Source organism: Bradyrhizobium sp. (genome assembly GCF_035935975.1).
Lineage (GTDB): Bacteria > Pseudomonadota > Alphaproteobacteria > Rhizobiales > Xanthobacteraceae > Bradyrhizobium.
Genome location: NZ_DASYWN010000056.1, coordinates 55,503 through 110,564, shown reverse-complemented (window position 1 = coordinate 110,564; position 55,062 = coordinate 55,503). Strand labels below are relative to the sequence as shown.

The 55,062-nt window shown below is 65.2% G+C and carries 61 protein-coding genes and 1 pseudogene (2 of these 62 running past the window's edge); 24 read left to right on the top strand and 38 right to left on the bottom strand.

Annotated elements, in window-relative coordinates:
* From VGR99_RS35980 to VGR99_RS35965, 4 genes are all read right to left on the bottom strand, one after another.
* Positions 1–960, bottom strand: partial view of a glycosyltransferase family 39 protein gene (locus VGR99_RS35980; RefSeq protein WP_326904695.1) — the 5' portion only. It extends 546 nt beyond the left edge of the window; only the first 960 of its 1,506 coding nucleotides appear in the window; its start codon is at positions 958–960; its stop codon lies beyond the left edge, outside the window.
* 6 nt (positions 961–966) lie between these two features.
* Positions 967–2,094 (bottom strand): glycosyltransferase family 2 protein, encoded by a 1,128-nt coding sequence (locus tag VGR99_RS35975; protein WP_326904694.1) that lies wholly within the window; start codon positions 2,092–2,094, stop codon positions 967–969.
* 262 nt (positions 2,095–2,356) lie between these two features.
* Positions 2,357–2,557: a hypothetical protein gene (locus VGR99_RS35970; protein ID WP_326904693.1), complete on the bottom strand. Its 201-nt coding sequence runs from the start codon at positions 2,555–2,557 to the stop codon at positions 2,357–2,359.
* An 88-nt stretch (positions 2,558–2,645) separates the two neighbouring features.
* Entirely contained in the window at positions 2,646–3,026 is a 381-nt protein-coding gene (locus VGR99_RS35965; RefSeq protein WP_326904692.1) for a hypothetical protein, read from the bottom strand.
* Between the two features lie 101 nt (positions 3,027–3,127).
* Between VGR99_RS35965 and VGR99_RS35960 the strand changes: the two genes are divergently transcribed.
* The 3 genes from VGR99_RS35960 (at position 3,128) to VGR99_RS35950 (ending at position 5,859) form a co-directional block, all read left to right on the top strand.
* A complete protein-coding gene (locus VGR99_RS35960) occupies positions 3,128–3,964 on the top strand; it encodes a DUF72 domain-containing protein (protein WP_326904691.1) in 837 nt (278 codons plus the stop codon).
* Between the two features lie 9 nt (positions 3,965–3,973).
* Positions 3,974–4,438, top strand: a complete 465-nt coding sequence (locus VGR99_RS35955; RefSeq protein ID WP_326904690.1) for a DUF488 domain-containing protein — start codon at positions 3,974–3,976, stop codon at positions 4,436–4,438.
* Positions 4,439–4,536: 98 nt separating this feature from the next.
* Positions 4,537–5,859: a hypothetical protein gene (locus VGR99_RS35950; RefSeq protein ID WP_326904689.1), complete on the top strand. Its 1,323-nt coding sequence runs from the start codon at positions 4,537–4,539 to the stop codon at positions 5,857–5,859.
* Between the two features lie 134 nt (positions 5,860–5,993).
* Here VGR99_RS35950 and VGR99_RS35945 read toward each other — a convergent pair whose 3' ends face one another.
* From VGR99_RS35945 to VGR99_RS35900, 10 genes are all read right to left on the bottom strand, one after another.
* Positions 5,994–6,908, bottom strand: a complete 915-nt coding sequence (locus tag VGR99_RS35945; protein WP_326904688.1) for a PhzF family phenazine biosynthesis protein — start codon at positions 6,906–6,908, stop codon at positions 5,994–5,996.
* 124 nt (positions 6,909–7,032) lie between these two features.
* Positions 7,033–7,926: an amidohydrolase family protein gene (locus tag VGR99_RS35940; protein WP_326904687.1), complete on the bottom strand. Its 894-nt coding sequence runs from the start codon at positions 7,924–7,926 to the stop codon at positions 7,033–7,035.
* A gap of 20 nt (positions 7,927–7,946) precedes the next feature.
* Positions 7,947–9,188: an MFS transporter gene (locus VGR99_RS35935; RefSeq protein WP_326904686.1), complete on the bottom strand. Its 1,242-nt coding sequence runs from the start codon at positions 9,186–9,188 to the stop codon at positions 7,947–7,949.
* A gap of 49 nt (positions 9,189–9,237) precedes the next feature.
* Positions 9,238–9,969, bottom strand: a complete 732-nt coding sequence (locus VGR99_RS35930; protein WP_326904685.1) for a GntR family transcriptional regulator — start codon at positions 9,967–9,969, stop codon at positions 9,238–9,240.
* 126 nt (positions 9,970–10,095) lie between these two features.
* Complete coding sequence (locus VGR99_RS35925) at positions 10,096–10,296, bottom strand: hypothetical protein (RefSeq protein ID WP_326904684.1); 201 nt, start codon at positions 10,294–10,296, stop codon at positions 10,096–10,098.
* A 123-nt stretch (positions 10,297–10,419) separates the two neighbouring features.
* Positions 10,420–11,724, bottom strand: coding sequence for an adenylate/guanylate cyclase domain-containing protein (locus tag VGR99_RS35920; RefSeq protein ID WP_326904683.1), 1,305 nt, complete (start codon positions 11,722–11,724; stop codon positions 10,420–10,422).
* Positions 11,725–11,753: 29 nt separating this feature from the next.
* A complete protein-coding gene (locus VGR99_RS35915; protein WP_326904682.1) occupies positions 11,754–12,917 on the bottom strand; it encodes an ABC transporter permease in 1,164 nt (387 codons plus the stop codon).
* Entirely contained in the window at positions 12,914–13,846 is a 933-nt protein-coding gene (locus VGR99_RS35910; RefSeq protein WP_326904681.1) for an ABC transporter ATP-binding protein, read from the bottom strand. Before VGR99_RS35910 ends, VGR99_RS35915 begins: the two co-directional genes overlap by 4 nt.
* Complete coding sequence (locus VGR99_RS35905; protein WP_326904680.1) at positions 13,843–14,631, bottom strand: efflux RND transporter periplasmic adaptor subunit; 789 nt, start codon at positions 14,629–14,631, stop codon at positions 13,843–13,845. The genes VGR99_RS35910 and VGR99_RS35905 overlap by 4 nt, the downstream gene beginning before the upstream one ends.
* Positions 14,628–15,323, bottom strand: coding sequence for a TetR/AcrR family transcriptional regulator (locus tag VGR99_RS35900; RefSeq protein ID WP_326904679.1), 696 nt, complete (start codon positions 15,321–15,323; stop codon positions 14,628–14,630). Before VGR99_RS35900 ends, VGR99_RS35905 begins: the two co-directional genes overlap by 4 nt.
* A gap of 108 nt (positions 15,324–15,431) precedes the next feature.
* On the opposite strand from VGR99_RS35900, the gene VGR99_RS35895 reads away from it, so the two are divergent.
* The 3 genes from VGR99_RS35895 to VGR99_RS35885 are packed head-to-tail and all read left to right on the top strand — an operon-like array spanning position 15,432 to position 16,651.
* Positions 15,432–15,767, top strand: coding sequence for an ArsR/SmtB family transcription factor (locus VGR99_RS35895; RefSeq protein ID WP_011088398.1), 336 nt, complete (start codon positions 15,432–15,434; stop codon positions 15,765–15,767).
* Positions 15,764–16,225, top strand: coding sequence for an SRPBCC domain-containing protein (locus VGR99_RS35890; protein WP_326904678.1), 462 nt, complete (start codon positions 15,764–15,766; stop codon positions 16,223–16,225). Before VGR99_RS35895 ends, VGR99_RS35890 begins: the two co-directional genes overlap by 4 nt.
* Positions 16,226–16,237: 12 nt before the next feature.
* Entirely contained in the window at positions 16,238–16,651 is a 414-nt protein-coding gene (locus VGR99_RS35885) for a GFA family protein (protein ID WP_326904677.1), read from the top strand.
* A 4-nt stretch (positions 16,652–16,655) separates the two neighbouring features.
* Here VGR99_RS35885 and adhP read toward each other — a convergent pair whose 3' ends face one another.
* The 11 genes from adhP to VGR99_RS35830 form a co-directional block, all read right to left on the bottom strand.
* The gene (gene adhP, locus VGR99_RS35880) at positions 16,656–17,681 is read right to left on the bottom strand and encodes an alcohol dehydrogenase AdhP (RefSeq protein WP_326904676.1); all 1,026 of its coding nucleotides are present in this window, start codon (positions 17,679–17,681) and stop codon (positions 16,656–16,658) included.
* A gap of 126 nt (positions 17,682–17,807) precedes the next feature.
* A complete protein-coding gene (locus VGR99_RS35875) occupies positions 17,808–18,218 on the bottom strand; it encodes a DUF2000 family protein (protein ID WP_326904675.1) in 411 nt (136 codons plus the stop codon).
* 65 nt (positions 18,219–18,283) lie between these two features.
* Positions 18,284–18,673, bottom strand: coding sequence for a DUF4189 domain-containing protein (locus VGR99_RS35870; protein WP_326904674.1), 390 nt, complete (start codon positions 18,671–18,673; stop codon positions 18,284–18,286).
* 207 nt (positions 18,674–18,880) lie between these two features.
* Positions 18,881–20,485 (bottom strand): molybdopterin-binding/glycosyltransferase family 2 protein, encoded by a 1,605-nt coding sequence (locus VGR99_RS35865; RefSeq protein ID WP_326904673.1) that lies wholly within the window; start codon positions 20,483–20,485, stop codon positions 18,881–18,883.
* Entirely contained in the window at positions 20,482–21,183 is a 702-nt protein-coding gene (locus VGR99_RS35860) for an XdhC family protein (RefSeq protein WP_326904672.1), read from the bottom strand. The genes VGR99_RS35865 and VGR99_RS35860 overlap by 4 nt, the downstream gene beginning before the upstream one ends.
* A gap of 2 nt (positions 21,184–21,185) precedes the next feature.
* Complete coding sequence (locus VGR99_RS35855; RefSeq protein ID WP_148751517.1) at positions 21,186–21,509, bottom strand: XdhC family protein; 324 nt, start codon at positions 21,507–21,509, stop codon at positions 21,186–21,188.
* A gap of 11 nt (positions 21,510–21,520) precedes the next feature.
* Positions 21,521–22,723, bottom strand: a complete 1,203-nt coding sequence (locus VGR99_RS35850) for a VWA domain-containing protein (protein ID WP_326904671.1) — start codon at positions 22,721–22,723, stop codon at positions 21,521–21,523.
* A 138-nt stretch (positions 22,724–22,861) separates the two neighbouring features.
* A complete protein-coding gene (locus VGR99_RS35845) occupies positions 22,862–23,785 on the bottom strand; it encodes a MoxR family ATPase (RefSeq protein ID WP_326904670.1) in 924 nt (307 codons plus the stop codon).
* A 60-nt stretch (positions 23,786–23,845) separates the two neighbouring features.
* Positions 23,846–24,652 (bottom strand): xanthine dehydrogenase family protein subunit M, encoded by an 807-nt coding sequence (locus VGR99_RS35840; RefSeq protein WP_326904669.1) that lies wholly within the window; start codon positions 24,650–24,652, stop codon positions 23,846–23,848.
* Positions 24,653–24,685: 33 nt separating this feature from the next.
* Entirely contained in the window at positions 24,686–25,171 is a 486-nt protein-coding gene (locus VGR99_RS35835) for a (2Fe-2S)-binding protein (RefSeq protein WP_014494194.1), read from the bottom strand.
* 135 nt (positions 25,172–25,306) lie between these two features.
* Positions 25,307–25,753: a carbon monoxide dehydrogenase subunit G gene (locus tag VGR99_RS35830; RefSeq protein ID WP_326904668.1), complete on the bottom strand. Its 447-nt coding sequence runs from the start codon at positions 25,751–25,753 to the stop codon at positions 25,307–25,309.
* Between the two features lie 171 nt (positions 25,754–25,924).
* Between VGR99_RS35830 and VGR99_RS35825 the strand changes: the two genes are divergently transcribed.
* The 3 genes from VGR99_RS35825 (at position 25,925) to VGR99_RS35815 (ending at position 28,583) form a co-directional block, all read left to right on the top strand.
* A complete protein-coding gene (locus VGR99_RS35825; protein WP_326904667.1) occupies positions 25,925–27,280 on the top strand; it encodes a 3-carboxy-cis,cis-muconate cycloisomerase in 1,356 nt (451 codons plus the stop codon).
* 17 nt (positions 27,281–27,297) lie between these two features.
* The gene (gene pcaD, locus VGR99_RS35820; RefSeq protein ID WP_326904666.1) at positions 27,298–28,080 is read left to right on the top strand and encodes a 3-oxoadipate enol-lactonase; all 783 of its coding nucleotides are present in this window, start codon (positions 27,298–27,300) and stop codon (positions 28,078–28,080) included.
* 110 nt (positions 28,081–28,190) lie between these two features.
* Positions 28,191–28,583: a carboxymuconolactone decarboxylase family protein gene (locus VGR99_RS35815; RefSeq protein WP_045008461.1), complete on the top strand. Its 393-nt coding sequence runs from the start codon at positions 28,191–28,193 to the stop codon at positions 28,581–28,583.
* Here the strand turns inward: VGR99_RS35815 and VGR99_RS35810 are convergent.
* Both VGR99_RS35810 and VGR99_RS35805 read right to left on the bottom strand, forming a co-directional pair.
* Complete coding sequence (locus VGR99_RS35810) at positions 28,545–29,069, bottom strand: hypothetical protein (protein WP_326904665.1); 525 nt, start codon at positions 29,067–29,069, stop codon at positions 28,545–28,547. The genes VGR99_RS35815 and VGR99_RS35810 overlap by 39 nt on opposite strands.
* A gap of 197 nt (positions 29,070–29,266) precedes the next feature.
* On the bottom strand, positions 29,267–29,428 hold the full coding sequence (locus tag VGR99_RS35805; RefSeq protein WP_168213234.1) for a hypothetical protein: 162 nt from the start codon (positions 29,426–29,428) through the stop codon (positions 29,267–29,269).
* Positions 29,429–29,718: 290 nt separating this feature from the next.
* Here VGR99_RS35805 and VGR99_RS35800 point away from each other — a divergent pair, with 290 nt between their 5' ends.
* From VGR99_RS35800 to VGR99_RS35780, 5 genes are all read left to right on the top strand, one after another.
* Complete coding sequence (locus tag VGR99_RS35800; protein WP_326904664.1) at positions 29,719–30,636, top strand: ABC transporter permease subunit; 918 nt, start codon at positions 29,719–29,721, stop codon at positions 30,634–30,636.
* 11 nt (positions 30,637–30,647) lie between these two features.
* On the top strand, positions 30,648–31,967 hold the full coding sequence (gene livM / locus VGR99_RS35795; RefSeq protein WP_326904663.1) for a high-affinity branched-chain amino acid ABC transporter permease LivM: 1,320 nt from the start codon (positions 30,648–30,650) through the stop codon (positions 31,965–31,967).
* Complete coding sequence (locus VGR99_RS35790) at positions 31,964–32,797, top strand: ABC transporter ATP-binding protein (RefSeq protein WP_326904662.1); 834 nt, start codon at positions 31,964–31,966, stop codon at positions 32,795–32,797. Before livM ends, VGR99_RS35790 begins: the two co-directional genes overlap by 4 nt.
* Positions 32,794–33,534, top strand: a complete 741-nt coding sequence (locus VGR99_RS35785) for an ABC transporter ATP-binding protein (RefSeq protein ID WP_326904661.1) — start codon at positions 32,794–32,796, stop codon at positions 33,532–33,534. The genes VGR99_RS35790 and VGR99_RS35785 overlap by 4 nt, the downstream gene beginning before the upstream one ends.
* 150 nt (positions 33,535–33,684) lie before the next feature.
* The gene (locus VGR99_RS35780) at positions 33,685–34,803 is read left to right on the top strand and encodes a branched-chain amino acid ABC transporter substrate-binding protein (RefSeq protein ID WP_326904660.1); all 1,119 of its coding nucleotides are present in this window, start codon (positions 33,685–33,687) and stop codon (positions 34,801–34,803) included.
* A gap of 84 nt (positions 34,804–34,887) precedes the next feature.
* On the opposite strand, the gene VGR99_RS35775 is transcribed toward VGR99_RS35780, so the two are convergent.
* Positions 34,888–35,274, bottom strand: a complete 387-nt coding sequence (locus VGR99_RS35775; protein WP_326904659.1) for a response regulator — start codon at positions 35,272–35,274, stop codon at positions 34,888–34,890.
* Positions 35,275–35,517: 243 nt separating this feature from the next.
* Here VGR99_RS35775 and VGR99_RS35770 point away from each other — a divergent pair, with 243 nt between their 5' ends.
* On the top strand, positions 35,518–38,328 hold the full coding sequence (locus tag VGR99_RS35770; protein ID WP_414645209.1) for a PAS domain S-box protein: 2,811 nt from the start codon (positions 35,518–35,520) through the stop codon (positions 38,326–38,328).
* Positions 38,329–38,406: 78 nt separating this feature from the next.
* Positions 38,407–39,405 (top strand): P1 family peptidase, encoded by a 999-nt coding sequence (locus VGR99_RS35765; RefSeq protein WP_326904657.1) that lies wholly within the window; start codon positions 38,407–38,409, stop codon positions 39,403–39,405.
* A gap of 56 nt (positions 39,406–39,461) precedes the next feature.
* On the opposite strand, the gene VGR99_RS35760 is transcribed toward VGR99_RS35765, so the two are convergent.
* A complete protein-coding gene (locus VGR99_RS35760) occupies positions 39,462–40,259 on the bottom strand; it encodes an EF-hand domain-containing protein (RefSeq protein WP_326904656.1) in 798 nt (265 codons plus the stop codon).
* 252 nt (positions 40,260–40,511) lie between these two features.
* Between VGR99_RS35760 and rpe the strand changes: the two genes are divergently transcribed.
* From rpe to VGR99_RS35745, 3 genes are all read left to right on the top strand, one after another.
* Positions 40,512–41,213, top strand: coding sequence for a ribulose-phosphate 3-epimerase (rpe, locus tag VGR99_RS35755; protein WP_326904655.1), 702 nt, complete (start codon positions 40,512–40,514; stop codon positions 41,211–41,213).
* A gap of 292 nt (positions 41,214–41,505) precedes the next feature.
* Positions 41,506–41,685 carry a hypothetical protein gene (locus VGR99_RS35750; RefSeq protein ID WP_092028231.1) on the top strand — a complete coding sequence of 60 codons (180 nt, stop codon included), beginning with the start codon at positions 41,506–41,508 and terminating at the stop codon, positions 41,683–41,685.
* A 23-nt stretch (positions 41,686–41,708) separates the two neighbouring features.
* Positions 41,709–41,900, top strand: a complete 192-nt coding sequence (locus tag VGR99_RS35745; protein WP_326904654.1) for a hypothetical protein — start codon at positions 41,709–41,711, stop codon at positions 41,898–41,900.
* A 6-nt stretch (positions 41,901–41,906) separates the two neighbouring features.
* Here VGR99_RS35745 and VGR99_RS35740 read toward each other — a convergent pair whose 3' ends face one another.
* The 5 genes from VGR99_RS35740 to VGR99_RS35720 form a co-directional block, all read right to left on the bottom strand.
* Positions 41,907–43,340, bottom strand: a complete 1,434-nt coding sequence (locus tag VGR99_RS35740; protein WP_326904653.1) for a bifunctional serine/threonine-protein kinase/universal stress protein — start codon at positions 43,338–43,340, stop codon at positions 41,907–41,909.
* Positions 43,341–43,345: 5 nt separating this feature from the next.
* Positions 43,346–44,086, bottom strand: coding sequence for a metallophosphoesterase family protein (locus tag VGR99_RS35735; RefSeq protein WP_326904652.1), 741 nt, complete (start codon positions 44,084–44,086; stop codon positions 43,346–43,348).
* 117 nt (positions 44,087–44,203) lie between these two features.
* Positions 44,204–44,809: a hypothetical protein gene (locus tag VGR99_RS35730; protein ID WP_326904651.1), complete on the bottom strand. Its 606-nt coding sequence runs from the start codon at positions 44,807–44,809 to the stop codon at positions 44,204–44,206.
* Positions 44,802–45,488 (bottom strand): hypothetical protein, encoded by a 687-nt coding sequence (locus VGR99_RS35725; RefSeq protein ID WP_326904650.1) that lies wholly within the window; start codon positions 45,486–45,488, stop codon positions 44,802–44,804. Before VGR99_RS35725 ends, VGR99_RS35730 begins: the two co-directional genes overlap by 8 nt.
* Complete coding sequence (locus VGR99_RS35720; RefSeq protein ID WP_326904649.1) at positions 45,485–46,255, bottom strand: MotA/TolQ/ExbB proton channel family protein; 771 nt, start codon at positions 46,253–46,255, stop codon at positions 45,485–45,487. The genes VGR99_RS35725 and VGR99_RS35720 overlap by 4 nt, the downstream gene beginning before the upstream one ends.
* A gap of 199 nt (positions 46,256–46,454) precedes the next feature.
* On the opposite strand from VGR99_RS35720, the gene VGR99_RS35715 reads away from it, so the two are divergent.
* From VGR99_RS35715 to VGR99_RS35705, 3 genes are all read left to right on the top strand, one after another.
* Positions 46,455–47,825: a sensor histidine kinase gene (locus tag VGR99_RS35715; RefSeq protein ID WP_326904648.1), complete on the top strand. Its 1,371-nt coding sequence runs from the start codon at positions 46,455–46,457 to the stop codon at positions 47,823–47,825.
* A gap of 7 nt (positions 47,826–47,832) precedes the next feature.
* Complete coding sequence (locus VGR99_RS35710) at positions 47,833–48,486, top strand: response regulator transcription factor (RefSeq protein ID WP_326904647.1); 654 nt, start codon at positions 47,833–47,835, stop codon at positions 48,484–48,486.
* Positions 48,487–48,595: 109 nt separating this feature from the next.
* Complete coding sequence (locus tag VGR99_RS35705) at positions 48,596–48,892, top strand: hypothetical protein (RefSeq protein WP_326904646.1); 297 nt, start codon at positions 48,596–48,598, stop codon at positions 48,890–48,892.
* A 33-nt stretch (positions 48,893–48,925) separates the two neighbouring features.
* Here VGR99_RS35705 and VGR99_RS35700 read toward each other — a convergent pair whose 3' ends face one another.
* Positions 48,926–49,513, bottom strand: coding sequence for a TetR family transcriptional regulator (locus tag VGR99_RS35700; RefSeq protein WP_326904645.1), 588 nt, complete (start codon positions 49,511–49,513; stop codon positions 48,926–48,928).
* A gap of 564 nt (positions 49,514–50,077) precedes the next feature.
* Between VGR99_RS35700 and purB the strand changes: the two genes are divergently transcribed.
* Both purB and VGR99_RS35690 read left to right on the top strand, forming a co-directional pair.
* Complete coding sequence (purB, locus tag VGR99_RS35695; RefSeq protein ID WP_326904644.1) at positions 50,078–51,385, top strand: adenylosuccinate lyase; 1,308 nt, start codon at positions 50,078–50,080, stop codon at positions 51,383–51,385.
* A 113-nt stretch (positions 51,386–51,498) separates the two neighbouring features.
* Positions 51,499–52,671 carry a M20 aminoacylase family protein gene (locus VGR99_RS35690; RefSeq protein WP_326904643.1) on the top strand — a complete coding sequence of 391 codons (1,173 nt, stop codon included), beginning with the start codon at positions 51,499–51,501 and terminating at the stop codon, positions 52,669–52,671.
* Positions 52,672–52,793: 122 nt separating this feature from the next.
* Here VGR99_RS35690 and VGR99_RS35685 read toward each other — a convergent pair whose 3' ends face one another.
* The 3 genes and pseudogenes from VGR99_RS35685 to VGR99_RS35675 form a co-directional block, all read right to left on the bottom strand.
* Positions 52,794–54,119: a hypothetical protein gene (locus VGR99_RS35685; RefSeq protein WP_326904642.1), complete on the bottom strand. Its 1,326-nt coding sequence runs from the start codon at positions 54,117–54,119 to the stop codon at positions 52,794–52,796.
* Between the two features lie 79 nt (positions 54,120–54,198).
* Positions 54,199–54,398, bottom strand: a pseudogene (locus VGR99_RS35680) (acyl-CoA synthetase); the annotation flags it as partial.
* Positions 54,399–54,412: 14 nt separating this feature from the next.
* Positions 54,413–55,062, bottom strand: partial view of a CHASE3 domain-containing protein gene (locus VGR99_RS35675; protein WP_326904641.1) — the 3' portion only. The gene runs 1,204 nt beyond the window's last position; the window shows 650 of its 1,854 coding nt (coding positions 1,205–1,854); the start codon falls outside the window, past its right edge — the gene reads right to left on this strand; its stop codon occupies positions 54,413–54,415.

The following is a 55,062-nucleotide window of genomic DNA, read 5'->3' as shown; positions in this document are numbered from 1 at the left end:
GTTGGCGGCGGCGGCCGCAGCGACGACGAAGGGCGGATAGACCGGCGCGAACCAGTTGGCCTCGACGCGGGCGTGCAGCGAATGCCAGACGAAATAGGCGACGATGGTCCAGAACAGCGCCTCGATCAGCACACGCGAGGCCTGCGCGCCGGCCCGGCGCCAGGTCAGCGCATGCAGGCCCATCGCGCCGAGGATGAAGACCAGCGGGGTCGCGAACGCGATCTGGGTCGGGATCAGCTCGGCGATGAAGACGGGCCGGAAGTCCTCGATTTTTGCGCGGCCGAGCTGCTTGACGAACGAGACCCATTGATGATCCGCATTCCAGAGGATCACCGGCGAGAACAATGCCAGCGCCAGGAGGCCGCCGAGATAGGGCCAGGGCGAGAGAAACCAGCGTCGCAGTTTCGGCACGAACACGAGCCAGATCAGGATCGCGGCGCCAAAGAACATCGCGGTGTACTTTGACAGCAGCGCAGCGCCAACGGCGGCGCCGACCGCCAGCCACCACACGCCGCGGCCGGTCTCCAGCACCTTGGCCAGGAAGAACATCACGAAGCTGGACGCCACCAGCAACGGCGCATCCGGCGTCACGATCAGCGTGCCGACGGAGGCCATCATGGTGACGTTGAGCAGGATCGCGCTGGTCGCGGCGACGCGCGCCCCGCCGAACAGGATCGCCGCGGAGCGATAGATCGCATAGCTCATCGGCAGTGCAAGCAGGATCGAGACGAGGCGGACGCCGAGCTCGGTGTCGCCGGCGATCATGGTGCCGGCGCGGATGACGTAGGCGACCATCGGCGGGTGGTCGTAATAGCCACCCGCGAGGTTCTTCGACCACATCCAGTAATAGGCTTCGTCGAAGGTGATCGGCGTGAACGCGGCCGCGACCAGCCGCAACACGACCAGCGCAACAATCACCAGCGCGGTGTTGCGGACGATCCGCGCGTCAGCCCCGCCCATCTCGAGCTATTTCTTGCGCCAGACGAACAGTCCGGACATCGCGTAGTTCCACACCACGCCCATCAGCGCACCGGCCATGCCCGCCAGCCACCAAATCGGTTCCTGGTCGTAGACCGAGAAGGCGACGCCGACATTGGCGAGCAGACCGACGCTGCAGACGATGTAGAACGCGATCAAGCCGCGCAGCAGCGCAAAACCCTTCAGCCGCTGGTCGCGGTAAGTGAGGAAGTTGTTGAGGATGAAATTGCTGGTCATGGCGACGATGGCGCCGGCGGCCTGCGCTTCCGCGAACGGCACCTTGAACAGCTGCAGCCCGATGAACAGCGTGGTGAGATGCACCACGAGGCCGATGCCGCCGACCATCGCGAACAGGATGAAGCGCAGCGAGACGATGTCGTTGCTGAGCTTGGCCAGGACCAGACCGAGGAAATCAAGTGCGACCATGGAATCGAGCTTGCTTTCGCCGTGTTGGCGGGCGCCGAATGTGTAGGGAATCTCGACCGCGCGCAATGAGCCATGCGCGGTCGCGACGAGGTCGAGCAGGATCTTGAAGCCGTGCACCGACAGTTTGGGCGCAAGGTCCTCGAAACGGTCGCGGCGCACCATGAAGAAGCCGCTCATGGGATCGGCGATCTCGACCCGCAGCATCTTCTTGGCGACCTCGGTCGCCAGCGCACTGGCGCCGGCGCGCTGCTTGTTGAAGCCTTCGCTCTTGTAGCCCTCGATGTAGCGGCTGCCGACCACCAGATCGGCCTGGTCGCTGGCGAGCAGCAACAGCATCTTCGGAAGCTGCGTCTCATCGTGCTGAAGGTCGGCATCGATCACGGCCACAAAGGGCGCGCTCGAGGCCAGGATGCCCTCGATGCAGGCGCCCGACAGGCCACGGCGGCCGATGCGACGGACACAGCGCACGCGGCTGTCCTGCTGCGCCAGCGCGCGCACGACGTCCCAGGTACCGTCGGGCGAATTGTCGTCGACGAACACGACCTCCCAGGCGACGTTGGCGAGTGTCGCCTCCAGCCGCCGGTACAGCACCGTGACGTTGTCGCGCTCGTTGAAGGTCGGGACGATGACCGACAGTTCCGGCCCCTCTTGGGTCTGGCTGTCGGCGGCCGGTCGGATCGCTTCATTCATGACGGCAGCGTATATCCGCCGCGTCCTGCGCTGCCAAGTTCTTGAGCTACGAAGCCGGGGTTTCTGTGGGGAACGGCCCAAAAAAGGCCCTAAAATGCCAACGACCCCGGAACGGCGGACCGCGCGTACATCCGGCGCAGGCCCAAGCTATTCCAAGGTCGTCCCAGCGCCGGAGTTTTCGCTCAACGTCGCCGTTACAAGCTAGATGGGGATCGCAAAACCGCTTTGCAAGGGGCCCGGGCGGCCTTTTTGGCCCCGCTCGCTAGTTCGGGACTTCCTTGATCACCGGGCCGCGGGGCACGGGCGCGGCGGGGGCCACGGGTGCTGCGGCCGGGGCCGGCTCGACCTTTACCGGCTTGGGCGGCTTGCCGTACTGGCCGATCGGCCCGAGGACGACGGCAGCCGCCAGCACGACCGCCGCGACGATCGCGCCCAGAATGCCACCTACCGACTCAGACGACATGAAAGCCCATCCCTGTTCCCGACGCGGCCACTGATACCACGGATGAACACGGGGCCGGAAGGGCTCCCGGACGGCATGGGCGAATGCGCTACTTCTGCGGCGGCCGGTGCTTGACGAAGGCCGTCACGATGTCCTTCTGCGCCGACTCGACCGCCCTGTTCGCGGTCGCGAGATGGGCGCCGGCGTCGATGTTCGGATACTGCGTGGTGAGATAGTCCAGCAGCGCCACCCGGTAATATTGCCGCTCCGACGGACAGGCGCCGGCGACCGAGCGGCCGAAATCCTGCTCCGTCATGCCCTGATTGCTGTCGCGCGAATATTCCCGCGCGAGGCAATGCCAGTAGTCGTCGCGGCCCTGCTGAGCGAGCTTCTGTGCTCCCTTCGCATCGTCGTCATCCGCCATCACAGGATAGGTCATGGCAGCAGATGTCATCATGACGAGCGCGGCTCCCAGCATCAGCATCCGCATCTTGTTCTCCTTCTTTGCGGCTCTCGTCGCAAAGCTTAGACGGGACCGGCTAACTGGCCAATCACATCTGGTTTGATTAGGATGAGGTCCCTCCCCCGTCGATGCGAGATCCTCCCGTGGCCAAAGCAAAAACCGCGTCCAAAAAATCCGGCAACATCTTCATCGGCATCGGCGGCTGGACCTTCGAGCCCTGGCGCGGCGTGTTCTATCCAGAGAAGCTGACGCAGGCGAAGGAGCTGTCCTATGCCGCCTCGAAGCTGACCTCGATCGAGATCAACGGCACCTATTACGGCTCGCAGAAGCCGGAGAGCTTTCGCAAATGGGCCAGCGAAGTGCCCGATGGTTTCGTCTTCTCGGTAAAGGGACCGCGCTTCGCCACCAACCGCCGCGTGCTCGGCGAGGCCGGCGATTCCATCAAGCGGTTCTATGATTCCGGCGTGCTGGAACTCGGCGACCGCCTCGGGCCGGTACTGTGGCAGTTCGCACCGACCAAGAAATTCGACGGCGCCGATTTCGGAGCCTTCCTCGAGCTGCTGCCGCGCAAACTCGACGGACGCGCGCTGCGCCATGTCGTCGAGGTCCGCCACGACAGCTTTTGCACGCCAGACTTCGTCGCGCTGATCCGCCAGTTCGAGACGCCCGTCGTGTTCGCCGAGCACGGCAAATATCCGGCGATCGCCGATGTCGCGAGCGACTTCGTCTATGCCCGGCTGCAGAAGGGCAATGACGAGATCAAGACCTGCTATCCGCCCAAACAGCTCGATGCCTGGGCCGGGCGCCTGCAGGCCTGGGCCGAGGGCGGTGAACCCGACGATTTGCCGAAGGTCGACAAGGCGAAGCCGAAGAAAGAGCCGCGCGACGTGTTTGCCTACGTCATCCACGAGGGCAAGGTACGCGCGCCGCACGGCGCGATGGAACTGATCGCGCGGGTGAGCTGAGGATGGTGCATGGCAAAGGCGAAAAAGCTCTTCACCATCGGCTATGAGCAGACGCCGCCCAAGGCGGTGCTGGACGAGTTGGAGCAGGCCGGCGTCAAGCTCGTGGTCGACGTGCGCGCGGTGACGTCATCGCGGCGGCCGGGCTTTTCCAAGAATCAGCTCGCCGCCGGGCTCGATGAGCGGGGTATCGCCTATGTCCATCTCGCCGCACTGGGTACGCCGAAGGAAGGCCGCCTCGCCGCGCGCAGCGGCCAGTATGATGAGCTGGAGAGGATTTTCTCGAAGCACCTCAAGACGCTGGAGGCCAGAGAACAGATGGACGAGCTTTCGGCGCTGGTGAAGAAGGCCGGCCCGGTCTGCCTGCTCTGCTACGAGCGCGACCACACCCACTGCCACCGCCAGATGATCGCGGAGATCATCGAGGAGCGCGATGGGGTGGCGGTGAAGAATTTAGCGGGGCGGCACCCCCCCTAGGTCTGCCCCAAGCCAATGGGCGACTTTCCAAACAAAATGAAATGCGCTATCTTAAGTTGATTTAGAGCATCTGATACCGTTATCCCATTGAGACGGCAATGACCGACCCTCACCGAAGGGCCCTTTCAGAGTCCTATACACCTCCGATAGTCATCTCGGTCCACGGAATTAGAACCGCTGGACGCTGGCAAAAGTCGCTAGCGGACACGCTCGGCGTTCACACGATCAAACATCGTGCTCACGACTTTGGATGGTTTTCCATATTTCGCTTCTCCACGACTTCGTCTCGCAAAAATAGGATCGATGAATTTTATGATTTCTACGGCGAAATTGCGCGAGAGCAAAACCTAGGTATCGATCTCTCAGATTACCGGGCTCGCCCATCCATCATTCTACATAGCTTCGGCACATACATCGTCGGATACGCCATGCAGAAGCATCCCGATATTCAGTTTGACAAAGTTATACTTTGCGGCTCGATTCTGCCCGTTGATTTTGACTGGTCGACCTTATTTCATCGCGATCAGGTCAACTATGTTCGAAACGAATACGGCGCCCAGGATAGGTGGACAGCCATCGTCGGTCACTTCATCAAAAACACCGGCGCAAGCGGATCGAACGGCTTTCAAACCCTAAGCCCAGTCGTTTCACAAGAACGCTTCGAATATTTCGGCCATAGTGATTATTTCAAAAGGGCGCACATTGAGAGCCAATGGATACCTGTGCTGAAGAGACAACCATCTCCGCTTCAGATTCGTCACGGCAGAAATATGCACGGCGACCTCGATCGCTTTGTCGACACTCTCAATGCGACTGCAAAGATTGATGATACTTGCTTTGCGGGACTTCCGGGCTATGAGGCGTCGCAAATTCCTCGCGGCTTATCCACGACTTGGATCGAGATCAATCCTGACATCTATACATTTCTCTTCGACCGAGATTCCGACAAGGTCTGTGGTTACGTAAACGCGATGCCACTCACGGATGAATGCTTCGAGAAAGTCAAAAAGGGAGAGATCAAAGACTCCGACATAACGAGCGACGATATTCTTCCTTTTTTGAACAACCAGACAGTCAAGCTCTATTTGATGTCGATTGCGATCGCCCCCTTAGTACGGCGAGCAAATCAAGGACTGCTTCAGGAGCCTGTAGAGCGCCTTGCGGGCGGCTTCCTTGCCAAATTGTTCTTTTATGCGGCTAGCCAAAAAATTCGTGTGACCGAGATCGTTTCTGTCGGATGGACGAAACCTGGTGAAAAATTATGTCAAGCATTTGGCATGCAACCTATTGGCAAAGATAGAGATAAACATCCCATTTATTGGATGGACTTCGGTGAAGGCCCTGTCCAGACCGCGCGAAAGATATTCCCTAGCGTTGAACGGCTGTCCGAGACGTACAAGCTAATGATCGAGTCTTCATAATTCACACCAAGAGTTTGGCAGGACGCGGTCCGGAAAGATCCTCAGTTGCGAGCGACTGCCGGTCGGTACACGGCGGAGAGGACGAGACGGACACCAACCTCTCAAACAGAAATTCCCTCCGCGCCAAGTAGAGCCTATCCCTCCCCTGCCAAGTGGAACGTCCCCTCCATCATCTGCACGCAGCTGCCGCCGACATGGGCGGAGACGACCTTGCCGTCCTGCTTGCGCACGCGCGTTGCGAGGATGCTGGGCCGGCCCATGTCATAGCCCTGGCCGACCGTGAGCTTCAGCTCGCCATCACGCATGGGATCGAGATCGGCGAACAGCGCTGCGGCGGCGACGGTGGCGCTGCCGGTCGCGGGATCCTCGGTGAGACCGCTGGCGCCGCGCATGAACATGCGCGCCTGCCGCTCGCACGGCGCCTCCGATGCGGGTACGTCGCGGGTATAGAACCACACCGAGCGGGCGCCGTCGCGCGGCAATATCTTGCCGTAGGCCGCAGCGTCGGGCCGGGCCCGCTTCAGCGCCTCGCGCGAATGCAGCTCCATCACCAGGAACGCATTTCCGACGGTGACGACATGCGGTGCGTGGTTGTCGGTCTTGATATCCTCGGCGCTGAGCGAGATGCAGCTCGCGGCTTCAGCCGCCGACAGTGGCGCATGCCGCGCCAGCGGCTGCGGCGCGGTGAGCTCGGTCCTGATCACCCGACCCTCCTCGCGCACGATCTCGACCGGCACGAGCCCGGCCTTTTCCTCGAACAGCAGGCGCGGCTTCGGCTCCTTCGCCATCGAGGCCAGCACGAAAGCGGTGCCGACATTGGGATGGCCGGCAAAGGCGATCTCCAGCACCGGCGTGAAGATGCGCACCTCCGCGTCATGGGCCTTGTCGCGCGGCGGCAGCACGAAGGTCGTCTCGGAATAATTGAATTCGGTCGCGATCGCCTGCATCTGCGCCGTCGACAAGCCGCCGGCATCGAGCACCACGGCGAGTTGGTTGCCGCCGAACGGGCGATCGGTGAACACGTCGACAGTGATGTAGCGGCGCTGCATCGCTCATTTCCTCTTCACGCAAATCGCAGCCGCACTCGGCTGCATCGCCGGCACTCTACAAGCCGGCGACATCGTCCGTCATGCCCCAAAATTCGGAGCAATCGGAGCAATCGCAGACGACGTTTCAGAAGCGGAAGAGCGATCGTGGCGACGCCAACACCTGTGCACGCTCGCGCGCGTCGGCGATCAGCGTGTCGAGGAATTGCCGGTTCTTGTCGTAGCTCTGCGAGGCCTCGAACTGGGTGTGCGGCCAGTCGCTGCCCCACAACAGGTGATCCACGCCATAGGCCTCTCGCAACAGCGGATAGGCCGCCTTGGCAAAATCTTCGCCGGCCGGGCCATTACGATACGGCGCCGAGATCTTGACCCAGACGTTCTTCGTCGTCCCCAACTTCAGCACCGACTGAAAGCCGGGATCGGCGATGCCGAGCCTTGGATCGGGCAGCGTGTAATGATCGAGCACGACTGTGACGCCGTGATCGAGCAGTTGCGGCGCGAGCACAGCAAGATCGGAGGCATTGCGCTGGATCTCGACCTGCCAGCCCATGGCCTTCACGTTTCCGAGCAGGCCCTTCCATTCGACGGCAGCAAGATCGGGCAAGGGCTGGCCGACGAGATTGAGGCGAAGGCCGACCACGCCGGCACGGTCGAGCGCGCGCAGCTCGTCCGCGGAGACAGAGGGACCGACGACGGCAATGCCGCGCAGACGCCCACTCGTCTGCTTCAGGCATTCGACCAGATAGGAATTGTCGCTGCCGAGAAAGCTCGGCTGCACCAGCACGCCGTTGGTCATGCCGTTGCGGTCGAGCTGCTCCAGATAGAGCGCCAGCGGCGCGTCGTAATCCGGCGCGTAGCGCCGGCCCGGTGCGAGCTTGAGGCCGCGATGGAAGACATGGGCGTGGGTGTCGATAACAGGCAAGGCCGGCTCACTCCTGGCTGTGGTTGCGGCCAGTGTGGCGAGCGACACGAGGCCCGCACCGAACTGGCGGCGCGTGAGGCCGCGCTGGGCGAATGTCATGGCTGCTCCCCATCCCCACGTCAGGCGCGCGTCGCGGCGGTCTGTTCAAAGACCTTACCGCGGGTTTCCGGCAGCATCAGCACCGCGATCAGCACCAGCGAATAAGCAAAGGCCGCATCGATACCGATTGCCGGGCCAAGGCCAATGTGATCGCTGAGATAGCCGACCAGGAAGGGAAACGCGGCGGAGACGATGCGGCCGAAATTGTAGCAGAAGCCGACACCGGTGCCGCGCACGCCGGCGGGATAGAGCTCGCTGAACAGCGCCGCCATGCTGGCGGGAATGCCGGCCGAGAAGAAGCCGAGCGGAAAGCCGAGCACCAGCATCTCGCCATTGGTCAGCGGCGCGAAGATGTAGATCAGCACGGTGATGATGCAGGCGCTGGCGAAGAACGCGACGTTGGCACGGCGACCGATCCGGTCGCTGATGATGCCGCTCGCGACGCAGCCGCAGAAGAAGGCCACGATGATCACGGCGAGATAGCCGCTTGAGCCCAGCACCGAGAGGTGTCGCACCTCGCGCAGATATGTCGGCAGGAAGGTCGTGAGCGCGGCGTATCCGCCATGGGCGCCGATGCCGAACAGGCCGCCGATCAGGGTTGAGCGCAGCACGTCGCGATGGAAAATGCCGGAGAGCGTCGCGAGGAACGGCGTCTTCTCGGCGGCAACGGCCCGCGGCGGCTCTTTCAAGCCACGGCGGATGAAGATGATGAGGAGCGCAGGCAACAGCCCGAGCGCGAACAGCAGCCGCCAGGCGATGTCGGCAGGCGCATAGGTGAACACCAGCGCCGAGAGCAGCACGGCGGCGCCCCATCCGACCGCCCAGGCGCTCTGCACTGAGCCGAGCGCCTTGCCGCGATGCTCGGGGCGGATGATCTCGGCCATCAGCACCGCGCCACAGGCCCATTCGGCACCGAAGCCGAGGCCCTGGATCGCCTTGAGGATCAGGAGCTGGGTGTAGGTCATCGCAAACGCGCAGGCGAAGGTCGCGAGCGCAAAGGTGGCGACGGTGATCTGCAGCGCCTTGACGCGGCCGAAGCGATCGCCGAGTGCTCCGCCGAGCCAGCCGCCGAAGGCGCCGAAGAACAACGTGATCGAGCCGAGCAGGCCGGCATCGGCCTTGCTGATGCCGAACGCCGCGATCAGCGCAGGGATGGCGAGGCCGAACATCTGCACGTCGAGCGCATCCAGCGCCCAGCCGCCAAAGCTTGCCCAGAACGTGCGCCGCTCCAGCGGCGAGCTCTCGCTGTACCAGTTCGACATGTTTCCTACCCCTGTACTGATTGTTGCTTGGTGTCGTTGAAGTCCGCGCTCACCTGATCTCGGCGTGGTAGCGGAAGCGGTCCGCCGGCCCGCGCGAGCGGCGCCATTCGATCGGCCGCCGCTCGAGGTCGAGCGCGAGACGCTCGATCACGATCAGCGGTGCGTGGGTTTCGAGCCTGAGCAGGCGCGCCTGCATCTCGTTGGCGGTCTCGACCGTCAAAATTTCCTCGGCGGAGACCACGACCTCGCCGCAGCGCTCCTCGTAGAGCGGATACAGCAAGTCGCCGAACTCGGCGGTGTCGATCTCGAGGATTGGCGCGAAGCGCGATTGCTGCAGCCAGATCTCCTCGGCAAGCAACGGGACATCGTCGATCAGGCGCAGGCGCGACAGGCTGATCACGGGCTCGCCGACCGGGATCCGCAGTGCGGATGCGACGGCTGATGTCGCGGGCACGCTTCTGCGGCGAATTATGCGGCTCTTCGGCACCCGCCGCTCGCCGCTCTCGGACTGGAAGCGGAAGAAGCGGAACAGCGAGGAGTTGAAGCGCGCGCGGCGCACGAAGGTGCCGCGGCCCTGCTGGCGCTCCAGCACGTTGTCGCTGACGAGCTGGTCGATCGCCTTGCGCACGGTGCCGATGGCGACGCCGTAGTGCGCGCCAAGCTCGGCCTCCGACGGGATCGGCTCGCCCGGCCGCCATTCATTGCGGTTGATCCGCGCGGCGAGGTCGTCGCGCAGGCGCTGGTAGCGAGGCAGGCGGTCGTCGTGCGAAGCTGCATTCATATAGTCATATAGATGACTATATGAGATGGGAGTCAAGCACTACCGCGATACCGTGATCAAGGTTGCTGTCACGCACGCGGGGCCGGGTTGGCGCAGCATCGCCAGCCCGGCTTCGCGACTTCGCCGTCAGTTGGTCGTGGACTTGGGCAGGCAAGGCGGCTCCTTGTAGGGCGCAGACGCAAACGCACCCTCCGCGGGAGCCCTGACGCAATCGGCGGCCGCATGGGTCGCGGTGCGACGCGGCGCGGCATCGCGTGCGGCTGCGGCCTGGGTTTGATAGAGGGCGGCGGCAATCAAGGCGGCCGAGACAAGGCTCAATCGGGTCATTGGTGTTCTCCGCATGACAAACGGAAAGCCGATAGTTCGGCTTCCGGAGTGCAGGAGCGGAAACCGACGCGCGATATTTCATCACGCGCCTTCAACGAAACGCGAGCTTTGACGGAAAGCCCCCTACCCGAGCTGAAACACCGGCACCTTCTGCTCGTAGCCGCGCACCTCGACCTCGCCGAGCGCGACGGCATCGCGGCCGTCGTCGCCCAGCGCCTCGCGCACCGAGGCGGAGATCAGGAGCTGCGAGCCGAACTCCTTGTTGAGCGCCTCCAGGCGCGAGGCGAAATTCACGGTGTCGCCGATGACCGTGTACTCCTTGCGCCGGGGCGAGCCGATATTGCCGGCAACGACCTCGCCGAAATGGATACCGATGCCGATCCTGAGCGGCCAGCTCGTCTGCGCGTTGATGCGGTCCATCGCGGCCAGCATCTCGCGGCCCGCGGCGACCGCGCGGTGCGCGGCATCGGAGGCCTCCAGCGGCGCGCCGAACAGCGCGAGGAAGCCGTCGCCGAGAAACTTGTTCACGATGCCGCCCTGGCGGTCGAGGATGTCGACCAGCACGGCAAAGGCGCCGTCGAGCCGGTCCACGACCTCCTGCGGCGTGCGCGTCTGCGCGCCCGCGGTAAAGCCGCGGAAATCGACGAACATCACGGCGACGCGGCGGACATCGCCGCCCGCGCTGGTGCCCGCCGCCATCAACCGCTCCACCACTTGCGGTGAGACGTGCTGGCCGAACAAATTGGTCACCCGGTCGCGCGCGGTGGCGGCCGCGATGCTCGCGGCAAATTGCCGGCGGAGTTGCGCGCCGACCGAGCCTGCGAGCACGCCGCAGACTAGGATGATGACGCTGCGTACCGCGTGGAAATAGGTCTGAGGTTCGCCAAGGCTGGAGGAATCGAAAATCAGCGCCACCGCGAACAGCTCGGCGGCGGCGACAAAGCCGGTGAAGGTCGACAGCCAGAAATCGAGCCGCAGCGTCGAGAGGATGACGAAGATGAAGTACATCAGCGGCACCGCGAAGCCGAGCGCCTGGCTCGCGCCCATGGTCCGGATCTGCAGGATCAGGATCACGGTCGGTACCGACGTCTCGATCAGCGCGCCGATATAGCGCCTGACGACCGGCAGGTCGCGATCGAGCTTGAGGTTCTTCCTGATCTGGGTGTGGACCCAGACCTCGAACAGGATGAAGCCGACCAGCAGGCCATAGACCTCGGCGAGGCCCTCGGTGCCGCGCCAGACCCGGCCCACGACGACAGGGTCGACCAGGTAGATCGCGGTGAGGAACAGCATCATGACGCAGCCGGTCATGATCAGGGCGCGCACCCGCAGCAGCTCGGTACGCAGCACCTCCCGCGTCAGTTCGCGTTCGAAATCCTCCGAAAGCGCGGCATGCTGCCGCGTCTTCCTGCTTGCAAACCTGACCATTCCGCCCCTCGATTCCGGAGCATTGTGCCTCAATCCAGCGTGCGGCGGAAGCGCGTCACGGCGATGGTCATGGCGACCAGCATCAGGATCGCCAGCGCCAGCGCGTCGAAGCGCAGATTCTGCATGGTCGCGCCCTTCAGCATGATGGCGCGGACGATCCGCAGATAATGCGTCAGCGGCAGGCCCTCGCCGACATATTGCGCCCAGGCCGGCATGCCCGCGAACGGGAACATGAAGCCGGACAGCAGGATGCTCGGCAGGAAGAACATCATCGACATCTGCATGGCCTGGAGCTGGTTCTGCACCAAAGTCGAGATCGTGTAGCCGATCGACAGATTGGTGGTGATGAACAGCGTCGAGAGCAGCGCCAGCAGGAAGAGGTTTCCGAGCACGGGCACGCCGAACAGGAACACACCGATGCCGATGATCAGGAAGGCCTGGACGAAGCCGACCAGCACGTAGGGAATGATCTTGCCGAACATCACCTCGACCGGCTTGATCGGCATCGACAGCAGGGCCTCCATGGTGCCGCGCTCGACCTCGCGCGTCACCGAGAGCGCGGTGAAGATCAGCATGGTCATGGTGAGGATGGTACCGACGAGGCCCGGCACGATGTTGAGGCTGGAGTTCGCGGCCGGATTGTAGCGGGCATGGGCGCGGATCTCGAACGGCAGCTCCGGGGGATCGCCGATATAGAGATCATGCTTGAGCGCGGTCTGCACGACCATGCCGAGCGAGCCGAGCGCCGCGCTTGCCGCGACCGGATCGGTGGCGTCAGCCGCGACCAGCAGCGCCGGCTTGTCACCGCGCCGCACCGCCCGCTCGAAGCCGCGCGGGATCTCGACGCCGAACAGTACCTTGCCTGACTTCAACAGATTGTCGAAATCGTCGACGTCGTGCACCTCGTACAGGAAGCGGAAATATTTGGTGTTCTCCAGCGCCTTCAGCACCGAGCGGGCGAGATCGCTGTCTTCCTGGAGCAGCACCGCGCTCGGCAGATTGTGCGGCGTGGTGTTGATGGCGTAGCCGAACAGCAGGAGCTGCATCACCGGCAGCATCACGATCATCGCGAACGAGACGCGGTCGCGCTTGAGCTGGATGAACTCCTTGATCAGCATCGCATAGGAGCGCTTCAAGAAGCCGAAGCGTTCGCGGATCTCGTGCGTCGGAGCTGGTCGATCGACGGCGCTCATTGGAAATTGTCCTTGGACCGGCTCATCAGCTCGATGAACACGTCTTCCAGCGACGGTGACGATTTGTGCCAGTGCAAGCTGGCCTTGTCGCGCCACGGCGCAATGCTGGCTTCGAGCGCGGCCACGTCGCGCCCGGACACGTGCAGCGAGGTGCCGAACGGCGCCACCATGTCCACGCCGGGCTTGCCGGTGAGCGCCGCCGTGAGCTCGTTCAGATCGTCGCCTGTCACTGTGTAGGTCGACAGCGCAGATCCCGCGATCACCTCCTCCACCGTGCCATGCGTCAGCAAATGGCCGTAGGCGATGTAAGCGATCTCGTGGCAGCGCTCGGCTTCGTCCATGTAATGGGTCGAAACCAGCACGGTGAGGCCCTCGGCGGCGAGAGCGTGGATCTCGTTCCAGAAATCGCGCCGCGCCTTGGGATCGACGCCGGCGGTCGGCTCGTCGAGCAGCAGCAGTTTTGGACTCGGCAGTGTGCAGGCGCCCAATGCAAGGCGCTGCTTCCAGCCGCCCGAGAGCTCGCCCGCGAGCTGCTCTTCGCGGCCGGAGAGCCCGAGGCGCTTGATCATGTCGCGCGCCACGCCGCGCGCATCGGTGAGGCCATAGAGCCGCGCCACGAATTCCAGGTTCTCGCGGACCGAAAGATCCTGATACAGGCTGAAGCGCTGGGTCATGTAGCCGACCTGGCGCTTGATCTTGTCGGCATCGCGCCGGATGTCGTACCCGAGACAAGTGCCCTCGCCGCTGTCGGGCGTCAGCAGGCCGCAGAGGATGCGGATGGTGGTGGTCTTGCCCGAGCCGTTCGGTCCGAGGAAGCCGTAGATCGAGCCGCGCTTCACCTGCATCGACAGATCGTGCACGACCTCGCGGCCGCCGAACGACTTCGTCAGGCCCTTGACGTCGATCGCGATGCCGTTGCCGCCGCTCATCGCTTGTCCGCCACCGGCGTTTTCGGATTGAGATAAACGTCGATCGGCTGCCCCACCCGCAGCGCGTCAGGGCGTGAGGGCCGCGCCTGGATGAGATAGACGAGCTTGTTGCGCTCTTCGAGGCTGTAGATCACGGGCGGGGTGTACTCGGCCGAGGTCGCGATGAAATAGATCTTTGCAGTCAGATCGGCGGCGCAATTGTCGCAGGCGACCCGCACGGTGTCGCCGATCGCAAGCTTCGGCAGCTCGGCCTCCGGGACGAAGAAGCGCAGCTTCATGTTGCCGGGCGGCATGATCGACAGCACCGGCCGCTGCGCCGCCACCATCTCGCCCTCGCGGAAATAGATCTGCTGGATGGTGCCGGCGACGGGCGCAAAGCCCTTGCGCCGCGCCATCCGTGTCTCCGACGTCGCCACCCGCGCTTCCGCGACGCGCAATGCCGACACGGCGGAGTCAAGATTTGCCTGCGTGCCCGACCCGGTCTTGGTCAGCGAAGCCGCGCGGTCATAGGTCTGCTGCGCATTCGCCAGCGTTGCCTTGTTCTGGTTGAGATCGGCAAGTTGGAGATCGTCGTCGACGGAATAGAGCAGATCGCCGACCTTGACCTCGTCGCCCTCGCGCACGTTGAGCTTCGTGACCCGCCCTGCTTCATCAGGACTGACATAGATCATGTCGGCCTCGACCCAGCCCTGAAAACCCGGCTCGCGCTTTTCCTTACAGCCGGCAAGGCCGGTTGCGAGCACGACGGCCAATGCAATCACAGAAATAACCCGTGACGACCTCATGTCGTCCTCCGTTCACCAAAAATCAAATCGAGATGGACGCGCAGCATGTCCTGCGCATCGAGAGGCGCGTGCCGCGCAAACAGGCTTTGCCAAATCACCGCGATCATCGCAGGCGCGACCAGGATCTGCGGATAGCGCGCGAGGTCTTTCTCGCGGATCTCGCCGCGGGCGATGCCGAGCTCGATCAGCGCGCGCATCCCGGCGATCCCGCGCGAAACGACCTCGCGGTAATAGAAATCGGCGACGGAGGGAAAACGCGGCCCTTCCGCCACGATCAGACGGACGAGATCGCCGCGCCTGGTGCCGATGACCTCTTTCAGGAAGTTGCCGGCGAAGGCCTCGATGAGGTCGCGCACCGAGCCGGTCGGCGGCGGCAGCGCATTCAGCTTCGCCACCACTGGCACGATCACCGTGCGCACCAGCTCCTCGAACATCGATTCCTTGTCCTTGAAGTGCAGGTAGATCGTCCCCTTCGCGACGCCGGCGCGCCTGGCAATGTCGTCGAGCCGAGTCGCGGCAAAGCCGCGCGCGATGAACTCTTCCATCGCGGCCTCCACGATCGCCGCGCGTCGCTCCGCCGCGCGCGCGGCACGGTTCGACGTCGGCGCCTCTTCGCTGCTCGCGGGCGCAGGCGCCGTCGCATTGGCGAGGGCCGCGGACGGCGTGGCGACTTTGGTCGGCTTCTTTGTCATGCTTAATTTATGACTGACTAGTCAGTCATTGTCAAGACGGCGGCGCGGACCCAATCCGCCATCGAATTAGTATTGACTAATGAATTAGCGTACACTAATTTAATTTCCATGATCGAAGCCGCTCCAAATCCCGTCACCACCGTGATGCGCGCCCTCGCCGATCCGACCCGCCGCGCCGTGTTCGAGCGTGTGTTCGAAAGCAAGGAGATCAGCGTCGCCGAGCTGACCCGCGGCAGCGGCGTCACCCAGGGCGCGATCTCGCAGCACCTGAAATCCCTCAAGCAGGCCGGCCTCGTCGCCGAGCGCGCCGAGGGCCGCAACGTCTACTACCGCGCCGCGCCGCAAGGTCTCGAACCGCTGGTCACCTGGATGGACCATTACGGCGTGTTCTGGCGCGAGCGCTTCCAGAACCTGCGTGACCTCTTGAAGGAGATCGACCCGTGAGTGCAGCCGCGTTGAAAGCCGACACAAAGGACATCGTCATCGACGAGGTCTTCCCTCACACGCCAGAGGCGATCTGGAAGACGCTGACCAGCGCGCAGCTGATCGCACGCTGGCTGATGCAGCCGACCGGTTTCGAGGCCGTCGAGGGCACGGCCTTCACGTTCCAGACCACGCCGGGCGGCAATTGGGACGGTGTTATCCATTGCCGGGTTCTCGAAGTCGTGCCGAACCGGCGTCTCGTCTACGCCTGGAAAGGCGGCGACGAGCGCAACACCGGCTACGGCGCGCCGCTCGACACCGTCGTGAAATGGTCCCTCACCCCGGTCGAAGCCGGCACGCGGCTTCGCCTCGAGCATGCAGGCTTCGTCATGCCGAGGAACGAGTCCGCCTACACAGTCATGAGCGGCGGCTGGAAGAAAGTCGTCCGTCAGCTCGACGAGATCAGCGGCGAGAAGTGAGGAGATATCGCGATGACAAAGCCCTTTACCGGCGGCTGCGCCTGCGGCGCGGTCCGCTATTCGATCGCCAGTGAGCCGGTGTTCAGCAATCATTGCCAGTGCCGGGACTGCCAGCGCGAAAGCGGCAGCGGCCACGGCTCCTACATGACTTTCGCGCGCGACGGTGTCACGGTGACGGGCGAGGCCAAGCACTGGGACATGGTCGGCGACAGCGGCAATGTGAAGACGCGCGGCTTCTGCGCACAGTGCGGCTTGCCTGTCTACCTGACCTTCGCCGCCATGCCCGACATCTTCACCATCCGCGCCGCCAGCCTCGACGAGCCCGCCCGCTACAAGCCGCAAGTGGTGACTTACGCCGCGCGCGGGCATGACTGGGATCGCCTCGACCCTGACCTGCCGAAATTCGCAGGCATGCCGCCCGCGTGAGGCGCTAGCCAAAGTCCAGCACCATGCGGCCGTCGATCTTGCCGGCCTTCATGCGGTCGAAGACGTCGTTGATCTCCGCGAGCGGGACCTTGGCGACTTCGGCCTTCACCTTGCCGTCCGTGGCGAAAGCGATAGCCTCGTCGAGATCGCGCCTGGTGCCGACGATGGAGCCGCGCACGGTGATGCGCTTGAGCACGACGTCGAAGATCGGCGTCGGGAATTCGCCCGGCGGCAGGCCGACGAGGCTGACGGTGCCCTTCCGGCGCACCATCTTCAGCGCCTGCGCGAACGCCGCGGTCGACACCGCCGTCACCAGCACGCCATGGGCCCCGCCCCCGGTCGCCGCGATAACCTTGTCAGCGGCGTCGGCTTCCAGCGCGTTGACCGCGATATCGGCGCCGGTCTCGCGTGCGAGCGCGAGCTTGTCCTCGGCGATATCAACGGCCGCGACCTTGAGCCCCATCGCCTTGGCGTACTGGACCGCGACATGGCCGAGCCCGCCGACACCTGAGATCACCACCCACTCGCCGGGCCGCGCATCGGTCTCCTTCAATCCCTTGTAGGTGGTGACGCCGGCGCACAGGATCGGCGCGATGGCGGCGAAATCCACCGTCGCCGGCAGTTTTGCCGCGAAGGCCGCCGAGGCGATGACATATTCGGCAAAGCCGCCGTTCACGCTGTAGCCGGTGTTGTGCTGGTGCTCGCACAGCGTCTCCCAGCCGGTCTCGCAATATTCGCATGCCATGCAGGCATCATGCAGCCAGGCGACGCCGACGGCATCGCCGACCTTCAGGTTCTTTACGCCGGGCCCGAGGGCGGCGACGATGCCTGCGGCCTCGTGGCCGGGGATGAAGGGCGGAACCGGTTTCACCGGCCAGTCGCCGGAGGCTGCGTGCAGATCGGTGTGGCAGACGCCACACGCCTTCACCTTGACCAAGACCTCACCGGGACCGGGCTGCGGCACCGGCACGTCCTCGATCACCAAGGGCTTGCCGAATTCTTTGACGACTGCGGCTTTCATGGTCGGCATCGGTCTGCTCCATTGCAATATGGAGGGCAGACTAACGATGCGGGACGGCGTGCCCTTGATCGGCGTCAAGGAATGCAAGTCTATCGATCGCGGAAACCAACATGACGCGACGATGACGCGCGCGCGTCAGCTATGGAACTTCAATCCGTCGACGATCTTGTCGATCACCTTGCGCTCGGCGCGCATCGCAATGCCGACGAGGTTGAGATCGGCGCGCGCAACCGCCCTCACCACCTCGCGGTTGGCGGCGTCATGCGTGGTCGTGAACATGTCCTCGGTATAAACCGCCGGCTTCACGTTGCGCGTCAGCGCACGGTCGAGCGCGCGCGACAGTGCGGGGCCGTCGGCGCCGTAGATCAGGATCGGCTGGCCGATCAACGAGAGATATTGTGTGCTTGAAGCGTCCTCATAGGGCTCGCCGATGCATTCGGGAAACGCCGCGGCAACGCCGCTGGTGAGAAAGGACGCGACGTTGAGCTTCTGCCAGGCCTGAAGATCGTTGCGGATCACGACGGCGATCTTGGTGTCGAACTGCATGCAATTCCCCGAATGTCATTCCTGACGCAATGCTACGCATCGCTCCGGAATGACGGCAAGAGGAATCAGCCTTTCGCGTCGCAGGCCCAGGCGCGGATCACGCATTCCTTGCCGCCGTATTTGTAGCACTCGCGCGTGGCGGCATTGAGCGAGGCCGCGATCTTCGGCTTGACGGCATAGCCGTAGGCGCCGCAAGGATTGGACAGATCGACCGACATCGCCGCGCAGGCGCGCTTCATCGTCACAGTCGTGCAGTCTCCCTTGCACTGCTTCTGGGCCGCGGCCCTTGCCTCGTGTTCGGCACCATAGTCATAGGCCTGGCCATAGGCCCCGCACTTGCCGACCGCAAAGGCGCCGGCGGCGTGGGCTTCCGTAATATAGCGGGCGCCGGCAACACAGACCGACAGCGCAAAGAAAAACATCGCGCAACGGCGCGCGACGACGTTCGAAGCCATGGAAAAACCCCTCCCCCCAAGGCAGGTGAGGCGACTGTAAGCCGTGGTCGTTTCCACTTGGTGAACGAGGAGTTGAAATCGGACGAAAGGTACAGGGTGGATTAGCCCTGCAGATGCGCGAGGCGCATCTGCTCGGCGTAATCCACCACCTTCTCTTGCTGCGGGCATGGTGGATTACGCCTTCGGCTAATCCACCCTACGGCACCTTCATCCGCGTCGGGCAGCTTCCAAGGCCTGCGGCGTGTCGATGTCGAGGAAGGCGCTCTCGCCATCGACAGGCACTTCGGCGACTGCTTCCGTGTGCTTGGCGATCAGATGGCGCGCGCCAACGTCGCCGTCGAGCGTCATCAGCTCCTTGAAGAAGCGGCGCGACCACAGCACGGGATTGCCGCGGCGCCCTTCGCTGACGGGCACGACGATGAGGTTGCCACGGTCCGGCGCAAAGCCGTCGATCAGGCGGTCGATCAGGCCGGCGTCGATCAGCGGCATGTCGCCCAGACAAACCACAGCGCCGTCGCATGTGTCGGGCACGGCCGCGATGCCGGCCTTGACCGAGCTTGCAATGCCGCCGGCGAAATCCGGGTTCTTGACGAAGCGTACCTTCAGGCCTTCGAGCGCCTGCTCGACCAGCTCTGTCTGATGGCCGGTGACGACGATGACCTCGGATGCCTTGGACGCCAGCGCCTGCTCGGTCGCGATCCGCACCAGCTTCTTGCCGTCGAGCTCGGCGAGCAGCTTGTTCGGGCCGCCCATGCGGGTCGAACGGCCCGCCGCGAGCACGATGGCCGCGACCTGGCTGTTGCCTTCGGTCTCGGGCTTTGCGCGCGGCTGCGGCCGCGTCACGATCTCCATCAGGAGGCCGCCGACGCCCATGCCCATCAGCTCGGAGCGCGTCACCTTGATGCCGGCGAGGAGCCGCATCAGCACCCAGTCAAATCCGTTCTCGACCGGCGAGCGGGCGCAGCCCGGCGCGCCCAGCACCGGAACGCCGCCGGCCCGCGCGATCAGCAAGAGGTTGCCGGGATCGACCGGCATGCCGAAATGCTCGATCTCACCGCCGATGCCCGTGACCGCCGCCGGGATCACGTCGCGACGGTCGGCGATCGCGGAGGCGCCGAAGACGATGACGAGCTCGGCACCAAGGGCGAGCAATTCCTTGATCGCGGCGGACAGCGCGCGTTCGTCGTGCTGCACCCGCCGCTCGGCGATGATGCCGGCGCCGGCCGGTGCGAGCCGCTCGGCGGTGACGCGCAGCGTCTTGTCGACGACCTTCGACGACAGCCCCGGCAGCAGCGTCGAGACCACGCCGACGCGCTTGACGACGTAAGGCGCGACCTTCAGCACGTCCTTGCCGGCGGCCTTCACCGCGGCATCGCGCAGATTCCCCTCGACGCCGAACGGGATGATCTTGACGGTGCCGACCATCTCGCCCTCGACCACCGGCTTGTAGGCGGTGAGCGTCGCAAAGGTGATGGCCTCGTCGATGTTGTTGATGCGGTCAACCGCGGCGCGGTCGATCACCAGCACGCCCGGGTTTGCTGCGAACAGATTGGCGCGGCCGGTGAAGGCGCGCTCGACATGAATGCCCTCGCCGCCGACGGCCAGCGCAATGCTGGCGGCTGCGACGTCCTCGGAGACGTCGCCTTCCTCCATGCGGACCACCACGACGTCCTTGATGCCGGCGCGCGTCAGCGCCTCGACTTCGGCAGGACCAATGGTCGTGCCCTTCTTCAGCACCAGCGGTCCCTGGCGGAGGGTGTGGACGGTCACCCCGCCGATTGCATCCTTGGGGCTCGCCGGACCGAACTTCATGCCGCTTCTTCTTTTTCTTGTGGTGGCAGGCGGAGCACCGCCGTGATCTCGGCCATGATCGACACCGCGATCTCGGACGGCGAGACCGCACCGATCGCAAGGCCAATCGGCGCGTGGATGCGCGCGATGTCGCGGTCCTTCGCGCCCTGCGCCCGCAGCCGGTCGCCGCGCTTGGCATGCGTCTTCCGCGAGCCGAGCGCGCCGATATAGAAGCAGCCACGCTCGAAGGCGTGCAGCAGCGCCGGATCGTCGATCTTGGGATCGTGCGTCACCGCGACGAAGGCCGTGTAGGCATCGACGTTGAGTGGCGGCAGCGCCGTGTCGGGCCATTCGGCGACCAGCGGAATGTCGGGGAAGCGCTCGGGGCTCGCAAAGGCCGTGCGGGGATCGACGACGGTCACGTCATAACCGAGCGAGCGCGCCAGCGGCGCCAGCGCCTGGCTGATATGGACGGCGCCGATGATGACGAGCTTTGCGGTCGGCGCGTAGACATTCAGGAAGAGCTTCTTGCCGCCGGCCTCGACATTGGCGCTCTTGCCCATGCGAAGCTGTTTCTCCAGCTCGGCCCGCAGCGGATCCTTGGCGAAATCCGCCGCCTTCACCAGGCGCTGCTCGCCGGTCTCGGTGTCGGTCACCAGGATCGCCGGCCGGCGCGCGGCGCGCTCGGCATTGAGTTCGTGCAGGATTGCGAGCTTCACGGCTAGCCGACCTTCTCGACGAAGACGCGGATGGTGCCGCCGCAGGACAGCCCGACATTCCAGGCGGTCTCGTCGGCGACGCCGAACTCCAGCATCCTGGGCTTGCCGCTCTCGATCACGTCCATGGCCTCGGTGACCACGGCGCCCTCGACGCAGCCGCCGGACACGGACCCCAGGAACGTGCCCTCGTCGTTGATGACGAGGCTCGAGCCCGCCGGGCGCGGGGCCGAACCCCAGGTCTCGACAACGGTGGCCAGCGCGACGCCACGGCCGGCCTTCTGCCAGTCCTCCGCCGCCTTCAGAATATCCTCGTCGCGATCGAGCATGGTTTTGCCTCTCAGGCTGCGGAGCGGATCAGGCTGCGGTGATGCGGCGGCAGCGGCCGGGAGAGCGTGGTGATCAGCTCCTGGATCGAACTCAAATTATGCACGGGGCGGAATTCGTCAACGTGGGGAAGCATCATTTTGATGCCCTGGGCCTTGGCCTCGAAGCCGCTGAACCGCAGCAGCGGGTTGAGCCAGATCAGCCGGCGGCAGGACCGGTGCAGCCGGTCCATCTCGAAGGCCAGCTTCGAATCGGCCTCCCGCTCCAGCCCGTCGGAGATCAGGAGCACGATGGCGCCCTGGCTCAGCACCCGCCGCGCCCACAATTTGTTGAAGTTGTGCAGCGAGGCCGAGATCCTGGTGCCGCCGGCCCAGTCCTCGACCGATGCCGAGCAGCTCGCCAACGCCTCGTCCGGATCGCGCTGGCGCAGCGCCCTTGTGACGTTGGTGAGGCGGGTGCCGAACAGGAACACCGAGACGCGCTTGCGAGCGTCGGTGATGGCATGGAGGAAATGCAGGAACAGGCGGGTGTACTCGCTCATCGAGCCCGAAATATCGAGCAGCGCGACGATGGGCGCCGGCTTCTCGATCCGCCCGAGGCGATGGATGTCGACGATGTCGCCGCCGGTGCGCAGCGAAGCGCGGAGCGTCCGGCGCAGGTCGAGGCGCAAGCCCTGTGGATCGGGCCGGTGCCGGCGCGTCAGCAGCTCGGCCTGCGGCAGGTGCATCCGATCGATCGCGCGCAGCGCCTCGGCGATCTCCGCCGCGCTCATCTGCGCGAAGTCTTTCTTCTGCAGGATCTCCTTGTCGGAGACCGACAGGCGCAGATCCTGCTCCTGGTGCTGCGGCGTCTCGGTCATGCGCGGCTGCGACATCGCCTCCTGCACGCGGCGGGCGCCGGCCTGCGGCTTCTTCTTGGCCTGCTCCGGCAGCGGCACCGAATCCAGCATGTGCTTCCATTCTTCCGAGGCGCGGAAGAACAGGTTGAAGGCCTGCTTGAAGATCAGCGCATGCTCGTGCCGCTTGACGAAGATCGCCTCCAGCGTGGTGAAGACGTCGGCGCGGTGGCCGATGTCGATCACCTGCAGCGCGCTCATGGCATCGATCACCGCGCCCGGCCCGACCGGCATGCCCGCAGAGCGCAGCGCCCGGGCGAAGCCGACGATGTTGTCGGCGAACTGCTCGGTTTGCTCGGGGGCAAGATGGTTGATGGCCATGGTCTCGTATCCATCCACTCGTCATTCCGGGGCGCGCCTCTTGGCGCGAACCCGGAATCCATACTCCCGATCGTGGTTATGGATTCCGGGCTCGCGCTACGCGCGCCCCGGAATGACGGGCGTAGTTGTAACGCGAGATCAATTCTCGCTCGTCGCTTCCTTCAGCACCTTCTGCAGGGTGTCGCCCTGCATGCGGGTGATGTCGTCCTGGTACTTGAGCAGCGCGCCCAGCGTGTCGCCGACCACTTGCGGGGTCAGCGAGCGGGCATCGAGCTCCGACAGCGCGGTGGCCCAGTCGATGGTCTCGGCGACACCCGGCGATTTGTAGAAATCCTGGTTGCGTAGCGCCTGCACGAAGCGCACGACCTGCTGCGACAGCTTTGCCGAGATGCCGGGCACGCGTGTCTTGACGATCGCAAGCTCGCGCTCGGCGGCGGGATAATCGACCCAGTGATACAGACAGCGCCGCTTCAGCGCATCATGGATCTCGCGGGTGCGGTTGGAGGTGATGATCACGATCGGCGGGCTCGGCGCCTTCACGGTGCCGAACTCTGGGATGGTCACCTGGAAGTCGCTGAGGATCTCGAGGAGGTAGGCCTCGAATGCCTCGTCAGCGCGGTCGAGTTCGTCGATCAGCAGCACCGGCGGGCCCGCAACGTCGGGCTCCAGCGCCTGCAGCAGCGGCCGCTTGATCATGTAGCGGTCGGCGAAGATATCGCTGGAGAGCTGATCGCGGTCGGTGTCGCCGGCGGCTTCCGCCATCCGGATCGCGATCATCTGCGCCGCGCTGTTCCACTCATAGACGGCGGAGGAGACGTCGAGGCCCTCATAGCACTGCAGGCGGATCAGCTTCCGCCCCAGCGCCGCCGACAGCACCTTCGCGATCTCGGTCTTGCCGACACCGGCCTCGCCTTCCAGGAACAGCGGCCGGCCCATACGCAGCGACAGATAGGTCACCGTCGCCAGCGACCGATCGGCGAGATAGCCGCGCGAGGTCAGAAGTTCGAGCATCGCATCGACCGATGCCGGCAAAGCACCGGAAGAGTTGGTCGCTGAAGTCATGAAGGAGCCAGTCTCGCTACGCCCTCACCGGGACAAGTTTGGCCGAGGCGTGAGGTTCACTCACCCCTTGGCGTTGGCAGCATCGAGGGCGCGCCGCGTCAGCACGCCGATGAGATGCGCGCGGTATTCGGCACTGCCGTGGATGTCGCTGTTGAGCCCTTCCGCCGGCACCTCGATGCCTTCGATCGCCTTCGAGGCGAAGCGCTTCTTCAACGCCTCCTCGAATGCCTCGACGCGGAACACGCCGTCCGAGCCCGCACCCGTGACGGCCACGCGCACGTCCGACGGACGCCGCGCCACGAACACGCCGACCAGCGCATAGCGCGAGGCCTGGTTGCGGAACTTGATGTAGGCCGCCTTCTTCGGCAGCGGGAACATCACCTTGGTGATGATCTCGTCGGCTTCGAGCGCCGTCGAGAACAGGCCCTGGAAATACTCCTCGGCCTTGAGGCGGCGCTTGTTGGTGACGATGGTCGCGCCCAGCGCCAGCACCGCAGCCGGATAGTCCGCGGTCGGATCGTTGTTGGCGAGCGAGCCGCCGATCGTGCCCTTGTGGCGCACGGCCGGATCTCCGATCTGGCCGGCGAGATCGGCGAGCGCCGGAATCGCCTCACCGACGATGGCGGAGGTCGCGACCTCGGCATGCTTGGCGGTGGCGCCGATCACCAGCGAGCGGCCCTTCATCTCGATCGTGTTGAGCCCCTCGATGTGGGAGAGGTCGACCAGATGCGGGGGGCTGGCGAGGCGCTGCTTCATCACGGGAATCAGCGTGTGGCCGCCGGCAATGACCTTGGCGTCTTCGTTCTTCACCAGGAGGTTGGCGGCCTGCCGCACGGTCCCGGGGCGATGATATTTGAATTCGTACATCTGAATGTCCTGATCGCGGGATGCGTGCGCGCTTTAGGCGAGATCGGATTTCGCCATCGCCTTGGCGCCGGCGGAGATCGAGGCGACGATGTTCTGGTAGCCGGTGCAGCGGCAGAGATTGCCTTCCAGCTCCTCGCGGATCGTATGGTCGTCGAGCTCGTGGCCCTTGCGATGGACGATGTCGATCGCGGTCATGATCATGCCGGGCGTGCAGAAGCCGCACTGCAGGCCGTGGTGCTCGCGGAAGGCCTCCTGCATCGGATGCAGCGGCGCGCCGTCGGCGGCCAGCCCCTCGATCGTCTTGACCTCATGGCCGTCGGCCATCACGGCAAGCGTGGTGCAGGACTTCACGGCTTTGCCGTCGAGATGCACGACGCAGGCGCCGCACTGCGAGGTGTCGCAGCCGACATGGGTGCCGGTCAGACGCAGATTCTCGCGCAGGAACTGCACCAGAAGGGTGCGGGGGTCGACATTGGCCGTAACAGGATTGCCGTTCACGATGAGGGAGATTTTTGCCATAAGCACTCTCTATCAGCGCCCCGACGGGTCCCGTCGAAGCGGTTCTTATAATTATTCCAACCCATCATATTGGCCATTGTCCCCTGGGGCAACATCGCCCGGGGCGCAACCGGCCATGCCGAAAGGCGATAGGACTCAGCCCTGTACCGCCTTGGCGAAGTTCGCGAAAAACTCGTCGGCGAGCTTCTTGGCGGTGCCGTTGATCAGGCGCTGTCCGAGCTGCGCCAACTTGCCGCCGATCTGCGCCTCGACGTCGTAGGAGAGCAGCGTGCCGCCGTCCTTCTCCGCGAGCTTGACCACCGCGCCGCCCTTGGCGAATCCGGCGACCCCGCCCTCGCCTTCGCCGGAGATCTTGTAGCCGTTCGGCGGGTCGAGATCGCTCAAGGTGACCTTGCCCTTGAAGCGCGCCGACACCGGCCCGACCTTCATTTTCGCGGTCGCGCGGAAGCCGCCGTCCTCGGTCTTCTCCAGCTCCTCGCAGCCGGGGATGCAGGCCTTCAGCACCGCGGGATCGTTGAGCTTCTCCCACACGGCTTCACGCGGCGCCGCAAGCTGGACTTCGCCGTTCATTGTCATGGCCATGGGGGCACCTCCCGGATCGCATCAGAGTAATATTGCTCAAGTAACGCACGGAGGCCGCAAAGGAAAGGGTGGCACCCGGTCACGTGCAATGCATATTCGCAACTGCAAAAAGCTTGCACCGGCGGTTTGGGATTGGCAGAGCCGGGGCATGGTGATTAGGTCGCGCGCAACATGAGCACAGCCCTCTCCCCCCTGCTCGCGCCGATGCTGTCGAGCGCGGCCATGCGCGCCGTCTGCGACGATCGGTCGACACTCCAGAACATGCTCGATTTCGAGGCAGCCCTGGCGCGGGCCGAAGCCGCGACCGGCGTGATTCCGCAGGCCGCGGTGGGCCCGATCGGAGCCGCCTGCAAGGCTGATTCCTTCGATATGGGCGCGCTGGCCGAGGCCGCAACGCGATCCGGGAATCTCGCCATTCCCCTGGTCAAGACGCTGACCGCTGAGGTCGCGAAGGCTGACGCCGAAGCCGCGCGCTACGTGCATTGGGGCGCGACCAGCCAGGACGTCATCGACACCGCGACCATGCTGACGCTCCGCGCTGCAATCGATGCGCTGGACGCCGACCTCAGCCGCGCCATCAAGGGTTTTGCCACGCTGGCGCGCAAGCACCGCGACACCGCCATGGTCGCACGGACCTGGCTCCAGCACGCGCTGCCGATGCCGTTCGGGCTCAAGGCCGCCGAATATGCCTCGAGCCTCGCCCGCGCCCGCTGCCGGCTGCGGCGCATCGCCCGTGAAGGCCTCGCGCTGCAATTCGGCGGCGCGGCCGGCACGCTCGCCGCGCTCGGCGACAAGGGGCTCGCAGCCGCCGACAAGCTGGCGCAGGAATTGAACCTGCCGCTGCCCGAGGCGCCCTGGCACACCCATCGTGACCGGATCGCCGAGGCCGCTTCAGGCTTCGCGATCCTCGCCGGAAGTTGCGGCAAGATTGCGCGCGACGTCTCGCTGCTGATGCAGACCGATGTCGGCGAAGCCTTCGAGCCCGCCGGCGAAGGCCGCGGCGGCTCCTCGACCATGCCGCACAAGCGCAATCCGGTTGCTGCCGCCAGCGCCCTTGGCTGCGCCACCATGGCCCCGCAGCTCGCCGCGACAATCTTTGCGGCGCAGGTGCAGGACCATGAGCGCAGCGCCGGTCCCTGGCACGCGGAATGGCCGACGCTGCCGCAATTGATGCTGGTCACCTCGGGCGCGCTCGCCGCCATCGTCGACATCGCCGAAGGCCTCGATGTCGATGCCGCGCGCATGCGCAGCAACCTCGATGCGACGCACGGCCTGATCATGGCTGAGGCCGTCACCTTTGCGCTCGCCGACAAGATCGGCAAGAGCGACGCACATCATCTGATCGAGGCCGCGAGCAAGCGTGCGGTTGCCGAGAAGAAGCATCTGCGCGAAATTCTCGCCGCCGATTCGCAGGTCATTGCGCATCTGACGCCCGAGAAAATAGCGATACTTTTTGAGCCGATGGCCTATCAAGGGGCCTCTCAAGCATTGATCGACCGGCTGCTCGACAGCCTCGACAGCGAATAAATAAACGGAGACGCCGCATGCCCATGATCGATGCCGACGGTTGCCTGATCAACGTCTCCGTCGAAGGCCGCGACGGCGGGCCGACCCTGATGCTCTCCAACTCGCTCGGCTGCACGCTGCAGATGTGGGAGCCGCAGATGAAGGCGCTGACGCAGGTGTTCCGCGTCATCCGCTACGACCGCCGCGGCCACGGCAAGTCGAACGTGCCCCCCGCCCCTTATACGATGGAGCGCTTCGGCCGCGACGTGCTCGCGATCCTCGACGATCTCAACATCGAGAAGGTGCATTGGTGCGGCCTGTCGATGGGCGGCATGGTCGGGCAATGGCTGGGCGCCAATGCGCCGGAACGCTTCGGCAAGCTCATCCTCGCCAACACCTCCTGCTACTACGCCGAGCCGACCAAATGGCTGGAGCGCATCGACGCCGTGAAGAAGGGCGGCATCGCGGCGGTCGCCGATGCCGTGGTCGCGGGCTGGCTGACCCAGGATTTCCGCGAACGCGCGCCCGACATCACCGCAAAGATGAAATCGATGCTGCTCGCCACCCCGGTCGAAGGCTATCTCGCCTGCTGCGAAGCGCTGTCGACACTCGACCAGCGCGCGCTGCTGCCGAAGATCAAGAGCCCGACGCTTGTCATCGCCGGTCGCCACGACATGGCAACGCCGATCTCCGCGGGCGAATTGATCCGCTCGGGCATTCCCGGCGCCAGCATGACCATCATCGACGCCGCCCATATTTCCAACGTCGAGCAGCCGCACGCGTTTACCGACGCTGTGGTGGGCTTCTTGACTCAGCGTTAGCAACAACCGTCATTGCGAGGAGCGTAGCGACGAAGCAATCCAGAAATCCCTCCGCGGAGATACTCTGGATTGCTTCGCTGCGCTCGCAATGACGGAGAGGAGGAAAGACCATGGACGACCAGAAGCGCCGCGATGCCGGCATGAATGTGCGCCGCAAGGTTCTGGGCAATGCCTGGGTCGACAAGTCGATCGCGAACCGCAATGCGTTCAACACCGACTTCCAGGACATGATCACGCGCTACGCCTGGGGCGAGATCTGGACGCGGCCGCATTTCGACGAGCGCACGCGGCGCGTGCTGGTGATCGGCACCATGGTCGCGCTCGGGCAATGGGATGAATTCCGCCTGCATGTGCGCGCAGCGCTCGCCGAGGGCGGTTTCACCCCCGACGACATCAAGGAAATTCTGCTGCAGCAGGCGATCTATTGCGGCGTGCCGGCGGCGAACCACGCCGTCAAGGAAGCCTCAGCGATTGTGCAGGAGCTCGGCCTGCTCAAGGGCTAGCGGGGCTGCAGCCTCGACGGTCTTGGGCGCGGCCTCGGGCCGTTCGATCACCACTACGATGGCGGCACCGAGCAGCAGCAGCAGCTCGGTGGCGTGCAGCCGCAGCGCAGCCAGCTCGCCGACCTTCGAAGCCATCACCATGCTCGCGAACGAGATGATGCTGCCGATCGCCAGCGCGATACCAAGCGCCTCGTCGCTGCCACCATTCTTGCGGACGCGCGGGATGCAGAGCAGCGCGAGATAAATCGCAAAGAACGCCACGACGGTCAGCCGTCCCAGCGCCAGCAGCCAGACGGCACGCACCGTGTCCATCCCCGCCATCTGGAGATGGTCGCTGAGGAACAGCGCCACCGCGACACTCGGCCGCTCATAGAGGCCGTGCACCGGCGCCACCATGATGTTGAAGGCGACCAGGGTCCAGGCCGGGATGAAATAGGCCGCCAGCAGCGCGCCGTTGACCGAGCCGATCCGCCAATTCCTGAACATGCCGCTTCCTGCTTCGTCCACCACGCGCCTTCCATGAGAAGGCTTTGCGGGGAGCTAACTCTCATGAGACTGCGGCGGCAATTTAAACCCTTTGTTTACCTTAACTGGCCTGTGGAACGACTGAGCCAGAGAAAAAGGGCCCCACCTTGCGGCGGGGCCCTTCATCGCTAGCGTTGGGCGCTCTTGGGCCCCCAAATCTACTTGTTGTCCTGACGGTGCTGGCCGCCCTGCTGCTGGCCGGGCTTGTCGCCCTGGCGCTGCGGATCCTGCTGTTGCTGTCCGGGTTTCTGGCCGCCGCCTTGTTGCTGACCGGGGTTCTGGCCCTGCTGGCCCGGATTCTGGTTCTGCTGCTTCGTCATTACGGGAAACTCCCTTGTTGGACGTCAGAGAGGAGATAACCGTCCGCATCCATTTTGGTTGCTATGCGGAACCCGGTTCCTCGCAACTGCGGGAACTGGGATATGACAGCCGTAGCCGAAATGACTCTGTACAAGCCTTTATGCCGAGGCATGGCCAGTTGCAGCCGCCAGTTCCCTCCTGTTACAAAACGGGAAGAACGCTCAAGGGCTGCCGGGGCCCGAGAAGAAACTTAAGCACCCCTCTCGAAGAGCTCCCTTTGAGTCGCGTCAGGTTTGGGTAACGGCAGCCTATGGATTATTTCGCCCAGCAGCTCATCAACGGCCTCGTGCTCGGCTCCATCTACGGCCTGATCGCGATCGGCTACACGATGGTCTACGGCATCGTCGGCATGATCAATTTCGCCCATGGCGACGTCTTCATGATCGGCGGCTTCATCGCTCTCATCACCTTCCTCATCCTGGTCTCGTTCGGCCTGACCGCGATCCCGGTGATCCTGCTCGTGGTGCTGCTGGTCTCGATGGCGATCACCGCGCTCTATGGCTGGACCATCGAGCGCATCGCCTACCGGCCGCTGCGCCATTCGTTCCGCCTCGCCCCGATGCTGTCGGCGATCGGCATGTCATTCGTGCTGACCAACTACTCGCAGGTGGCGCAAGGCGCCCGCGTCAAGCCGATCCCGCCCTTCATCACCGGCGGCTACACGCTCCATGAGAGCACCGACGGCTTCGTCATCCAGCTCTCCAACATCCAGATCATGGTGGTCGTCACCACCATCGTGCTGCTGGCGCTGTTCACCTGGCTGGTGTCGCGCACCCGGCTCGGTCGCGACATGCGCGCCTGCGAGCAGGACCAGACCATGGCGGCGCTGCTCGGGGTCGACGTCGACCGCACCATCTCCATGACCTTCGTGATCGGCGCCGCGCTCGCCGCCGTCGCGGGGCTGATGTACCTGCTCTATTACGGCCTCGTCGACTTCTTCATGGGCTTCGTCGCCGGCATCAAGGCCTTCACCGCGGCCGTGCTCGGCGGCATCGGCTCGCTGCCCGGCGCCATGCTCGGCGGCCTTGCGATCGGCCTGATCGAGACGTTCTGGTCGGCCTATTTCTCGGTCGAGTACAAGGACGTGGCCGCGTTCTCGATCCTGATCGTCGTGCTGATCTTCATGCCGACCGGCCTGCTCGGCCGTCCCGAAGTCGAAAAAGTCTGACGGGCGCACGCGTGACAGCTCCCTCGACCAACACGGCCAAACCTGCATCGGGCATCCCCGCCCTCCTCAAGACCGCCTTCATCAACGCGCTGATCGCGCTGGTGCTGTTCTCGCTGATGGTCGGCATCCGCACCGAAGCGGGCTCCGACGGCCAGCTCACCTATTGGACCCGCTTCGGCGAGCTCGCCTCCCTCGTCGCCGCCGTGTTCGGCGGCTCGATCGTGATCGAGCTGTTGCGGCAGTGGATCGGCCCGACCGGCGCCGAGAAACTGGTCCCGCCGGCCGTGCAGAGCGGCATGTCGTTCATCGGCCGTTACCTTGCGCCCGCGCTGTTGATCTTCACGCTGCTGGTGCCCGTCATCTTCTATAACCAGCGCTACATCCTCGACCTCGCGATCCTCGTGCTCACCTATGTCATGCTGGGCTGGGGACTGAACGTCGTGGTCGGCCTCGCCGGCCTGCTCGATCTCGGCTACGTCGCCTTCTACGCGGTCGGCGCCTATTCCTACGGACTGCTCGCCACCAATTTCGGCTGGTCGTTCTGGATCTGCCTGCCGCTCGCCGGCATCCTCGCCGCATTCTGGGGCGTGCTGCTCGGCTTTCCCGTGCTGCGGCTGCGTGGCGACTACCTCGCCATCGTGACGCTGGCCTTCGGCGAGATCATCCGCCTCGTCATCATCAACTGGCAGGAGCTGACCGGCGGCCCCAACGGCGTCTCCGGCATTCCCCGCCCCACCTTCTTCGGCATTCCGCTCGACAACAGCGACGACGGCCTCGCCGCCAAACTCGGCATCGAATACTCGCCGACCCACCGCATCGTCTTCCTGTTCTATCTGATCCTGGCGCTCGCGCTGCTGACCAACTGGGTCACGATCCGCCTGCGCCGCCTGCCGATCGGGCGCGCCTGGGAAGCCCTGCGCGAGGACGAGGTTGCCTGCCGCGCGCTCGGCATCAACACCACGACGACGAAGCTCACGGCGTTCGCGACCGGCGCGATGTTCGGCGGCTTTGCCGGCGCGTTCTTCGCGACACGCCAGGGCTTCATCAGCCCGGAGTCCTTCACCTTCCAGGAATCGGCGCTGGTGCTCGCCATCGTCGTGCTCGGCGGCATGGGCTCGCAGCTCGGCGTGGCGCTTGCCGCGCTCGCCATGATCGGCGGCTTCGAACTGTTCCGGGGCCTGGAGGGCTACCGCATGCTGGTGTTCGGCATGGCGATGGTGCTGATCATGATCTGGCGGCCGCGCGGCCTGATCGGCCATCGCGCGCCGACGGTGTATCTGACCAAGGCGCAGGCGATCTCCTCCGACCTCGTCAAGGAAGGCCACGGATGAGCGGCGACAAGATTCTCAGCGTCGACCGTTTGACCATGCGCTTCGGCGGCATCGTCGCCGTGCAGGACCTCTCCTTCGCCGCCGAGCGGAAGAAGATCACCGCGCTGATCGGGCCGAACGGCGCCGGCAAGACCACCGTCTTCAACTGCATCACCGGCTTCTACAAGCCGAGCGGTGGCGCCATCCGCCTCGCCCATGACGATGGCAAGGTGATCGCGCTGGACAGGCTGAACGACTTCCGCATCGCCAAGCAGGCCAAGGTGGCGCGCACCTTCCAGAACATCCGCCTGTTTCCCGGCATGACCGCGCTGGAAAATCTGATGGTGGCGCAGCACAACGCCTTGATGCGCGCCTCCGGCTTCACCTTCCTCGGCCTCGTCGGCGCGCCCGTCTATCGCGATGCCGAGAAGCACGCGATCGATCTGGCCACCGATTGGCTCAAGCGCGTCAACCTGCTCGACCGCGCCGACGAAGCCGCCGGCAATCTCGCCTATGGCGACCAGCGCCGGCTCGAGATCGCGCGTGCGATGTGCACCGAGCCTGCGCTGTTGTGCCTGGACGAGCCCGCCGCCGGCCTCAATGCCCGCGAGAGCGCTGCGCTCAGCGAGCTGCTGCTCTCGATCCGCAACGAGCTCGGCACCTCGATTCTGCTGATCGAGCACGACATGTCGGTGGTGATGGAGATCTCCGACCACATCGTGGTGATGGACCATGGCGTCAAGATCGCCGAAGGTTCGCCGCGCGCAGTCCGCGACGATCCCAAGGTGATCGCCGCTTATCTCGGCACCGACGAGGACGAGGCCGCGGCCGTGATGGAGGGCGGATCGTGACGTCGCCAACTCCCTTGCTCGCGATCCGCAGCCTTCGCGCCGCCTACGGCAAGATCGAGGCGCTGAAGGGCGTCGACGTCGAGATCAACGCCGGCGAGATCGTGGCGCTGATCGGCGCCAACGGCGCCGGCAAGTCGACGCTGATGATGACGATCTTTGGCAAGCCGCGCGCCCGCTCCGGCCAGATCCTGTACGAGGGCCGCGACATCACCGACGTCCCCACCCACGAGATCGCGCATTTGCGCATCGCGCAATCGCCGGAGGGCCGCCGCATCTTCCCGCGCATGAGCGTCGCGGAAAACCTCCAGATGGGTGCGGACGCCACCGGATGCACCGATGCGGAACGCGAGGCGACGCTGCAACGCGTGTTCGCGCTGTTTCCGCGGTTGGAGGAACGTTACGCCCAGCGCGGCGGCACGCTGTCCGGCGGCGAGCAGCAGATGCTGGCGATCGGCCGCGCCCTGATGAGCCGCCCACGCCTGCTGCTGCTCGACGAGCCCTCGCTCGGCCTCGCGCCGCTGATCGCCCGCCAGATCTTCGATGCGATCCGCACCCTGAACCGGCAGGACGGCCTGACCGTGCTGATCGTCGAGCAGAACGCCAATCATGCGCTCAAGCTCGCCCATCGCGGCTATGTCATGGTCAATGGCCTGATCACGCTGGCGGGCACCGGCGCCGAGTTGCTGCAGCGCCCCGAGATTCGCGCCGCCTATCTGGAGGGCGGCCGACACGGCTGACCGGGCAAAAGTGCGGCGGAATACGCCGAGATATCTACGCGATTGCCCGTATTTTGCCGGTGACTTCTCCTCGAATTCATTCAAGAATGGCGCCGGTTTGGACCGGGCCTGCCCGGCAACTTCCACAGGCGACCACCCGCGAGGTATCTCATGAAATCACTGAAGCTCATCGGTCTGGCATTCGGCGCATCGCTCGCGCTGTCGAGCGCGGCATTCGCGCAGGATGTCACCGTCGCAGTCGCAGGTCCGATGACCGGCGGCGAGTCCGCCTTCGGCCGCCAGATGAAGAACGGCGCCGAAATGGCCGTGGCTGACATCAACGCCGCCGGCGGCGTCAACGGCAAGAAGCTCGCGCTTTCCGTCGAGGACGATGCCTGCGATCCCAAGCAGGCGCGCTCGATCGCCGAGAAGATCGCCAGCGCCAAGATCCCGTTCGTCGCCGGGCACTATTGCTCGTCGTCGTCGATCCCGGCTTCGGAAGCCTATGCCGACGGCAACGTGCTCCAGATTACGCCCGCCTCGACCAACCCGCTCTTCACCGAGCGCAAGCTCTGGAACGTGGCCCGCGTCTGCGGCCGTGACGATCAGCAGGGCCTGATCGCGGCGCAGTACATCGCCAAGAACTTCAAGGGCAAGAACATCGCCATCCTCAACGACAAGACCACCTACGGCAAGGGTCTGGCGGACGAGACCAAGAAGGCGCTCAACAAGGCCGGCGTCACCGAGAAGATGTACGAGTCCTACAACAAGGGCGACAAGGACTTTAACGCGATCGTCTCGCGCCTGAAGCGCGACAACATCGATCTCGTCTATGTCGGCGGCTACCATCAGGAGAGCGGTCTGATCCTGCGCCAGATGCGCGACCAGGGTCTCAAGACGATCCTGATGGCCGGCGACGCGCTCGCCGACAAGGAATACGCCTCCATCACCGGCCCCGCCGGCGAAGGCACCCTGTTCACCTTCGGTCCCGATCCGCGCGAGAAGCCGACCGCCAAGAAGATCGTCGACGCCTTCAAGGCCAAGAACATCGATCCCGAAGGCTACACGCTCTACACCTACGCGGCGATGCAGGTGTGGTCGCAGGCGGCCAAGAAGGCCGGCACCACCGACGCCAAGAAGGTCATGGAAGCAATGAAGGCCGGCAAGTGGGACACCGTGATCGGCCCGATCGAGTACGACGCCAAGGGCGACATCAAGCAGCTCGACTACGTCGTCTACAAGTGGGACGCCAAGGGCGGCTACGCCCAGATCAAGGGCAACGGCACCTGATACGCGTCGCGGAGCCTCAGGCTACCCCATTCCATCATCACCACGCCCCGGCTTATCCCCGGGGCGTTTCTTCTTGCGGCGGGCTCAGACGGCCGCCGGCAGTTCGCCGGCCGCCGCGGCCTGGGCCTTCCGCAGCGCCTGCAGCAGGTCGTTCGGCCGAAACGGCTTTTGCAGGCAGACCACGTTGGCCAAATGAGGCGCTTGTTCCATGAAATCCAGGGCGGTCATCCCCGACACCGCGATGATCGGAAGTTCCGGCGCACGCTCGCGCAGGCTCGCGATGACGTCGACCCCGCTGGTGTCGCCGAGGAAGATGTCGACGATCGCTGCGTCAAACGGGCCTTCATCGAACGCCTTCAGCCCGGCCACGCCGCTCTCGGCCTCCGCGACCTCGAAACGATTGACCCGGAGCACGATCGCGAGCATTGCGCGGACGTCCTTCTGGTCGTCGATGATCAGAACGCGAGGCATTGGGGATAACTCCCGGATATTGATATCAAAATCGGATGATTCAAACCTGGAACCCACGGCGGCGGGAGGGCATTATGGCACCGGTCAGTAAAGCGCATCTTACTAGGACCCTATTCCGCGTTCCCGCCCAAATTAAGTAAGCTGTAACCATCGGTTGAGTCGTGCCCGCATCGGCTCAAGATGCGAGCCCAGAACCCGCTACCATGGAGCCAGGGGTGCGGGGGCCGTATGAAGTCGGCGAAGATGGCAAAGACCGGTCTGCGAGAGATGGACGTGCCCCCAGCGATCGACCGAAGCACATTCCTTTCGACGCTGCCGGCCAGCACCGCCGACCGCACCGCAGCGTTGGCGATCGTCGGCATCTCCTCGATCCTGTTCGCACTCGCCGTTCCGTTCGCGGGTATCCCGCTCCTGCCCGTCCCCGCCTTCGTGGCGAGCTATCAATCGGCCCTCGCCGTCAGCGACGTCGTCACCGCGGTGCTGCTGCTGTCACAGTTTTCGGTGCTGCGAACCCGGGCACTGCTGTTGCTTGCGACCGGCTACCTCTTCACCGCCGCGGCAGCGCTGGTCCATGCCCTCACCTTCCCCGGCCTGTTCACACCGACCGGACTTTTCGGCGCGGGGCGGCAGACCACGGTCTGGCTCTACATGATCTGGCACGCCGGCTTCCCGCTGTGCGTGCTCGGCTATGCCTGGCTGAAGGAGGCCGACGGCGGCACCACGATCCGCGGCAAGGCGGCCACGGCGATCACTGCCAGCGCGATCGGCGTCATCGTCGCCATGGCTCTGTTCACCTGGATCGTCACCGCCCAGCACGATCTGCTCCCGGTCCTGCTGCGTGACGGCCACTACACGCCGACCATGATCGGCGTCGTGTCCTTCGTGTGGTCGCTGAGCTTCGCCGCGCTCGTCTCGCTCTGGTTCCGTAGGCCGCATTCGGTGATCGACGTCTGGCTCATGGTGGTGATGTGCGCCTGGCTGTTCGACATCGCGCTCTCGGCGATCGTGAACGTTGCCCGCTTCGATCTCGGCTTCTATGCCGGCCGCCTCTATGGCCTTTGCTCGGCGACTTTCGTGCTCGCGGTGCTCCTGGTCGAGAACGTCCGCCTCCAGGCGCGGACCGCGGGCATGGTCGACGCATTGCAGCGCCAGTCCGATGCTGAGCGCGATTATCACGTCGAGCGCGAGCGGCTGTTCACCGCCGTCGTCGAATCCTCCAACGACGCCATCATCACCAAATCGCTCGACGGCACCATCACCACCTGGAACACCGCGGCCGAGCGCGTCTTCGGCTACTCCGCCGCCGAAGCGGTCGGCCGTCCGATCGACATCATCCTGCCGGAGGACCAGCGCCAGGACGTCGCAGAGAATCTGGCCCGCACCCGCAACGGCGAGGTGATCGACCAGTGGGAGACGATCCGGCTGCACAAGAGCGGTCAGCCGATCGACGTGGTGCTGAGCCAGGTCCCGCTGCGATCACCCGACGGCAAGATCATCGGCGCGTCCAAGGTGGCGCGCGACATCACCGAGCGCAAGCGGACCGAGACGGCGCTCAACCGCGAGATCGAGGAGCGCCAGCGCATCTTCGAGACCTCGCAGGACCTGATCCTGGTCACCGACGGCTATGGCAATTTCGTCCAGGTCAGCCCGAGCGTGAAGAACATCCTGGGCTTCACCCCGGACGACATGGTCGGGCACAGTGCGATCGAGTTCATCCACCCCGATGATCTCGAGAAGACGCGCGGCGAGATGCGCGCGGCACGACGTGGCGCGGTCAAGCGCAGCTTCGAGGCGCGCTACTATCACTACGACGGCCACGAGGTCACGCTGAACTGGATGGGCACCTGGTCCGAGCCGGTGAAGCGCCACTTCTTCATCGGCCGCGACCTGACCGAGAAGCAGGCCGCCGAAGCGCAGCTCCGGCAGGTCCAGAAGATGGATTCCATCGGCCAGCTGACCGGCGGCGTCGCGCACGACTTCAACAACGTGCTGACCGTCATCACCGGCACGATCGGCATTCTGGCGGATGCCGTGGCGGACCGGCCGGAGCTTGCCGCCATCACCAAGCTGATCGACGATGCCGCCGAGCGCGGCGCGCAGCTGACCAAGCACCTGCTCGCCTTCGCCCGCAAGCAACCGCTCCAGCCACGTGAGATCGACGTCAATGCGCTGGCGCTCGAGGCCGCCAAGCTGCTGCATCCGACGCTGGGCGAGCAGATCACCATCATGCCGCAGCTGACCGAAGACGCCTGGCCGACCCTGGTCGATCCGGGCCAGCTCTCCACCGCGATCCTCAACCTCGCGCTGAACGCGCGCGACGCCATGCCCGACGGCGGCACGCTGGTGCTGGAGACCCGCAACGTCTTCCTCGACGACGTCTATGCCAGCATGAACCCCGATGTCGTCGCCGGCAATTACGTGATGATCGCGGTCAGCGACACCGGCAGCGGCATTCCCTCCGACCTGCTCGAGCGGGTGTTCGATCCGTTCTTCACCACCAAGGAGGTCGGCAAGGGCACCGGCCTCGGCCTCAGCATGGTGTTCGGCTTCGTCAAGCAGTCCGGCGGACACATCAAGATCTACAGCGAGGAAGGCCACGGCACGAGCGTGAAGATCTACCTGCCGCGCTCCAGCGGCGTACAGGAGACCGACTACGAGGTGCTTCAGAACGTGCCCATCGCCGGCGGCGACGAGAAGATCCTCATCGTCGAGGACGACGCCCTGGTGCGGCAGTATGTGGTGACCCAGGTCAAGAGCCTCGGCTATGCCGCACTGGAAGCGGCCAACGCCGCCGAGGCCCTCACCATCATCGATGCCGACAAGGGGATCGACCTGCTCTTCACCGACGTCATCATGCCGGGCGCCATGAACGGCCGCCAGCTCGCCGACGAAGCCGCGCGCCGCCGCCCCGACCTGAAGACGCTGTTCACCTCGGGCTACACCGAAAACGCCATCGTCCATCACGGCCGGCTCGATTCCGGCGTGCTGCTGCTGGCCAAGCCGTACCGCAAGTCCGAGCTCGCCAAGATGCTCAGGACGGCGCTGGCGAATTGAGCCAAGGATGGCTGTAAGGGTAGCGGCAAGGGTGGCGGTGCGCTATCGCTGGCGTCCGCAGCGCATGGAGTGCCGAGCTTGAAAAACCTTCTCACCGATATCGCCGGCGTCCGTGTCGGCCATGCCGTGGATGCCAAAATCGCCACCGGCGCGACCGCGATCGTCTTCGACGCCCCCGCGGTCGCGGCAATCGACGTCCGCGGCGGCGGACCCGGCACCCGCGAGGACGCGCTGCTTGATCTCGCCAACACCGTCGAGCGTGTCGACGCGATCGCGCTGTCGGGCGGTTCCGCCTTTGGCCTCGATACCGGCGGCGGCGTCCAGGCCTGGCTCGCCGAGCAGGGCCGCGGCCACCGCGTTCGCGAAGCGCTGATCCCGATCGTGCCGGGCGCGATCCTGTTCGATCTCCTCAATGGCGGCGACAAGGCCTGGGGCCGCTTCTCGCCCTATCGCGACCTCGGCTACGCCGCAGCCGCTTCCGCCGGCGCGGATTTCGCACTCGGCAGCGCCGGCGCGGGTTTCGGCGCCACCACCGCGACGTTCAAGGGCGGCCTCGGCTCGGCCTCGGCGGTGACGCCCAGTGGCGTGAAGGTCGCGGCGATCGTCGCCGTCAACGCCGTGGGCAGTGTCACCGTCGGCAACGGTCCGTGGTTCTGGGCGGCGCCGTTCGAGGTCGACGGCGAGTTCGGCGGACGCGGCCTGCCTGACAAGTTCACCGACGACATGCTGGCGATGCGCATCAAGGGCGGTCCCGCGGCGAGCGCGCGCGAGAACACGACGATCGGCGCCGTGGTCACCGACGCGGTGCTGACCAAGCCCCAGGCCAAGCGTCTCGCAATGATCGCGCACACCGGCTTCGCCCGCGCGATCTATCCGGTGCATGCGCCGACCGACGGCGACGTACTGTTTGCGGCAGCGACCGGCGAGAAGCCGATCGAGCCGCTGGTCGGCCTCACCGAGCTCGGCACGGTCGCCGCCAACGTGGTCGCGCGCGCGATCGCCCGCGGCGTGTACGGCGCCACGGCATTGCCGTTCCCCGGCGCGCAGCCGGCGTGGAAGGATCGGTTCGGCGGGTAGTTTGCCCCGCCTTGGCGGGGCACGACACCGTCGCTCGCGGACGGAGCGCGCCGCGCTCACACGCTCATCGACATGGACGAGCCGGCAGCGGCCGTAGCGCCCTGCCCCTGCCCGCCCTGCTGCTGCATCAGCTGCGCAAACAGATCGTAAGCCGAGGTACGGGACGAGTTCGCGCCCGGCACGGTCGTCGACATCTTGAAGCCGTCGGCATAGGTGACGGTGGTGGTGGTCGAGCCGTCGGCGGCGGTCGTCGTGGTCGAAGTCGATCCGCCGCCCGACGACGAGGAGGAATCCGAGCCGCTGCCGGACGCATCGCCCGCGCCCTGCGCGTGGTGATGACCGCCGTGATGGCCGCTCTTCAGCGCCTTCGACATCTCGTCAAGGCTGACGCTGCCGTCCGCATTCGAATCCATCTTGGAGAACACGTCGTCGGCCTGCGCCAGATTGGTGCCGCCGGCCCCGAGCGCGTTCTCGAACTCCGACTTGGTGATGCTGCCGTCGCCGTCGGCGTCGAGCTGCGAGAACAGGTCCTTCAGAGCGGCGTCCCGGCTCGTCGACGTCGAGGAGGTCGAGCTCGACGAGGTCGATGTCGTCGCACTGCTTGTGCTGTCCGATGACTGGCTCTGCGCCGCGAACAGCGCGTTCATCGTCTCCGGCGAGATCTGCGGATATTTGCCCGCATTGACCGACGAGGTCGCGCCGGTCGTGGTGTTATTGCTGCTGTCGATCGCGAACGGATTGGTCGACGCACTTTGCGAAGAACCCGTCTTCTGCGTCGACGAGGACGATTTCGAATTCGTCAGCGACTGGATCGCGTCGAGCGCGCTCGAGACGGCACCAAGGGCGAACAACATTGCACAACTCCAACCGGTGCGGCACGCCGCGGCCAATGTTCTGGCGGAGAAGTCAGCAAGCGTCGTGCCAGCGGGAAAAGCTCAATGAATTCCGCGCTCAGCGCGCTTGGCGCGTCTCGGGAACACCGGCAATTCGTGCCGGTCGCGGCAGAAATTTCCGCCCACAGGAAGCTCGCCTCCCCTGCATTGCCCGCCACGGAGGCCCATGTTAGGCGGGGCTCATCCTTCACGGCCGCCACGGGAAACCGCGCCATGACCCAAGCCTTCGCCCCCCGCCCCTTGGCCATCGCGCCCTCGATCCTGGCCTCCGATTTCTCGAAGCTCGGCGAGGAGGTGCGTGCGGTAGACGCCGCCGGCGCCGACTGGATCCATCTCGACGTGATGGACGGACACTTCGTTCCCAACATCTCCTATGGCCCCGACGTCATCAAGGCGATGCGCCCGCACACCAGGAAGATCTTCGATGCGCATCTGATGATCTCGCCCTGCGATCCCTATCTCGAGGCCTTCGCCAAGGCCGGCTGCGACCACATCACCGTGCATGCGGAAGCCGGCCCTCACCTGCACCGTTCACTCCAGGCGATCCGCGCGCTCGGCAAGAAGGCCGGCGTCTCGCTCAATCCGGGCACGCCGATCAGCGTGCTCGAATACGTCCTCGACCTCGTCGACCTCGTGCTGGTGATGTCGGTCAATCCCGGCTTCGGCGGCCAGGCGTTCATCCCCTCCGCGATCGGCAAGATCCGCGACATCCGCGCGATGACGGCGGGCCGTCCCATCGACATCGAGGTCGATGGCGGCGTCGGCCCTGAGGTCGCCGGTCCGCTCGCCGCGGCCGGCGCCAACGCCTTCGTTGCCGGCACCTCGGTGTTCAGGGGCGGCACGCAAGACGCCTACAAGACCAACATCGCCGCGATCCGCAACGCTGCGCTCGGGGCACGCGGCGAAGCGATCTGAAGCGCGGAAAGTCGTCCTCGCAAATCTGCGGCTTCTACGGGTGCTGCAGCGCGCAATGCCTAAAATTGCAACCTCAGTCCGTACTCCTCCGGGCTTCCCTGATTCGTGCAAATCACCGCTAGTGATTCCCGCCTGTTTTCGCGGGAGCACATCATGACGACGACCCTGGTTTGGACTGGCGTGGCGTTGTGGATCGGTTTTTGTGCGTTTGTTGTGTTTGGCCCATCGGCCGGACCGGTACAGGTCCCGGCACGTTCGGACCGTCGCATCCGTCGCAATCGGATCTGACACCGTGCAGTTCGCGCTCGTGAAGCGACAGCCGAAGCGCAGGTGCCGCATCCCGCGGCGCCCGCATCCGGACCTCGACTATTTCTTCGGCCGTCTCGAACGCACCGAAGGCGAGATGCGCGACGACACCGGGCCCGACACGGCGGACCTGGATCACCCGCTCCGGTCACCGCGCCGACATTAAAATCTCTTGCTGGACTAACCCTGATGAAGCCGCACTGCCCGAACTGCCTGAAGGAAATGACCAAGGCATCAGCGTCGCGTAACCTGTTCAACTGCGAGCCTTGCCGCGAGATCATCCAGTATTTTGGCGGCAGCGCGGATCACGGCGAGCCCGGCCCGCGATTCTCCTGGCCGATCCGCCGCAAGCGCTCCGGCCACACCGCCCACGCGGCGTGATCTTTGCTAGCCCCACACCACGCCGGCGTCTGGGTTCGCTGCGGCCATCCGCGGCGGCCGCACCACGGTGACGGTGCAGGTCGCCTCTGAGGCGACTTTCGACGAGACGCTGCCGAGCAGCGTGCGCCGGAACGAGCTCTGCCGCGCGCCGATGATGACGTGGTCGACCTGGTTGACCTCGGCGAACTCGAGCAGCGCCGCCGCCGGATCGACCGACTCCAGCACATGAGCCGTCAACCGGCTCTCATCCAGCTTGAGCGGCGTCGCCCAATGTCTGAGCGCGACCAGGCGGTCGATGTGCTTGTTGGAGCCCTGCTCGTCCAGCGTCTTGTCGATGGCGATGCGGTTCAGCTTCAGCACGTTGACGCAGGCGAGCCGCGCCGAGGGCAGCGTCGCCAGAATGCGCTCGGTCGTGACGCGCAGCGCCTCGTTCAGCTCGCCCGCACCCTCCGCCGTGTCGAGCGCGACCGCGATGATCGGGCTCGATGCGATTTGCGCTGCGACGTCCGACCTCGCGCGCGGCGCCATGACGCCCTGGTTGAAGCGGCGCCGCCAGGCCACACTGAGCGGATCGCGCTTCAGCCGCTCCGATCGCGTCGTCAGCCTGACCTGGTCCGGATGGGCGAGATCGAAGGCGAGCTGCGCCGCGGTCGGATAGCGCCATACCGGCTCGATCTCGAGGCAACGCAGCACCACCTCCTGGAGCCAGGGCGGATAATCGGCGCGAAGCGCGCGCGGCGGATGCGGATCGCGCCACAGCCTGCGCCGCATCGCGCGCAACGTCTCGCCCTCGCCGAAGGGTCGCTCGCCCGTGGTGAAGAAATAGAGCAGCACACCGAGCGAAAACAGATCGCTGCGCGGATCGTCGCGCACGCCCAGGAGCCGTTCCGGCGCCATGTAGGGCGCGGTGCCGTAAGGCAGGCGGAACTCCGCTTGCAGCAGATCAGGCAAATGATCGTGATGCGACAGGCCGTAGTCGATCAGCACGGCCTCGCCGGTATCGCGGAACATGATGCTGCTCGGCTTGATGTCGTGATGGATCACGTTCTGCCGGTGCAGATCGGCGAGCGCGGTCGCGACCTTGGCGACGAGCTGCCGCGCCTCGTCGTAAGGCAGCGGCAGATCGGGTAGCCGCTTGTAGAGCGTGGTGCCGACGATGCGCTCGATCACGACATAGGCCTGATGCGCGAAGTCGCCGGCGCCGAAACAGGCCGGCACATGCGGCCCGGCGAGCCGCGGCAGGATCATCATCTCCATCTCGAAGGAGACGATCGCGGCCGGGTCCTCCCCCTCCGAGACCCGCGGAATCTTCATCAGCAGCGGCACGTCGATGCCGGGATGGGTGACCGTCCACAGCGTCGCCATGCCGCCGGCATGGACGCATTCGCCGATCGTGTAGCCGTCGATGACAGCGCCTGATTCCACCAGGGATTTGGGCATCGCCGTCAGCGCCCCTGCGACAGCCGGTCGGCGAGCCAGGGCGGCAGGCCGTTCTCGCGGATCCGGTTCGCCGCCGTCTCGACATCGTAGGGCGCGCGGCAATAGGTGATCTCGCACGAATTCGTGTCGAACAGCGCGAAGGCCGCGGACGGATCGCCGTCGCGGGGCTGGCCGACTGAGCCGAGCACGGCCAGCCATTGCCGCCCGCGCAGCAGCGGGACGGTGACATCGGTCTTGGGGACGAGGCTCGTCATCTTCGCCGTCACCGACATCGAATAGAGCGCAGGACGGTGGATGTGGCCGCAGAAGGTGACGTGAGCAGGCGTCGAGATCAGGCTCTTGGCGGCTTCCGCGGTCGATCGCACATAGGTCCAGCGCTGGGGGCTGGAGGCCTCCGAATGCACGAACAGGCAGCCGCTGTCCTCCACCATCATCGGCAATTCGGCCAGGAACCGCCGTTGCGCAATGTCGAGCCGGCCGCGGGTCCATTCGATCGCGATCTGCGCCTCGGCATTCATGCTCTCGGTCTTGGTGTTGACGGCCTCGTCATGATTGCCGCGGACGGCGATAGCGCCCTGCTCGACCAGAGCCATCGCGGTCTCCACGACCCATTCCGGATCCGCGCCATAGCCGACGAAGTCGCCGAGCAGCACGAACCGCTCCGCGCCCCTGGCGCGGGCAGCCTTGAGGCAGGCCTCGAACGCCTGCCTGTTGCCGTGGATATCCGAGAAAATCGCGAGACGCACGCACCCTCCACCCTCAGATTCTTATTGGAAGCCGATAAGGCCAAATTGAGGGACGTCAAGAACATGCGCCAGCGCGGCGCGGTTTACCAGCGCAGCCGTGAGGCGATGGTGAAGAGCCTATTGCTCGTCTTTCGGGGGCATCCGGGGCGGCGGCAGTGGGGTGAACACGGCGCCTTGCGCGCCGGCCGGCGGAGCGATGAATTCGCCGGTCGAGGAATCGCCGCCGCTGGTCTCCATGATGGTCTTGGGCGTCACATATTCGCGGACCATGTCGATGAGGCTGCCGTCGCCGCCGCCGAAATCGGCGGCGCGGCCGCCTTGCGGATGGCCCAACGCGATCTCGTTCTCCGCCGCATGGGTCTTGTCGGCGAGCCGGTCGTCGTAGGGCACGCGGAAAGCCCGCGGGATGCCGCTGGGGCGATTGTCCCCGTCGAGCTGCTCGACCCAGAGATAGATCGAGCCGGGGTCGCCCTCCAGCGAATGCGGCTCGACGATGCGGGACTTCAGCAGCTTGAAGGTCGTAGGCAGCCGGTCCGTGCTGGCCCAGCCGAGCAGCCCGCGCATCTCGCTGAAGCTGACGACATAGAACGCGCTGGTCACGACCACAGCGACCGCCTTGAACGACCAGTGCAGCCGCGCATAGACCAGCACGACCAGCAGCAGCGCGCCGATCACGGCATAGGCGACCGAGATCGTGAGGATGACCGTTTGCAGACTAGTCACGGCGGATCCTCGTAGCGTTCCTGCTCACACCGGTCCTCGGGTCGAGATCGGCCCCATTGCGCCAGGTGCTGCGAAAGGTCTCCATCAGCGATTTCGGCCGCTGGCTCACGTCGATGACCTTGCCTTCGGCATCGAGCCGGAACCGCACCGCGGTCTTCTCGTCGCCGGTGTGGTCGAGCGTGAACTTGTTGTCGAAGACCACCTGCGCCGTCGGATTGAGTTTTTGCACCTTCACGTTCGCCGTCACGGGCTCGCCGGTCGTCGCCACGAAATGCGAGACGTTGACGGTGTACTCTCCGGCGATGATGCCGCGCAGCGTGACGATCTCCTCGCGGATGGGCGAGGCGATCTTCTTGCCGGCGACCATGATGAAGTCGTTGGCGCCGCCGCGGTCGTCGCGATCGAGGGTGAGGAAGCCGGCCTCGCGGTGGCGATACCAGGCGATGTTGCCGGCGGGGTCCTGCACGAACAGGTCGAGATCGTCGGGGTGATTGTCCGGCCAGTCCAGCGTAATCATGAACTCGGCCTTGGAGTCGATCTTGCCGTCCTTCGCATCCGGCGAGATCGCGAGCAGCGCCAGGAAGAACAGGAAGGCGATCACCTGGAGCGCCTTGAACAGCATTACGCCGAGCGGATCGAACGGCTCCTCGCGCGGATAGAGACCAAAGTCATCCATCATGACGAGGTTCCAGCGCCTTTACGCTCCAGCACCGGCGTCACATAGGTCTCGGTCAGCACCACCGCATCCGAGAACACCCGCTGGGTCGCGGCGTCCAGCATGTAGTACTGGATGCGGACCAGGATCGAGCCGACGAGGCCCGCAAGCGTCGTGTACATCGCAACCGCCATGCCGTCGCTCATCAGCCCCATCGAGGAACGCATCACGACCTTGTCGGCGGCGTCCAGCCCCGCGATCGGCGCCAGCATGATGATGAAGCCGATGATGGTGCCGAGCAGGCCGAGCTTCATCAGCGTGTCCGAGACGAAGGCACCGAACCCGTTGGAGCCGCGCAGGCGGTCGGCGAGCGTCCGCAGCAGGAGCGTCTGGTCCACCGGACGGTAGTCCTGCGCCGCCGCCTTGGTCACCAGGCTCCCGATGTGGTCGCGCACCAGCCCGCGTGGCAGCGCGGCACCGCCGGCATCGAGCGCCTTGCTGCCGTCCGGCGCCGCGAGCGCCTCGCGGCAACGCCGCGCCGCCGCTCCCTCGCGCGCGATCGCCCGCGTGCGCAGGAAGCAGTGGCCGCAGGTCAGGATATAGAGCAGCGCGATGACGCTCGAAATGTAGGTCCGGTCCGAGGTCAGCATCAGACGGATCAGGCCGAACCGCCACAGCAGCACGACGGCGAAGATCGAAAGGCCGGTGAAGATCATCCAGAGCAGGAGCGCGCTGCGCTCGGACGGGTCGGCTGGCTGCCGCACCATCGGTCCAATCGTCATCGAGCTCATGCTGCACTGCTCCCGGCCTGCAGGCTCTGGCCTGCAAAGATTCCACCCCGATTAGATCAAAGCCGCCGCGCCCGGTCCAAAGACCCATGCCCAATCGGGCTTGGGAAATTTGCCCGAGCTGCGATCCTGCCGTTCCCTGCAATTGGCAAGGGGCGGCGGCGTTGTTAGGCTGAGCTTACCAAACGTCGGGGATGATCGCATGCGCCTCGTGCTTCAGCTTGTCGCCCGTCTGCTTCTGATCGTCGCGCTTTGCCTTGGCGCCGCGACCATATGGGCCACGTTCGATGCCTATCGCAGCGTCGACCGGGCGACCGCGGCCTCGGCGCAGCGGGTCGCGCAGGCACTTCAGGCATTGTATTGGCACGAGTTCTTGTTGCGCAGCAGCAGAACGCGCGAGCAGCTCCTGCCGGTTCCGGAATGGCGCACGCTGGAGACGATGAAGCTGATCTCGCCCGGCGTCTGCGTCGAGTTCCAGCCGGCCATCGCGTTCGAAAAGCCGCTCTGCGGCCAGAGCCAGGGGATCGGCAGAACGCCGCCGCGCTGGTTCGCATCGATCGTGCCGACCTTCCTCGGCAGCCACGCCGAGGTGGTGCGGCCGGTCAGTCCCCGCGCGGCGTCAGCCGGGACGGTCGTCGCGACGCCGGATGCCGCGGCCGCGATCTCGCTGGCCTGGGAGTACATTCTCAACGTGATCGACGTGGCGCTGCTGATGGCGGCGGCGATCGCCATCCTGGCCTCGCTTGCGATCGCCCATGCGCTCGCGCCCGCGCGCGCCATCGTCACCGCCCTGCAGCGCATGGCGCGGGGCCAATACCGCACAAAACTGCCGCGCTTCCGCTCGATGGAGCTGGCGATGATCGGGAACGCCGTCGGCGAGCTCGGCGGCCGGCTGGAGGAAGCAACCGAGCAGCGCGCGGCGCTGACAAGGCGACTGATCGAGATCCGCGACGACGAGCGCCGGGCGCTCGCGCGCGAGCTGCACGACGAGTTCGGGCAAAATCTCTCCGCCATCCTCGCCTTCGCCAACACGATCGAGACGGCGAGCACGAAGCAGGGCAAGGACAACGGCATTGCGCAAGATGCGCGCATGATCTCGCAGGCTACCCATCATCTGATGGCTTCGCTGCGCGACGCGCTGAAACGGCTGCGCAATCCCCTGCCCGAGGAGCTTGGGCTGGAAGCCAGCCTCGTCAATCTCGTTGACAGCTGGCGCTCGCAGAGCGCGGCGCGGCCGACCATCCAGCTCGACCTCCGGGGCGATCTTACCGATGTGCGGGGACCTGCCGCCACCACCGCCTATCGCGTCGCCCAGGAATGCCTGACCAACGCGCTCCGCCACGGTTCCGCGCGCGAGATTTCCTTGCTGATCGAGCGCCGCGCCGGCGATGACGACGCGCTGCTGATCCGCGTCGAGGACGACGGCGGCGGCGATGCCGAACGCGTCGCGCAGTCGGCCGGCTTCGGCCTCACCGGCATCCGCGAGCGTGTCACGGCGGCCGGTGGATCGCTGTCGATCCTGCCCGCGCGCGGCGGCCTCAGCGTGGCCGCCACCATTCCGCTCGCCGCGTGAGGTCGGGATGAGCGACGTCGCAGCAACAGGCATCTCCGTGCTGCTGGTGGACGACCACCCGATCGTCCGCCAAGGTTACCGCCGCGTGCTGGAAAGCCAGGGCGATCTGCATGTCGTCGCCGAAGCCGACAACGCCGCAGATGCCTATGGCGCCTTCAAGGCGCACGATCCTGACGTCGTCGTGCTCGATATCTCGATGCCCGGCGCGAGCGGGCTGGAAGCGATCCGCAACATCCGCGCGCGCAATCCGCGGGCGCGCATCCTCGTCTTCACCATGCACAACGAGGCGGTGCTGGTGAAGGCCGCATTCGGGGCCGGCGCCTCCGGCTTCGTCACCAAGAGCAGCGAGCCGTCCGCGGTGGTCACCGCAATCCGCGGCGTCGCCCGCGGCGAACGCGCCATGAGCGACGACATCGCGCATATCTTGGCCGAGGACAGCCTCTCCCCGAACGGCTCAGCGCTGGATCAATTAGGTGAGCGCGAGATCGAGATCCTGCGCCAGTTCGCCGGCGGCGCCACCACCGAGCAGATCGCGACCCATCTCAATCTCAGTGTGAAGACGGTGCAGAACTATCACTACCTCATCAAGACCAAGACCGGCGCGCGCACGGACGCGCAACTGGTGCGGCTGGCCGCGACTTGCGGGCTGACGCGGATTTAGCAGCAGAACTGCCGGATTACCTCGAATGACATGAAATTTCTCAATCTGCCGAGCGGATTGGAACGTAGACTATTCCATCGCGGTTGTCAGCAGAGTGGAGGAGTAGGTCATGAGTAAGGGTCATCACAAGACCGTCGCCCATCCCCCGATCATCACGGTAGGTGATCTCATCGACGAACTCTGTCGCCTGCCGGACACTGCCGTCGTCCACTTCCGCTGCCCCATGCTCGATCAGGAGCTCACATTCGAGCGCATGCGAAAACGATCGAAGGACGTCGTCGAAATCGCGATCAATGCGTATCCGGAGAGTCCGCGGATCGTACCATCGTCCGACGCCGCTTTCCGCGCGCGAACGCCTGCGCCATCGGTTCACAATGGCGCTCTTCTCCACAAGGCGAGAGGTTGATTGCCGCAGCGGTTATTTAACCGCCGCCGCGGTCTAGCAGGCCTTCAGCCCGCGCAGCAGCAGCGCAAGGGTCGCGTCCACGCGCGCCGGCAGCTCCGCGTCCTTCCACTCGTCGGCATGGGCCGGATGGTGGAAGCGGCTGGTGCCGTCGAAGACCGCGCGCGCGGTGACCTTGACGTCGTCCACGGCGAACACGCCCTGCTTGACGCCGTCGGCCAGGATCGCCGCGATCTGGTCGATCATGGTGTCCTTGTGGCATTTGACGGCGGCGCAGGCTTCGCGCGCCAGGGTCAGGTAGGTCTCGAACATCTCGGGGTCATCGAGCACGCGCGAACGCTTGGCGGCGAACAGCGTTCGCAGCCAACGGTCGAGCCTGTCCGGCGCCGGCCCCTGCTCCTCGGCGATCGCGAGCAGCGGCGCGTCGATGCGGTCCAGCCAGCGTTTGGCGACGGCCTCGCGCAGCGAGGCCTTGCTCGGGAAATGGCGATAGACGCTGCCGTGGCTCACATCGAGCGCACGGGCAACGTCAACCACGGTGGCCTTGGCAAGTCCGTAGCGCCGCAAAACGTCCTCGGTGACTTCGAGGATTCGCTCCGGCGTCAGGATAACGGCTTCATTCATGCCAGCACCTTGTTCCCGTTCAGGGTTCACCCGGCGATGACGCTATTTCCGAAGCGCCGTAGCCGGTCGTTCGGAAAGCTCTCGCCTTAATGAGGCAGTTTTGCAGCCTGCGCCGCGATCTGGCGCGCCACCAGCAAATTGAGCCAATGCCCAATCGTGCCGGTGAGGTTGATGATTTCGGTCGTCATTGTCTTAAGTCTCCATTCGTCCGCGGTCCCCACCCCAATTGCGACCCTCGATCCACCTTGTTACGGACCTCTGGGCTCCCCGGGAGGGATGACCACGGGACGCCCAATCGGAGCGTCCGGAAACGGATATACATGTCTCGCTGACAGATTTCAATATCTGTCAGTCAATGATCCGTGATTGACAGTTAATTTTTGTGGGCGGCCCCCGGCCGACGTCCGGGCTGGCCGGTCCGGTGGATAGTTCGGCCATCCCGCCGTCCCTGGGCCCAGACCGTTTGTTTCGCCCTGCCCGCTCTGGTAAATCACGGCGTAAAAAGCATTTTGGCAGGTCGCGTCCCCCCCTCGGGCCGCCCGCCCACCTTCCTGGAGCCGTCCAATGATCCCCCGCTATACCCGTCCCGAAATGGCCTCGATCTGGGAGCCGCAGACCCGGTTCAAGATCTGGTTCGAGATCGAGGCGCATGCGGCGGACGCCCTCGCCGAGCTCGGGACCATCCCCAAGGAAGCCGCCAAGACGGTCTGGGCCAAGGCCAAGGACGCCACGTTCGACGTCGCCCGCATCGACGAGATCGAGCGCGAGACCAAGCACGACGTCATCGCCTTCCTCACCCACCTCGCCGAGATCGTCGGCCCCGACGCGCGCTTCGTGCACCAGGGCATGACCTCCTCCGACGTGCTCGACACCTGCCTCAACGTCCAGCTCACCCGCGCCGCCGGCCTCCTGCTCGCCGACCTCGACAAGGTGCTGGCCGCGCTGAAGAAGCGCGCCTTCGAGCACAAGATGACGCCGACCATCGGCCGCAGCCACGGCATCCATGCCGAGCCCGTCACCTTCGGCCTCAAGCTCGCTTATGCCTATGCCGAATTCACGCGCGCCAAGGAGCGCCTGATCGCGGCGCGCAAGGAAGTCGCGACCTGCGCCATCTCCGGCGCCGTCGGCACCTTCGCGCAGATCGATCCGCGCGTCGAAGAGCATGTCGCCAAGGCAATGGGCCTCGTCCCCGAGCCGATCTCGACCCAGGTGATCCCGCGCGACCGCCATGCGATGTATTTCTCGACGCTGGGCGTGATCGCCTCCTCGGTCGAGCGCATCGCGGTGGAGATCCGCCACATGCAGCGCACCGAGGTGCTCGAGGCCGAGGAGTTCTTCTCGGAGGGACAGAAGGGCTCCTCCGCGATGCCGCACAAGCGCAACCCGGTGCTGTCGGAAAACCTCACCGGCCTCTCCCGCATGGTGCGCGCCTATGTGACGCCGGCGCTGGAGAACGTCGTGCTCTGGCACGAGCGCGACATCTCGCACTCCTCCGCCGAGCGCATGATGGGCCCGGACGCGACCGTGACGCTCGACTTCGCGCTGGTCCGCCTCGCCGGCCTGATCGACAAGCTGCTGGTGTACCCCGCCAACATGCAGAAGAACCTCGACCGCCTCGGCGGACTTGTTCACTCGCAGCGCGTGCTGCTGGCGCTGACGCAGAAGGGCGCGAGCCGCGAAGATTCCTACAAGCTCGTACAGCGCAACGCGATGCCGGTCTGGCGCGGCGAAGGCGACTTCCTCCAGCTCCTGAAGAAGGACACGGAGGTGAAGAAATATCTCAACGACGCCGAGCTCGAGGAGCTGTTCGACCTCGGCTATCACCTCAAGCACGTCGACACGATCTTCAAGCGCGTGTTCGGCGAGAGCTGAACGCCGCTGCCGTAGCCCGGGTGAGCGCAGCGATACCCGGGAGATCTCTTGCGACAGATCCCGGATGTCGCTTCGCTCATCCGGGCTACAACAACCAACAACGGATCACCCTCATGCCCATCGTCAACCGCATCGCAGCCCTCTCCGACGAAATGGCCGCATGGCGCCATGACTTCCACGAGAACCCCGAGCTGCTCTACGAAGTCCACCGCACCGCCGGCATCGTCGCCGACAAGCTGCGCGAGTTCGGCTGCGACGAGGTGGTGACGGGCATCGGCCGCACCGGCGTCGTCGGCGTCATCCGCGGCCGCAAATCCGCCTCCGGCAAGACCATTGGCCTGCGCGCCGACATGGACGCGCTGCCGATCATGGAAACCGCCGAAGTGCCCTACGCCTCGAAGATTCCGGGCAAGATGCACGCCTGCGGCCATGACGGCCACACCGCAATGCTGCTCGGCGCCGCGAAGTACCTCGCCGAAACGCGCAATTTCGACGGCACCGCGATCATGATCTTCCAGCCCGCCGAGGAAGGCGGCGGCGGCGGCAAGGCCATGGTCGATGACGGCCTGATGACGCGCTGGAACATCGACCAGGTCTACGGCATGCACAACATGCCGGGCCTGCCCGAAGGCCATTTCGCCACCACGCCGGGGCCGATGCTCGCCTCCTCCGACAACATCCGCATCACCGTCCGCGGCAAGGGCGGCCACGCCGGCGCCACCCCGCATCAGGCGATCGACAGCGTCCTGATCGGCTCGCAGATCGTGAACGCGCTGCAATCGATCGTCGCCCGCAACATCGATCCGCTGAAATCGGCGGTGATCTCGGTCACGCAGTTCCACGCCGGCACCGCCTTCAACATCATCCCCGAGACCGCCGAACTCAGCGGCACCGTGCGCACACTCGACCCTGAGGTGCGCGATCTCGTCGAGCGCCGCATCGGCGAAGTCGCCGACAGCGTCGCCCGCGCCTATGGCGGCACGGCGGAGACGAAATATTCGCGCATGTATCCTGTGACGATGAATCATGCGCGCGAGGCCGGCGTCGCTGCCGACGTTGCCCGCGGCATCGTCGGTGCCGAGCGCGTCAACGACCGCTTCATCCCGATGATGGGCGCGGAGGATTTCTCGTTCATGCTGGAGGCGCGTCCCGGCGCCATGGTGCTGGTCGGCATGGGCGACAGCCCGGCGTGCCACCACCCGGCCTACGTCTTCAACGACAACATTTTGGGCCACGGCGCTTCGTTCTGGGTGCGCCTGATCGAAACGGCGATGCCGGCGGGTTAGAACCGCATTCACCGTCATTGTAGCCCGGGTGAGCGGAGCGACACCCGGGACGGCCTTGAGCACAATCGCGACACTGTCCCGGATATCGCTCCGCTCATCCGGGCTACGAGACTGCGCGCCGTTCACCCCTCATACTGCAGCACATGCATCCCGGCATTCCAGTCTGACACGAACATCATCCCGTCAGGCCGGACATAGGCATCGCAAGTCTTCGCCGCGAGCGCGACGTTCGGGCGGGGATCTATCAGCTTCTTCGGCGTCGGCGGCACCCAATACGCGATCTCCCTGGGCGCAAAGGCGTCCTTGATGTCGAACACCCTCACCCCGGCATTGTTGTAGGTCGCGAAAATCGTCTCCTCGCTCTGGAACGAGCCCGGGCGGTTCTCGTGCAGATTATGCGGGCCGAACGTGCCGTTGGTGCAGAAATCGCGGTCGCGCGGGGTCGGCAGGGTTGCGATCGGCACCGGGTTCTGCGGCGCGCGCACGTCGAGCACGAATGTGTGGAACAGGCCCTTGGCACATTGGTCCGCATTGGCTTCGTCCGCGACCACCGCGAGCTGGCGCTTGGGCAGCGGCAGCGGCGTATGCGTGCCGCCGGCAAAGGGCGGCGACCAGTTGATGTGCGACAGCAGCTTCGGATTGATGGGATCGCTGATGTCGTGGATGGTGAAGCCGCCGTCGCGCCAGGCCGCATAGCCGCGGTCGCCCGCCGTGATCATGTGATGCAGCGCAAAGCGCTTGCCCTTCGGCGTCGCCGGCTCACCGGCCGCGCGGTTCATACCCGGCAGCCACCATTTCGCGACCACTTCCGGCTTCGTGATGGTCTTGAGATCGACGATGCAGAGGATGTGATCGGTGAAGCCGTCGAAATGCGCCGACACATAGGCGTAGCGGCCGCCCGGCCACCAGAGACGGTTGATGCCGAAGCCCGGCATTTCGAGGAACGCGATCTCGCGCATCTCGCCCGGCTTCGAAATGTCGTGGATCGAGAGGCCGGAGCGGAATTTCTTCGCCTTGGTGATGCTGTCGGCCAGCGTGTTCTCGAAATAGCCGCGCATGTTGTCGTAGGACTGCATCGCGACGATGTTGGCGCCGTTCGCGAGCAGCAGCATGTCTTCGGCCACCTGGAGATGATGGGTGCGGGTGTATTGTCCTGCGGTGAAGAAATTGACCGGCTTCAGCGCGCGCGGATCGGAGGCGTCGAGGATCGTCACGCCGTCGCTGAACATGTGCCCGACATAGATGTGCTGCCGGTTGAACATCACCTGCACGCTGTCGGGCCGGCCGCCGATGTCGCTGTAGGAGATGTGCTTGATGCCCTTGCCGATGCCCTCCGGCGGAATGTCCGGCTCTGCAGCCCGCGCCGGTCCCGACCATCCAGCGAGCGCGGCGGCTCCGAACACGCCCGACAATTGTTGAAGGTGACGGCGGCGAGAGACTCCAGGCATCGCGTTTCCCCAAGTGTTTTTTGGGGATGATGCGCGCTTGCGGCAAGGCACGCAAGCCTGGAGTCGCCGCGTCCCTCAGCTACGCCTGCACCACTTCGTGCCGCATCACGAACGGCGCGAGCAGCGTGTGCACCTCGCCGGCGACGATGTCGCGCTGATCCGGCGGCAGGCCCGCCAGCGTGACGGTCGCGATCGAGCCGTGGTGCCGTGCGCACCGACCTTCACCTTGCAATCGATGCCGCGCTCGCTGAGTGGCGTCAGCATGTTGGTGCAGACTTGCTACGCGGCGCTCGTCATCGGGCCGCCGAGCGTAGACCTATTGGCTCATCCGCCCTCATCGGACGAGATGCGGTCTGGTTTGACGCGAGAGGCAAAGTGAACTGGAAGACGGCACCCCGAGGCTCGTTTGCACCAGCCCACATCCGTCCGCCATGCGCCTCGATGATCGAGCGGCAAATGGCGAGGCCCATCCCCATACCTGTGGGCTTCGTGCTGTAGAAGGCTTCGAACAGGCGTTCCACGTTCTTCGGATCCAGCCCCAGACCGGAATCCCGCAAAGTGACGTGCACGCCGTCCGATGCATCCCGACCGGTGCTGATCAGCAACTCGCGTTCCCCCTCGCCGACCGCGGCCATAGCCTCGATCGCGTTAACGATCAGGTTGAGCATCACTTGCTGAAGTTGAACCCGATCTGCCTGAACGGCTGGCAAGTCCTCGGCAAATTGCGTTCGCACCGAGACGCTGTTCTTGAACGCTTCGCTGCGGGTCAGCGCAATGACCTCAAGCACCGCTGGGTTGATCTCCAGATTCTCTTTTTGCGGGGGAGCATTCCTGATGAGCGCCCGAATCCGGCCGATGATGTCGCCGGCTCGCATGCCGTCACTGGCAATCCAGCCGAACGTCTGTCGAACCCGCTCCAAATTTGGCGGTTGGGCCTCCAGCC

Coding starts and splice junctions, on each gene's coding strand:
- VGR99_RS35685 (WP_326904642.1), bottom strand. CDS start 54,119: ATGCCTGGAGTCTCTCGCCGCCGTCACCTTCAACAATTGTCGGGCGTG.
- VGR99_RS35715 (WP_326904648.1), top strand. CDS start 46,455: ATGCGCCTCGTGCTTCAGCTTGTCGCCCGTCTGCTTCTGATCGTCGCG.
- VGR99_RS35865 (WP_326904673.1), bottom strand. CDS start 20,485: ATGAAGTTCGGTCCGGCGAGCCCCAAGGATGCAATCGGCGGGGTGACC.
- VGR99_RS35875 (WP_326904675.1), bottom strand. CDS start 18,218: ATGCAGTTCGACACCAAGATCGCCGTCGTGATCCGCAACGATCTTCAG.
- VGR99_RS35965 (WP_326904692.1), bottom strand. CDS start 3,026: ATGCGGATGCTGATGCTGGGAGCCGCGCTCGTCATGATGACATCTGCT.
- VGR99_RS35935 (WP_326904686.1), bottom strand. CDS start 9,188: ATGTCGAACTGGTACAGCGAGAGCTCGCCGCTGGAGCGGCGCACGTTC.
- VGR99_RS35705 (WP_326904646.1), top strand. CDS start 48,596: ATGAGTAAGGGTCATCACAAGACCGTCGCCCATCCCCCGATCATCACG.
- VGR99_RS35770 (WP_414645209.1), top strand. CDS start 35,518: ATGGCAAAGACCGGTCTGCGAGAGATGGACGTGCCCCCAGCGATCGAC.
- VGR99_RS35940 (WP_326904687.1), bottom strand. CDS start 7,926: ATGACATTCGCCCAGCGCGGCCTCACGCGCCGCCAGTTCGGTGCGGGC.
- VGR99_RS35830 (WP_326904668.1), bottom strand. CDS start 25,753: ATGGCCATGACAATGAACGGCGAAGTCCAGCTTGCGGCGCCGCGTGAA.
- VGR99_RS35885 (WP_326904677.1), top strand. CDS start 16,238: ATGACAAAGCCCTTTACCGGCGGCTGCGCCTGCGGCGCGGTCCGCTAT.
- VGR99_RS35960 (WP_326904691.1), top strand. CDS start 3,128: ATGCGAGATCCTCCCGTGGCCAAAGCAAAAACCGCGTCCAAAAAATCC.
- VGR99_RS35895 (WP_011088398.1), top strand. CDS start 15,432: ATGATCGAAGCCGCTCCAAATCCCGTCACCACCGTGATGCGCGCCCTC.
- VGR99_RS35950 (WP_326904689.1), top strand. CDS start 4,537: ATGACCGACCCTCACCGAAGGGCCCTTTCAGAGTCCTATACACCTCCG.
- VGR99_RS35825 (WP_326904667.1), top strand. CDS start 25,925: ATGAGCACAGCCCTCTCCCCCCTGCTCGCGCCGATGCTGTCGAGCGCG.
- VGR99_RS35725 (WP_326904650.1), bottom strand. CDS start 45,488: ATGATGGATGACTTTGGTCTCTATCCGCGCGAGGAGCCGTTCGATCCG.
- VGR99_RS35915 (WP_326904682.1), bottom strand. CDS start 12,917: ATGAGCGCCGTCGATCGACCAGCTCCGACGCACGAGATCCGCGAACGC.
- VGR99_RS35720 (WP_326904649.1), bottom strand. CDS start 46,255: ATGAGCTCGATGACGATTGGACCGATGGTGCGGCAGCCAGCCGACCCG.
- VGR99_RS35920 (WP_326904683.1), bottom strand. CDS start 11,724: ATGGTCAGGTTTGCAAGCAGGAAGACGCGGCAGCATGCCGCGCTTTCG.
- VGR99_RS35740 (WP_326904653.1), bottom strand. CDS start 43,340: ATGCCCAAATCCCTGGTGGAATCAGGCGCTGTCATCGACGGCTACACG.
- VGR99_RS35930 (WP_326904685.1), bottom strand. CDS start 9,969: ATGAATGCAGCTTCGCACGACGACCGCCTGCCTCGCTACCAGCGCCTG.
- VGR99_RS35805 (WP_168213234.1), bottom strand. CDS start 29,428: ATGACGAAGCAGCAGAACCAGAATCCGGGCCAGCAGGGCCAGAACCCC.
- VGR99_RS35700 (WP_326904645.1), bottom strand. CDS start 49,513: ATGAATGAAGCCGTTATCCTGACGCCGGAGCGAATCCTCGAAGTCACC.
- VGR99_RS35780 (WP_326904660.1), top strand. CDS start 33,685: ATGAAATCACTGAAGCTCATCGGTCTGGCATTCGGCGCATCGCTCGCG.
- VGR99_RS35925 (WP_326904684.1), bottom strand. CDS start 10,296: ATGACCCGATTGAGCCTTGTCTCGGCCGCCTTGATTGCCGCCGCCCTC.
- VGR99_RS35810 (WP_326904665.1), bottom strand. CDS start 29,069: ATGTTCAGGAATTGGCGGATCGGCTCGGTCAACGGCGCGCTGCTGGCG.
- pcaD (WP_326904666.1), top strand. CDS start 27,298: ATGCCCATGATCGATGCCGACGGTTGCCTGATCAACGTCTCCGTCGAA.
- rpe (WP_326904655.1), top strand. CDS start 40,512: ATGACCCAAGCCTTCGCCCCCCGCCCCTTGGCCATCGCGCCCTCGATC.
- VGR99_RS35690 (WP_326904643.1), top strand. CDS start 51,499: ATGCCCATCGTCAACCGCATCGCAGCCCTCTCCGACGAAATGGCCGCA.
- VGR99_RS35760 (WP_326904656.1), bottom strand. CDS start 40,259: ATGTTGTTCGCCCTTGGTGCCGTCTCGAGCGCGCTCGACGCGATCCAG.
- VGR99_RS35910 (WP_326904681.1), bottom strand. CDS start 13,846: ATGAGCGGCGGCAACGGCATCGCGATCGACGTCAAGGGCCTGACGAAG.
- VGR99_RS35745 (WP_326904654.1), top strand. CDS start 41,709: ATGAAGCCGCACTGCCCGAACTGCCTGAAGGAAATGACCAAGGCATCA.
- VGR99_RS35900 (WP_326904679.1), bottom strand. CDS start 15,323: ATGACAAAGAAGCCGACCAAAGTCGCCACGCCGTCCGCGGCCCTCGCC.
- adhP (WP_326904676.1), bottom strand. CDS start 17,681: ATGCCGACCATGAAAGCCGCAGTCGTCAAAGAATTCGGCAAGCCCTTG.
- VGR99_RS35775 (WP_326904659.1), bottom strand. CDS start 35,274: ATGCCTCGCGTTCTGATCATCGACGACCAGAAGGACGTCCGCGCAATG.
- purB (WP_326904644.1), top strand. CDS start 50,078: ATGATCCCCCGCTATACCCGTCCCGAAATGGCCTCGATCTGGGAGCCG.
- VGR99_RS35815 (WP_045008461.1), top strand. CDS start 28,191: ATGGACGACCAGAAGCGCCGCGATGCCGGCATGAATGTGCGCCGCAAG.
- VGR99_RS35905 (WP_326904680.1), bottom strand. CDS start 14,631: ATGAGGTCGTCACGGGTTATTTCTGTGATTGCATTGGCCGTCGTGCTC.
- VGR99_RS35955 (WP_326904690.1), top strand. CDS start 3,974: ATGGCAAAGGCGAAAAAGCTCTTCACCATCGGCTATGAGCAGACGCCG.
- VGR99_RS35845 (WP_326904670.1), bottom strand. CDS start 23,785: ATGACTTCAGCGACCAACTCTTCCGGTGCTTTGCCGGCATCGGTCGAT.
- VGR99_RS35800 (WP_326904664.1), top strand. CDS start 29,719: ATGGATTATTTCGCCCAGCAGCTCATCAACGGCCTCGTGCTCGGCTCC.
- VGR99_RS35710 (WP_326904647.1), top strand. CDS start 47,833: ATGAGCGACGTCGCAGCAACAGGCATCTCCGTGCTGCTGGTGGACGAC.
- VGR99_RS35975 (WP_326904694.1), bottom strand. CDS start 2,094: ATGAATGAAGCGATCCGACCGGCCGCCGACAGCCAGACCCAAGAGGGG.
- VGR99_RS35850 (WP_326904671.1), bottom strand. CDS start 22,723: ATGGCCATCAACCATCTTGCCCCCGAGCAAACCGAGCAGTTCGCCGAC.
- VGR99_RS35835 (WP_014494194.1), bottom strand. CDS start 25,171: ATGGCAAAAATCTCCCTCATCGTGAACGGCAATCCTGTTACGGCCAAT.
- VGR99_RS35840 (WP_326904669.1), bottom strand. CDS start 24,652: ATGTACGAATTCAAATATCATCGCCCCGGGACCGTGCGGCAGGCCGCC.
- VGR99_RS35945 (WP_326904688.1), bottom strand. CDS start 6,908: ATGCAGCGCCGCTACATCACTGTCGACGTGTTCACCGATCGCCCGTTC.
- VGR99_RS35790 (WP_326904662.1), top strand. CDS start 31,964: ATGAGCGGCGACAAGATTCTCAGCGTCGACCGTTTGACCATGCGCTTC.
- VGR99_RS35855 (WP_148751517.1), bottom strand. CDS start 21,509: ATGCTCGATCGCGACGAGGATATTCTGAAGGCGGCGGAGGACTGGCAG.
- VGR99_RS35970 (WP_326904693.1), bottom strand. CDS start 2,557: ATGTCGTCTGAGTCGGTAGGTGGCATTCTGGGCGCGATCGTCGCGGCG.
- VGR99_RS35870 (WP_326904674.1), bottom strand. CDS start 18,673: ATGGCTTCGAACGTCGTCGCGCGCCGTTGCGCGATGTTTTTCTTTGCG.